Here is a 57,671-nt window from a genome sequence, read left to right on the forward strand (position 1 = left end):
GTGAGGCAGCAGACAGTACACCGCAATTTGGGGATCGAAAAGCCTATCAAATGGACCCTGCCAACCGTTTAGAGGCGTTAAGAGAAGCAGAATCGGATGTGGCAGAAGGGGCAGATTTTCTTATTGTAAAACCTGGTATGCCATATTTGGATATTGTTCGCGATATGAAAAATGCACTTCATCTTCCGATTGTTATTTACAACGTAAGCGGTGAATACAGCATGGTAAAAGCTGCAGCACAAAACGGCTGGATTGATGAACAGAAAACAGTAATGGAAATGCTTGTCGGCATGAAACGAGCAGGTGCGGATTTAATTATTACCTACTTTGCGAAAGATGCAGCACGCTGGTTAAAAGAACAATAGGAAATGAGGGGAAAATATGCGTTCATATCAAAAGTCAGAAGAAGCATTTAAAGAAGCGGTCCAGTTAATGCCAGGTGGTGTTAACAGCCCAGTTCGAGCGTTTAAATCGGTTAAAAGAGATCCGGTATTTATACAGTCAGGAAAAGGCTCTAAAATTTACGATTTAGATGGCAATGAATATATTGATTATGTGCTGTCATGGGGACCATTAATTTTAGGACATGCGAATGATCAAGTAGTGGCAGGTATTAAAGAAGTAGCGGAGCTAGGAACAAGCTTTGGTGCGCCTACATTAATTGAAAACAAGCTTGCTACCCTTGTAAAAGAGCGTGTTCCATCGATCGAAATTATTCGCATGGTATCCTCTGGAACAGAAGCAACGATGAGTGCCATTCGTTTAGCACGCGGGTATACAGGTCGAAATAAGATTATTAAATTTGAAGGCTGCTACCATGGACATGGTGATTCCTTATTAATTAAAGCAGGTTCAGGTGTTGCTACATTAGGATTGCCGGACAGTCCTGGTGTGCCAGAAGGAGTTGCCGCAAATACGATTACGGTAGCGTACAATGATTTGGAAAGTATCAGATATGCTTTTGAAACATATGGCGAAGATATTGCAGGTATTATTGTCGAGCCTGTTGCTGGAAATATGGGTGTAGTACCGCCTCAACCAGGATTTCTGCAAGGACTTCGAGATATTACGACACAATATGGTGCCTTGTTAATATTTGATGAAGTAATGACTGGCTTCCGTGTAGATTATGGCTGTGCTCAAAGCTATTTTGGCATTACGCCTGATTTAACTTGCTTAGGAAAAGTAATCGGAGGAGGACTGCCAGTTGGGGCATATGGCGGAAAAGCAGAAATTATGAATCAAATTGCGCCGAGTGGTCCGATCTATCAAGCAGGTACGCTTTCTGGTAATCCGCTGGCTATGACAGCAGGTTATGAAACGTTATCCCAACTAACAAAAGAAACGTATCAAACGTTTATCGAAAAAGCAGACAAGCTAGAAGCAGGCTTATATGAAGCAGCCAAAAAATACGATATTCCATTTACGATTAATCGTGCTGGCTCCATGATTGGCTTCTTTTTCACAAATGAGGAAGTAAAAGATTATGATAGTGCAAAAACGTCCAATTTAGACTATTTCGCTGACTTTTATAATGCAATGCTTGAGCAAGGCGTATTCCTGCCGCCTAGCCAATTTGAAGGATTATTTTTATCGACTACATTAACGGATGAAGATATTGAAAAAACAATTACAGCTGCAGAAACAGCATTTTCTCAGTTGAAAAAATAAAATAAAGTAATGTAAAGATGACTCCAAAGTTTGTAGAAACTTTTGGAGTTATTTTTTTTAGAGAAAAAGGATGGCGTGAACGGGGGGCGGCCGGACGAAGAAGGAAACTCGTCGGACGGAGAGGGAAACTCGCCGGACGAAGGAGTAAATTCGCCGGACGAAAGAGGAAACCCGCCGGACAAAAACAGAAAATGGAAATTAGAAGACAGGCTGTTTCTAGATATCTTTAATTTTGTAAAAGAAACAATTGTTTTGAACCAGATTCTAATCATAAATTGAATATTCTATTCATAAATTGTAATTGACATAGTGATAAACGTGAAAGGAATGAAAGGAGGAGTCGCTTTGTCTCAAGAAAATTCGTCTACTTTGCGGTTTTCATTGGAAGAGTCAGTCTGGTTTCAAAGAGGACAGGAAGTAGCTGATCTGCTTTCCATTTCACTTGACCCAAATATAACAATTCAAGAAAATGATCAGTATATTACGATTCAAGGTTCATTAGAATTAACGGGAGAATACACGCGGTCACAAGAAAATCAACTAGAGGAAGAGGAGGTTTTTAAGGCTCCTAAATTAATTCATTCCGTTATGGAAAGAGAGGAAGGGGTTTGTGAGTTTTTACACCATTTTCCTGTTGATATAACGATTCCGATTTCAAGAATTACTAGTATAGATGATATTGAGGTAGAAATTGAAACATTTGATTATGTATTTCCTGAAAGCAGCTGCTTAAATTTATCAGCCGATTTATCGATTGCAGGATTGACAAATGGTGAGCAGCAAGAGTTTCAAGAGGAGGAGGTGGAAGAGGACGAATTAGACCTTGCTTTTAGAGAGCAAGAAGGGGAAGAAGAATTTGCTTTTCACGAACAAGATAGGGAAGAGCAAGAAGTAGAAGAAGAATTTGCTTTTAGAGGGCTGGAAGATACAGTGGAACTAGAAGATAACCAATATGAAGAAGAACCTGTTGAAATCACGGTAAGCCCTTTTCAAGCAGTGAGTCCTCTTTTAGAAGAAGTTCGAACTTCAAACGAAGAAGCTGAAGATGACAATGAAGTATATGAACCATTTGAAGTGGAAGTACGAAAGTCTCCCGAAATGGAGGTTGGATCGGCAGAAAATAATATTGTCCCATTTGTTTCGGAAGAAAACAAAGAAAAAGAAGATATTCCAACATACAAAGACAATGTAGAGGAACAAGACATGAAAGTGGCTATATTTCGAAATAACAAAGAAACATACCAAGCTGAAGATGTTTTTCAAAAGCCGCCACAAGAATCTTCTGAATCTTCTTATGAGCAAGAACAAGATGTGATGGAAGCAGAAGAAGAGATTGAAGAATCTTCTTCTAGTGATGACAAAGAATTGAAAAAGAAAAAAGGTATTTTCAAAAAAACAAAAACATTAACATTTACCGAATTTTTTGCAAGAAAAGAGGAAGAAACACATACGAAAATAAAGGTTTGCATTGTGCAGCAAGGCGAAACATTAGAGAAATTAAGTGAACGCTATAATATTCAAGTTCATAGTATTTTAAAAGAAAACCGTATGGAAGCAAATCAGGATATATACGAAGGACAGGTGTTATATATCCCTGTTAAATAAGCAGATAGGTAAGAAAAAGGAACAGGCAAGTACGGTCATCATCCCTGCTTGACTGTTTTCTTTTTTCAAAAGATGGAATTTGTTTTTGTTTTAAGAAAGAGTGGGAAAGTATGAGTGAAAAAAACACAATAAAAAAATATACCCCGATTTTAAAGCCTTACGCAGTGGAACCACATTTTGTGGAGGAATTTGGCCATCTTACAAAAATCTACTGCAGTAAAGGAACCTTTGCTTTAAAGGGGATTGATCCACATAAAGGATCTGATTTTATCAGGCATGTCCGAACCCTTTATCAAAAAGGATACAATCGTATTGTTCCGATCTATCCAACGGTCGATGGAAGATATGCGATACTCTATGAGCAAAAGCTGTATTATTTAATGCCCTGGCTCCCGAATGAAGATCGAGAAAATTATTTCAAAAAACATCAGCAAATGTTTCGGGAATTAGCAAGACTTCATATTTTATCATCGAAGGAAGTAACGATTGAAAAGGAAGACAGACAAGAACACTATGAAAATACGTTATTAGAGCTGGAGAAGGAACAGGAATTTTTGGATGGATTTATTGAGCAGTGTGAAAATACGGAATATATGTCCCCTTTTGAGCTCATGTTTTGTATGTATTATCATGATATTAGGCAAGCATTAAAATACTCAGAAAATAAATTAAAAGATTGGTATGAACAAACAAAAGAAGATGAAAAAGCAAGGGTTTCGATTATTCACGGCAAAATCTCTCCAGAGCATTTCCTTTATGATGACCGAGGATATGGCTATTTTGTTAATTTTGAAAATGCTAAATATGGTTCCCCTAGTCATGACTTATTGCCATTTTTAGCCCGCTCATTAAAAACAACTCCAAAACAAAATGAAGACAGTATGGATTGGTTGTATACGTATTTTAACTATTACCCGCTGCGTTCGGATGAAATGTTATTGTTTTTAAGTTATTTAGCCCACCCAGGCCCTGTCATAAAAATATGTGAACGATATATACAAGAAGATTTCATTGCCAACGAACGAAAATTTGTGCAAAAGCTGTTGAAAAATTATTGGCTGTTAAAAAATACAGAATATATTGTGATGAGAATAGAAGAAATCGAGAAGCAAAAAAAAGCGCAGCAAGAGGCGCAGAAAGAGACCCAAGATTAAGATCATCTTGGGTCTCAGAGTATAGAAAAATTATATATGTGCAGGAACTTTAGGCTGATCGAAAACGTTTGTATTTCGAGGCGTGAAGCCTTGGGAGGAGCGGCGGGCAACAGGATGTTGGTCAGAACGACGTTGTCACAGGACGTGACGTACTTAGTCGTTCATCCTCTGTTACCCAGTAATGAGCATCCGAGCAAGGCGAACAACGAAGAAATCGAGCGTTTGTCGACAGCCTGAGATTGAAGCAGCTTGGGTCTTAAATTATGTCTAGGTATATGGATAATGCAAGCACAATTAGAAGAGAAAGAAATAATACGTCAAATGTGGTTGGCAATAGCATCGTGCGGATTGCCTGAAATATACAAAAGGGAATAATAAACTTTGAACAGCCATTCCGAACCGCTCTTAACCATGGCGGCATAGAATAGGGATTAAACTTTCGCTTCATAAAAATGATACCTCCTTAACCCTCTTTACACATAGTATATGTACAGATAGCCCATAAAGTACCTACTAAAACAATGAGTTCCCCATATGGAATGGACATTTTGAAAAACGCAAAATTGTTTCCACGAAATAATTCACACCTTTTAAAAAACAGACATATTATTTTATAAAAAAATACTTGTATAATTTTAAAAAATAATGGGTAACCTTATTGACGAAAATCACTTTTGTTCGGTAGTATATCATATATACATAATGAAAATAGCGATGACAGGGAGTAGTACAATGGTAAGTTGTTTTGCAGAGAGGAAATCAGCTGCTGAAAGATTTCTATTCAACCCATTTGAAGTAGCCCTAGAGCTTCTTTTGCGAACGGTAAACCTTATTAGTGAGAGACGGAGAGAATCCGATATCATCTTTAAAGAGCCAATGATTTTTATTGGAAAAAAGGTGGTACCGCGAAAAAAACTCCATTCGTCCTTTTATGACGTTTGGAGTTTTTTTATTTGCAAAAAATCCCTTTAGAAAAGGAAAAATAGATAGCAGGAGGAAATTAAATGGAAACAAATGATCTTACAATGCCGACAAAATACGACCCGAAGGAAATAGAAAAAGGGCGCTACGATTGGTGGGTAAACGGCAAGTTTTTTGAAGCAAAACCGGATGAAGGGAAAGAGCCTTATACAATTGTAATTCCTCCTCCGAATGTAACAGGAAAACTTCATTTAGGACACGCTTGGGATACGACGCTGCAAGATATTTTAACAAGAATGAAACGTATGCAAGGATACGATGTATTATGGCTGCCTGGCATGGACCATGCTGGAATTGCGACGCAGGCAAAGGTAGAAGAAAAGCTTCGCAGTCAAAATATTAGCCGATATGACCTTGGAAGAGAAAAGTTTGTAGAAGAAACTTGGAAATGGAAAGAAGAATATGCAAGCCATATTCGTGAACAGTGGGCGAAATTAGGATTAGGCTTAGATTATTCTAGAGAGCGTTTTACTTTAGATGAAGGCTTGTCAAAAGCAGTTCGCGAAGTATTTGTTTCTTTATACAAAAAAGGGTTGATCTATCGCGGCGAATATATTATCAACTGGGATCCATCGACAAAAACAGCTCTTTCTGACATCGAAGTAATATATAAAGATGTTCAAGGTGCTTTCTATCATATGAAGTATCCGTTGGCAGACGGATCTGGCTATATTGAAGTAGCAACGACTCGTCCAGAAACGATGCTTGGAGATTCTGGAGTTGCCGTACATCCTAAAGATGAACGCTATCAGCATTTAATCGGCAAAAAGGTAATTTTACCGATTGTGGGAAGAGAAATTCCGATTGTGGCTGATGACTATGTAGAAATGGACTTTGGTTCTGGTGCAGTAAAAATGACGCCTGCACATGATCCAAACGACTTTGAAGTTGGTAACCGCCATAACCTAGAACGAATTCTTGTGATGAATGAAGACGGTACGATGAATGAGCGTGCAGGCAAATACGAAGGAATGGATCGTTTTGAATGTCGCAAACAAATCGTAAAAGACTTACAAGAAGCAGACGTATTATTTAAAATCGAAGAACATATGCATTCTGTTGGACATTCAGAAAGAAGCGGTGCCGTTGTAGAACCATATCTTTCTACCCAATGGTTTGTAAAAATGCAGCCGTTGGCAGATGCATCTGTTGCCCTTCAAGGCAAAGAAGAAGAAAAAGTCAACTTTGTTCCAGAGAGATTTGAAAATACGTATTTGCGCTGGATGGAAAACATCCGCGATTGGTGTATCTCTCGTCAGCTTTGGTGGGGGCATCGAATTCCTGCTTGGTATCATAAAGAAACAGGCGAAGTATATGTTAACCAGGAAGCACCGGAAGATATCGAAAACTGGGAGCAGGACAAAGATGTATTGGATACATGGTTCAGTTCGGCATTATGGCCGTTTTCTACAATGGGCTGGCCACATGCAGAAGCAGCAGATTTCAAACGCTATTATCCAACAGCAGCACTAGTAACTGGTTATGATATTATCTTTTTCTGGGTATCCCGCATGATTTTCCAAGGAATCGAATTTACGGAAGAAAGACCATTTAAAGATGTCTTAATTCATGGTTTAGTTCGTGATGAACAAGGCCGCAAAATGAGTAAATCATTAGGCAATGGTGTTGATCCAATGGATGTAATTGCTCAATATGGCGCCGATTCCCTTCGCTTCTTCTTATCAACAGGAAGCTCTCCAGGTCAGGATTTGCGTTTCAGCATGGAAAAAGTAGAATCTACTTGGAACTTTGCAAATAAAATCTGGAACGCATCTCGTTTTGCTTTAATGAATATGAATGGCTTAAAATATGAAGAAATAGATTTATCTGGAGAAAAATCTGTTGCAGATAAATGGATTTTAACAAGACTAAATGAAACAATCGAAACAGTGACAAGACTTTCCGATCGTTATGAATTTGGAGAAGTTGGCCGTGTGCTTTATAACTTCATCTGGGATGATTTCTGTGACTGGTATATTGAAATGGCGAAGCTTCCTTTATATGGAGAAGATGAAGCAGCGAAATTGACAACTCGCTCCATCCTTGCCTATGTATTAGATAACACGATGCGTTTATTGCATCCGTTTATGCCGTTTATAACAGAAGAAATCTGGCAGAACCTTCCTCATGCTGGTGAAACGATTACAGAAGCAAAATGGCCAGAAGTAAATCCAGACTGGACAGATGAAAAAGCTGCAAACGATATGAAACTATTAGTAGAAATCATCCGCTCTGTACGTAACAGCCGTGCCGAAGTAAATACACCAATGAGCAAAAAAATCAGCATTCTTTTAAAAGCAAAAGATGCAGAGGTTCAAAGCACGTTAGAAGAGAATAAAGCATATATTGAACGTTTCTGTAATCCTGAAACGCTGGAAATTGCGACAGAACTAGCGATTCCTGATAAGGCGATGACTTCTGTTGTAACCGGTGCAGAAATTATTCTTCCATTAGAAGGATTAATTAATATGAAAGAAGAAATCGCACGACTTTCAAAAGAATTGGATAAATGGAATAAAGAAGTAGAACGTGTTCAAAAGAAATTAAGCAACGAAGGCTTTGTGAAAAAAGCTCCTGAAAAAGTAATCAACGAAGAAAAAGCAAAAGAACAAGATTATTTAGAAAAAAGAGCGACAGTGGAAGCGCGCATTAAAGAATTAAAAGGAGAAGCTTAATTATTAGCTTTTTAAGGAGGCGAATCCGATTAGGGTTCGTCTTCGGTTTATGAAAGCAACAATTAATAAGAAAAGCAGGTGAATTAGATGTTCCAAACATATGAGGAAGCATTAAATTGGATCCATTCTCGATTACGATTAGGAATAAAGCCCGGTTTAACAAGAATGAACATCATGATGGAGAAATTGAATTTTCCGGAAAAAAAAATAAAAACAGTCCACATAGGTGGGACAAATGGCAAAGGATCAACAGTCACCTACTTGCGCTGTATATTACAAAGTGCGGGCCTTTCCGTTGGAACGTTTACTTCTCCATATATCGAACAATTTAATGAAAGAATCAGCGTAAATGGCATCCCGATCAGTGACGGAGAAATTAAAGATTTAGCAAATAAGTTGTATCCTATTGTGGCAGAAATGGATCAATCAGACCAAGGCGGACCATCAGAGTTTGAAATTATAACAGCTATGTCTTTGTATTATTTCGCTTATGTTCATCCAGTAGATCTCGTTATTTATGAAGTAGGTTTAGGCGGTCGATTTGATTCAACTAATGTAATTTCACCGCTTTTATCCATTATTACAAGCATCGGGTTAGATCATACTGCTATTTTAGGAAACACATACGCAGAAATCGCCTATGAAAAAGCAGGAATAATAAAAAAGGATACCCCGATTATTACTGCTGTGAAACAAAAGGAAGCTCAAGAAGTTATTTTGAAAAAAGCCGATGAGGAGAAGGCGCCGGTTTATTTATTAACGAAACATTTTATCCTCGAAAATCACCAATCCATTGATAAAGGAGAAAGTTTCTCTTTTAAAACAGCTGTAGAAAATATGCATGATTTATGTATTAATATGATGGGTGTCCATCAAATAGAAAATGCTTCTTTAGCGATAATGGCAGCAATTTTATTAAAAAAGGCAACTTTTCCAGAAATAAAAGAAGAATCGATTCGAACTGGCTTACTGGAGGCAAAATGGCCGGGCCGTTTTGAAATAATTGCCGATCAGCCTCTTATTGTTTTGGATGGTGCTCATAATGAAGAAGGAGTACAAGCATTATCAAAGGAATTAACAAAAAGATTTGCCAATCGAAAAAAGACAATCGTTTTCACAGCACTTTCCGATAAAAAAACAGATAAAATGATTCAAAGCCTAGATGAAATCGCAAATAAAATAGTGTTTGTTTCATTTGATTTTCCACGAGCTGCTTCAAGTTATGACCTTTATCAGGAAAGCAGTCATCCGCAAAAATCTTATCAAGACGATTGGAAGCATGCAATAAACGAGCAAATTGAAAAAATGGAAGATAATGACATGTTAGTAATAACAGGCTCCCTTTACTTTTTATCGGAAGTAAAAGCATTCTTTAAGCAATAAAAAACGAGCATAGGTTTTCACCTATAACTCGATATGGAAATGAGACTTTTTATTATAGAGTCTCATAAGGGGAGAGCGAAGCCATTCCATACAAATATTTATTAAAAAAAACTAAAGACGCATTCTATTTTTAACATCAAAACTAAAACAAGTGGAGCCCATCCCCTTCTCCAAAAGGGCTGATAAAAAGTAGCTCTATCTGTAAAATGGATATGTTATCTAGTGATTTAGGATACAAAAAATAATGGAATTTTGTACAAAAATTACCTAAAAACGAGAAAAAAACGATAGATTATTAGGACAGAAAGGGTTAGTATTATAATAATAGGTGAAAAGTATGGATAATTTGGAATCATTACTTTTGTCATAATAAATGATGAAAATAATGTTTCTGAAAAACTATAGTAATATATCATCGTGGAAATTAGGTGAGATTTGTGGTTAATTCCTCTGTCAAAGTAGTAATTTGGACGATTTGGAGTATTGTTTTTCCTGTTGGATTGTGGTATATCTATCATAATTTTCCGCCTACCCTAGCAGAGCGTAATTGGCATGTTGCAGTATTTTTGTTTTTTATGTCTATTGTTGCATCGATGCCAATGATCATAAATGGGCGTCCTGTTTTCTTTTTGCAATGGGCTAGCCTTTCTGTTTTTTTAATCTTTGGTTTGTTTGTCGAGACAATGCTTGTACAGATTGCTTTAGTTGTTGTACTTTTGCAGACGAAGGTAAGCAAAAAAGGATTATATCTTTTTCCATTGAACTCCATGATGTTCCTCGTTGTTTCAGTATGCAGTGGCTTTATTTATTACGGTTTAGGTGGTAAACATGCTGCTAATATTTTATTAGATATACAGTCACTTTCGTTAGTTATTCTTTATCCGTTTCTTTATTTTGTGCTTAATACTTTGTTGATTTTTATGATTAGTCGTTTTGTTTACCAAAATAAGGAAAAGTTTATGACCCGTGATTTAGTGTGGGAGTTTATTGCAACAGTTATTACGTATCCTGCAGGCATTGCCTTATATATTATGTATGAGGATATTGGTTTAATGGCCCTTATTTTAATAGGAATCCCGTTTATTTGTCTTTCTATTATTTTACGATTATATCACTCTAGCGAATCAATTAATTATTATTTAAAAAAAATTGCCGAGATTGGCCATCAATTATCGCAAAATTTATATGCAAAAGAAGTAGTCGATTTTTTTACTGCAACATTATTTGATCTGCTGAAAGTCGATGTTATTTTTATTCTCGAAGTGACTGGAAATAACGAACTTAAAATGATTGCAAGAGTGGAAGAGAATAAGCAAATGCCATTACGGACATGGAGACTAAAGGAAAATGAAGGAATATGCGGGAACGTATTAGCGTCGAAAGAAATGGTTATTTATCATAAGAAAACGGACTGGCAGCCTATTAATAAAGGCTATACCCCAATCTCAGCTGATATGGAAAGTGTATTATGTATGCCTTTAGTAAAAAACAGCCAGGTAATTGGTACTTTATTATTAGGAAGCAAAAAGAAAAAAGCATTTGCTCATGTAAGATTAATGATTCTAGATCTACTTTGCACTCAGTTTGCCGTAGCTTTTGAAAACGCGAAATTTTTTGAAAAAACGAAAGAACACAGTGAACGCTGTGCACTGACGAAATTGTATAACTACCGTTTTTTTGATCAGATTTTAGCAGAAAAATTTATAGAACTGAATAAGCAGCAAATTAATAATATCGGGTTGATCATGTTAGATATTGACTATTTTAAATCGGTTAACGATACATACGGACACCAAGCTGGGAACGAAATATTAATAGAGTTTTCTGAGAGGCTTCAAAATATAATCGGAGAAAATGGAATTGTTGCTAGATATGACGGGGAAGAATTTATTGTTTTATTAACCAATACAGACGCAAAAGATGCATGGAATTTAGCAGAATTTATTAGAAAAAGTATTGAAGCAAGGTCGTTTACAATAAAACAGAATATGCACGAAAAGCAAAAACAGGTCCACATAACAGCGTCATTAGGACTTGCCATTGCCCCACACGATGCAGATGAGCCATTAGCATTAATTAGACACGCAGACAGAGCCCTTTATGTAGGCGCAAAACGAGAAGGTAGAAATCGGGTTGCGAGTTATATACGGTAAGTAAAATTTTGAACTTCGATATGTGAAGTTCTTTTTTTATGAGGTCTTTAGATTCATAATAAGAGCAGAAAAAACTATCATAGTAAAAAAGTGCTTGATATAATGAAGTTGATAGCAGATTATTTAGGGGATTTGTAATGTAATTGGAGTGAACACAATGAGGAAAAATTCTTTTTCTAGTAAATATATCGTGTTTTTTGTGTTATTAATGGTAATGGTCCCGACGACTACTAGTGCAGCAGCAACTGCTCTTGCTGTAAGTTTTACGGTGACGCCGGCTCAAAGCGTGATTGTTAAACCAAGCGGTTCAACAGACGAGACAAATTATTTTAATGTGAATTATTCCTTAAAACCTACAAATCTTGTAAATGATAAAGAAAGCGGACAGTTGAAGAACTTAGTAATTGAACAGCAGCTTCCGAACGGTGTAAGATTCGCGGGAAATACTTCCAATGCTGTCGAGGAGAAGAGAGACGGTAAATATTATGTGATTATTACACCGCCGAATAATACAATCAATTATGCAAATGGAAGGTTTTCAACTAATGATGTTCCTGTGAAAGTGCCATTGAAAGTCGAGTATGCTGTTTATAATGTAACCATGCCAAGAGCAGAATTAAAGTATACAGATTCACGTTTTCCAGGAACCAATACAACAAGTATACCTGCTTCGACTCAGGCTATAAATATGACTGTTCAATTAAAAGAAGCACAAGTGAATAAATATATAGGTGACTCAACAGGGATGATAGAGAACCGAGATCAAGCAACCAATAAAAAACTTGCGAGTACGGCATTTCCCAATGATTATGGTCTCTCTAATAAAGCTATTAAGGACATGATATTTAAAGAAGGTTCTCACAATCAGGCAATTGAGATACTAATCTTCCTATACGGAATCACCCTTGGCTCTTTCTACAACGTAGTCGGGCTGAGGGTGCCTAATAAGCAATCGATTATAAGGCCTAGATCTCATTGTACAAGCTGTGGGCATACATTGTCGCTGGCAGAATTGATACCAGTTTTAAGCTATATGTTATTAAGGGGGAAATGCAGGTGCTGCAAGGCATCTGTTTCCCCTTTATATCCTATATTCGAGCTTTTGACAGGTGTTCTGTTTGTGTTATGTCCTCTTATTCTCGGCTGGAGATCTGAGCTGTTTGTTGCATGGACACTTATTTCATTATTTATGATTATTACGGTTTCCGATATCACTTATATGATTATCCCTAATAAAGTATTGTTGTTTTTTTCTGGTTTATTGCTTGTGGAAAGAATCTTCATTCCGTTAACCCCGTGGTGGGATTCTTTATTAGGTGCAGCTGTCGGATTTACCCTATTATTGCTTATAGCCATTGTTAGTAAAGGCGGAATGGGCGGCGGTGACATAAAACTATTTGCCGTAATTGGTTTTGCGGTTGGTACAAAGCTTGTGTTAACGGCGTTTTTCTTATCGACATTATTTGGAGCTATTGGTGGACTGATTGGCATGCTGTTTGGAAAAGTGAATAAAAGAAAGCCAATTCCATTTGGTCCTTTTATTGTAATCGGAACATTGGTAAGTTATTTTTATGGCAATGATTTGATAGATTGGTATATGCAATTCTTTTATTGATAATGAACGAGTATTGATCATGGCATTATTTAGCTTTGGAAAAAACAAAGTCATCAACTTAATCATTAAGGACCATGTCATTCGTTTTGTCGAACTTAAACATACAGAAGATCTTCTCGTGCAAAACTGGGGAGAACGCTACCTTTCTGTTGGATTGATTCATGAAAGCACGATTCAAGATGTAGAGACGTTGTCGATGATATTGGATGAATGTATCCAAGATTGCGAAAAAGCAAGTGCGTTTTCTTGTTCCTGATTCTTCCGTCGTCATCGAAAGATGCCAATTCCTGATGATGTAAGCGTCGATGAAATAAAAGGGTATTTGTATATGGAATTCGGCACATCAATCCATGTACCTTTTGAAGACCCTGTCTTTGATTATTATTTATTACAAGAACGGGAGCATAATAAACAGCAAATTTTATTATTTGCAGCACCTGAACATGCGGTTTCAAGCTATACGGACTTGGTAGAAGAGGCAAAAGCTAGTACCGGTTTCTGCGGATATTTCTGCCCTTGCTTTATATCGTTAATATGTAAAAACAGCTATGTAGTCATTCAAAATAATACAGCGACTGCTGTGTGTGTAAAAGGGGTTAAAAGGAATTTGTGCACAAAAGAAGAAGTTGAAACTCCGATTGAATACAGCGACTTGAAACCAAGTCTAATTGTGAAGAAAGCTAACTAAATTTGACGAAATACTTTTATAACAAGACGACAAAAGTCTTGTTATTTTTTTTTGCTAGTATGATAGGATGGGACAAAACTAGTGAAAATGGGGGTAGGAAGAGTGAACGAAAACTCAGGAAGCCGTAGCAAAACGATTACGATCAAAATCAACGGTAAAGAACGTTCATTCCAAAGGAAAGACAAGGAAGAAAATTCAACCTCTTTTGTTGAAGCAAAAAAAGATAGTCAGGATAAAAACTTTACAGAAGAAATTGCTGCCGGAAGTGAGACAATCGGAGAAGAAAGTTTTGATTGGATTCTTCCAAATGATGAACCAGTAGAAGAAATAACAGAGTTGCCAATTCCTGAACAAGAAACAAAAAAGAAGGCAAGTTTTTTTGATAGAAACAAGAGAAATACGAATAAAAAAACTTTGCCAAAAGGAATGGTTCAATCGATCTTTTTTACGGTGCTGTTTGCTGTTATTTTAGGGACAGGCTTTGGATTTATTTTATTAAATATCGTCAGCAGCGATCAGAAGGCCTCTGCCCCAACAACCTCAGCTGCCCTTCAGACGAACACAACAGATAAAATAGGCACAACAACTAGGACTACGGTGGCAGTAAAAAAAGAAATTTCTACTTATATGGTCCAGCATATCATTTTATCAAAAGCAGAGGCAGTCAACCAGGAACAATCGCAATTGTTAAAAAAAGGATATGTTAGCCAGAGAATCGACATAGACGGAAAGATGATTATTTATTTAGCGGCAGCAAGCAATATAGATGATGCAAAAAAAATGCAAAAAGAGATACAGGAAAATAATGTCGCTGCTTTTGCAAAAGAAATAACATTTAGCGGCGGGAAAGTAAATGACATTAGCAAAAATGAAAAAAGCTTTATTGAACGCTCTCCAGATATATATGCTGTGCTGACAAGTGCTGTTACAGCTGCTCAATTTGATCAATCGATTCCAAACGATGTCAAAGAAGAACTTAAAAAACAACAAGCATCATTAAATCAATTAAAAGTAAAAGAATTTAAACATCAACAAATAAAATCGATGGCAGCAGAATTATCGACAAGCTTAGCAAATGCAATGTCCTTGTCAGGAAACAGTTCTAAAGAAGAATTACAATCCATTCAAAAAAGTTTATTGGCGTTTTTAGGAGAGTATTCGACACTTTAAAAAAAAATACAACAATTACCTGGGAAATAATATAAAGTTCTTCGGAGAGCGCCAGTCGTTTCTCCTTTTTTGTCGGAAATTTTTGATAAATTTCGACAAGATTACATATCATCTACTATTTCATAAAAAATTTAGGTTCTAAATTGTCTATTAAGACATTCTTTGATACGATTAACTTGTATCTCCCAAATATTATTGAAACTAGGCAGGTGGAAAAAATTGAAGCAAACGCAAACCCTCATATTAGCCTCATCTTCTCCTCGACGAAAAGAACTCCTTGAAGATCTTCGTTTATCTTTTGAAGTTTCCAGTAGTGATGTGGATGAAAGTTTTGATCATGCACTCTCACCAGAAGAAGTTGTCATGGATTTGGCAAAAAGAAAAGCAGAAGCTATATCTAGCAATAAAAATAATACTTTTATTATTGGTGCTGACACGATTGTATTTTATGATGGAAATATATTAGGAAAACCGAAAACACGTGAACAAGCCTTTTCCATGTTAAAACAGCTGTCAGGAAAGACTCATTCTGTTTTTACTGGTGTGGCGATTGTTGCTAATGGAAGCAGTTCACAATTTTACGAAAAAACAAATGTATTATTTTGGGAATTGTCAGATGAAGAAATACACCGTTATCTAGACACCGGGGAGCCATTTGATAAAGCGGGAGCGTATGGAATTCAAGGAGTTGGCAGAATTCTGGTGAAAAAAATAACAGGAGACTATTTTACAGTAGTAGGACTTCCGGTTTCCCGATTGATGCGAGAATTAAAAGCTGTTGGATTTTCCAGCCCTTTCTAACATTTATCATCTCCCCCATCTATTATTCATGAGATAGTAGAAAGAGAGGGATAAAAGAGTAAATGGATTCTTTATTGATTCGTGACTTTCCTGATGATGAACGACCGAGAGAACGTTTTATGAAGCAAGGACCTGAAAGCTTATCGAATCATGAGCTAATCGCACTCCTTATACAGACAGGTTCTAAAAATGAATCTGTATTAACATTAGCAAATAGATTGCTAGTCCATTTTGATGGACTGCGTTTGCTAAAAGATGCTAGCCTTGATGAATTAATGACGTTAAAAGGAATTGGAACTGCTAAAGCCATTCAGCTTTTAGCAGCAATAGAATTAGGAAGAAGAGTATCGAATTTAGCATACAGCGATCGTTATTGTATTCGTTCACCAGAGGATGCAGCAAAATACATGATGAATGAAATGCGTTTTCTGACGCAAGAACATTTTGTATGCTTATACTTAAATACAAAAAATCAAGTCATGCATAAACAAACAGTCTTTATTGGCAGTTTAAATGCATCGATTGTACATCCGAGGGAGGTGTTTAAGGAGGCTTTTAGACGCTCTGCTGCTTCTATTATTTGTCTGCATAATCATCCGTCCGGTGACCCAACTCCAAGCAGGGAAGATATTGAGGTGACAAAAAGATTAGTGGAATGCGGAAAAATTATTGGGATAGATTTATTAGACCATGTGATTATTGGCGAAAATAAATTTGTCAGTTTAAAGGAAAAAGGATATGTATGATACTGTTCATTTTTCTTGTTATAGGATATAATAATGTTTATGATTTTTTGACTGAAAATGTCTTTTTATGACAAAAAAACACACATATATTGAGATATGAGGGAAAATCTATCTGCTAGTAAATAATAGCATTTAGTTTCAAGAAAGGGAGATACAACGATGTTTGGAATTGGAACAAGAGATCTTGGAATTGATTTAGGAACTGCAAATACATTAGTTTATGTAAAAGGAAAAGGAATTGTCGTAAGAGAACCTTCCGTTGTAGCCTTTCAGACAGATACAAAAAGTATTGTCGCTGTTGGAAATGATGCAAAAAATATGATTGGAAGAACTCCTGGAAACGTGGTTGCGCTTCGTCCGATGAAAGATGGAGTAATTGCAGATTATGAGACAACTGCAACGATGATGAAATATTACATTAAACAAGCAATGAAAAATAAAAGCTATTTTTCTGGGAAGCCATATGTAATGGTTTGTGTACCATCCGGAATAACAGCGGTAGAAGAAAGAGCGGTTATTGATGCTACCCGTCAAGCAGGAGCTCGTGATGCCTATACGATTGAAGAACCGTTTGCAGCAGCAATTGGAGCAAATCTTCCTGTATGGGAACCAACTGGAAGTATGGTCGTTGATATTGGTGGAGGTACAACAGAGGTTGCCATCATTTCATTAGGCGGGATTGTCACAAGCCAGTCCATCCGAATTGCTGGTGATGAAATGGATGATGCAATTGTCAATTATATTCGCAAAACGTATAATTTGATGATTGGTGAACGTACATCAGAAAGCATTAAAATGGAAATTGGATCTGCAGGAAATCCCGAAGAAATTGAAAACATGGATATCCGCGGCAGAGATTTATTAACAGGTCTTCCAAAAACGATCACTATCAGTGCAGATGAAATTGCGAAAGCATTAAAAGATACAGTTACTGCGATTGTAGACGCTGTGAAAGTAACGCTTGAAAAAACACCACCAGAATTAGCGGCAGATATTATGGATAGAGGAATTGTATTAACTGGCGGTGGTGCTTTGCTTCGCAATCTTGATAAAATTATTAGTGAAGAAACGAAAATGCCTGTATTAATTGCGGAAGATCCGTTAGACTGTGTGGCAATTGGCACAGGAAAAGCACTAGACCATATTCATCTATTCAAAAATAAGGCAAGAGATTCACGATAATATTGTTAGGTAGATTGAGGGGTAAAGAAGTATGCCACAGTTTTTTATGAATAAAAGATTGATTATTTTGCTCGTCAGTATTATTATTCTCGTGGCATTAATAGGGTTTTCGATTAAAAGCCGTGATAAGCTTACCTGGCCGGAGCAATTCATTAAAGATACAACCGGCTGGGTGCAAACCCTAGTATCAAGACCTACACATTATGTTGCAGGCCTTATTGAAAATGTCCGTGATTTGCAAAATACATATGAAGAAAATAAAGTGTTAAAGTCTAAAGTGCAAAACTTAGGAATGCTTGAAGCGCAAGTGCAAGACTTGCAAAAAGAAAATGACAAGCTAAACGCAATACTAAAAGAAAAAGAAAGTTTAAGTGATTACGAATTGATGAAAGCGACCGTTATTAGAAGGAATCCTGATGGCTGGAATGAGCTGTTAACCATTAATAAAGGGACAAGCAACGGAGTAGAAAAAAATATGCCTATTATTACTGCTGAAGGATTAATTGGAAAAGTGAAATCTGTCAGTTCTGGTACGGCAACTGTTCAGCTGCTAAATTCGGAAGATCCGACAAATCGCATCTCTGCAGTCATTCAAGAAGATAAAAAGAAAAAATTGAGCAGTATTTTTGGATTGATTGTAGATTATGATAAAGAGTCTAAACAGCTTATCATGCAATGGACAGAAGAGCCGAATAAAGCAAAGGTAGGTAAAGGTCAATTGGTTACTACTTCCGGACTGGGTGGAGTGTTTCCAAAAGGTCTGCTGATAGGAAAAGTAGTAAAGGTTGAACCGGATGAAGATGGATTAACGAAAAAAGCCTATTTAGAACCAGCTGCTGATTTTTATGATATTGAGCATCTTATGATTGTGAAAAGACTAATGCAGCAGGTGAAGGAAGAGGACGGTTTATGAGAAAGTATGTAGTAGGTGGCTTATTAGCATTAATGTTCATATTAGAAAGCATTTTTGTAGAGCTGCTTCCAGCAGAGCTTTTTCATAGTAATCGAATATTAATTCCACATTTTCTTATTTTAACAATCCTGTTTCTTTCCATATACGGCAGTCGGAATATCGGGATTGTTTATGCATTTGCTTTTGGGTTATTATTTGATATTGTATATACAGAAATTTTAGGCATTTATTTTTTTATCTTTCCTTTTATTGTATATGTTTGCAGTAAAATCATGAAGGTTTTTCATCCTAATATTGTAGTGGTTTCTGTCGTATCATTGATTGGAATGAGCTTATTAGAAATAGTCGTGTATGAGATGATTTTGATTATTCATCGTACAAGCATGGATTTTAATAGTTTTATTCATTTGCGTCTGATCCCAACATTAATATTGAATACTGCTTTTCTTATTATTGTAGCTCACCCTATTAAACGTTGTTTTGAAAAATATGCTGCTGAAAGAAGAGAGTAGCAGCAAACTGCTAGGAAAATAGTATAGGTGCATAAAAATGTGGCAACAAATAACCCTTTCATTTAAGGTGGCGTGAACGAAGCTAAACCTTTTCACTTTCTAGGAAAACAGAAAGAAAAAGCAACTTAATGATACGGATGCTGTTCCAATATGTGCAGCTCCGTCCCCTTTTCCACAGAAAAGGGGTTTTCTAGTAAGATAAGAAAGTATAAAATTTCGAACGTAGTTTAGTGTCTAGCTCGGGCGCCTAGCCCCTGTGAAAGATAACCTCTTGCCTCTAAAAGTAAAAAACACTTTTTGAGTCAAGAGAACATTTTTCTTCGGGGCTGAGCAAGGCGCCTGCGCTTTTCTTATAACGTTTACATACGTAGAGTTAATTCAATGATTTAAAAAGTAAATGTCGTTTTATATAGAGAGGATTTTACAAAAGTTTTGTCGAATGTAATGATGAATCATTTTATATTTTTAATCATTGTGATTAATCAAATAATAGATGGATAAAAGATATATTTCAAACTTTATATTTGTTGTGAAAACACTTGTGTCATACAGCAGGTTTTAACGTTTGGAATAAGTACAACAAATAAAATATTTGAGAAATGCATTCCTTTTTCCTAGCAGAGGTGAACATCTTGAAATGAATAAAAAGCAGTTAGTAACAATTAAAGGAACAAAAAATGGCTTAAGTCTTCATCTGAATGATAATTGTTCATTTGAAGAACTGAAACAAGAGTTAGATGCAAAGCTGAGTGAAAGTTTAACTATTCAGGAGGATCGGCCAGATATTAAGGTAAATGTGGAACTCGGCAATAGATACTTATCTGAAGATCAACAAGAAGAAATTGCAACCGTCATACAAGCGAAAAAAAACCTTTCTGTTCATGCAATCAACAGCAATATTGTCACAAAGCAAGAGGCGGAAAAATGGGCAAGTGAAAAGGAACTAGTTTCTGTTACCAGCATTGTCCGTTCTGGTCAAATATTAGAGGTGCCAGGAGATTTATTATTAATTGGAGATGTTAATCCTGGCGGAAAGGTAATTGCTGGTGGAAATATATTTATTATGGGGCAGTTAAAAGGGATTGCTCATGCAGGCTACAATGGAAATGATCAAGCCATTGTTGCTGCTTCTGTAATGAGGCCTACTCAGCTGCGAATCAGCAGTTTAATTAATAGAGCACCAGATCATTATCCTGATGATGAGAAGCGTGAAATGGAATGTGCTTATGTCGATAATAGCGTGATTTTAATTGATAGATTACAAGTTTTGACACATTTAAGGCCAAATTTAACAAAATTGGAAGGGGGAATTTAGGATGGGAGAAGCAATCGTTGTAACATCTGGCAAAGGCGGAGTTGGCAAAACAACAACTACTGCAAATATTGGAACTGCACTTGCCTTACAAGGGAAAAAAGTATGTTTAATAGACACAGATATTGGTCTTAGAAATCTAGATGTCGTAATGGGACTTGAGAATAGAATTATTTACGACCTAGTAGATGTAGTTGAAGAACGATGCAAAATACATCAAGCCCTTGTAAAAGATAAACGTTTTGATGATCTATTATACTTATTGCCTGCAGCTCAAACGAGTGATAAAACAGCCGTTCATCCTACCCAAATGAAAGAATTGGTAATGAAATTAAAGCAGGACTATGATTATATTATTATTGATTGTCCTGCTGGGATTGAACAAGGATATAAAAATGCAGTGGCAGGTGCAGATAAAGCAATTGTAGTTACTACTCCGGAAGTATCTTCCGTAAGAGATGCTGACAGAGTAATCGGTTTATTGGAAAAAGAAGAAAATGTTGCCCCGCCTCTGCTTGTAATTAACCGTATTCGCAACCATATGGTGAAAAACGGAGATATGTTGGATATTGACGAAGTAACTACTCATTTGTCGATTGATTTATTAGGAATTGTTGCGGACGACGATGAAGTTATTCGCGCATCTAACAATGGAGAGCCAATTGCTCTTAATCCAAACAGCAAATCATCGATCGCATACCGAAATATTGCCCGCAGAATACTTGGAGAATCTGTTCCACTGCAGCATTTAGAAGAAGAATCTAAAGGCGTATTTGCGAAAATAAAAATGTTTTTTGGCGCGAAATAGTGAACGGATAGAAAAAACGGTTTCCTTTATGGAAATCGTTTTTTCTTTGCAAAAATTATTTCTTTACTAAAAATTCTATTTTTCTTACCAATTTGTCATACTCTTTCCACCACATTCATAAACTTGTACCAACCAAGAACGAACCGTAAGGGAGGGGTGTGTAATGAGTTCTAGAATAGATGATATTCGGAAAAGAATTGAAAAAAGGAAACGAGAACAATCCAGAATGGAAAAAAATGTGGATAGTCGAATAGTATGGACGGATGAAGACAATTCCTCTTTTCCTCGTAATAATGAGCCGTATGATGATGACAGGCATCATGTCCATCCGCTTTTTCGCAAAGAATTATTTCTTTTGAAAATTTTAGGTGCAGCCATCCTATTTTTGGCTGTTGCTATCATCACAAAACAACAGTCTGAGACATTTGCTCCCGCTGAAAACGCAATCAGGCAAGCGATGAATCAAGAATTTAACTTTGCAGGCGTTTCTAAATGGTATGAAAACCAATTTGGCAAACCGCTTGCTTTTTTACCGAGTGATATGGATGGAAAATCCAATAACGAAACGAATCACTTACAACAATACGCTCTTTCTGCTTCTGGAAAAATATTAGAAGACTTTAAAGAAAATGGACAAAGGGTTGCGATTGAAACAGGAAGTGATACAACTGTTCAGGCAATGAATGAAGGAACGGTTGTTTTTGCAGGTGAGAAAGAAGGATTTGGAAACACCGTGGTTATTCAGCATAGTGATAAAAGTGAATCTTGGTATGGAAATTTAAAAGAGATAGATGTAAAAATATACGATACGTTAAAACAAGGTGACAAAGTGGGAGTTGCGTCCAGTTATGAACATAATGATTCGTTGGGATTATTCTACTTTGCCATAAAAAAAGGCAATGATTTTATCGATCCAATTCAGGTGATTGATTTTGAATAAATATGTTCGTGTTTTTCGATATTTATATATCCATCCATTATTATGGGTTGTCATTGCGATTGGGGTCATGACTGCTCATTTTTATGAATTATGTTTACTTTTATTGATTATTACGATACATGAATTAGGACATGGAATGGCAGCATCCTTTTTTTCTTGGAGGATCAAACGGATTGCTTTATTGCCATTCGGTGGTGTTGCAGAGATGGATGAACACGGAAACCGCCCTCTTAAAGAAGAAGCGATTGTGCTGATCGCAGGTCCGTTGCAGCATATTTGGATGTTTGCTGTTGCTTATTTGCTTCATATAAATGGATTTCTTTCTCTTTCTCTTTATGAAGCATTTTGGCAATATAACACGATGATTCTACTGTTCAATTTGCTACCTATATGGCCGTTGGACGGTGGGAAATTCGTTTTTCTTTATTTATCATTAAAAAAATCCTTTCCAGTTGCTCAAAAATTATCTTTAGTCTTCTCGTTAATTTGCGTTTGTTTATTTATTCTCCTAGTAGTGAGTATAATGCCAACGAATCTAAATGCATGGATCATTATATGTTTTTTAGCTTTTTCCCTTTATTTTGAGTGGAAGCAAAGCAAATACATCTTTATCCGCTTTTTATTAGAACGATATTATGGCAATGCAATTGAGTTAAGGCAATTAAAACCGATTGAGGTAGATGAAGGGGAAAAGATTTTTCAAGTATTACAACATTTCCATCGAGGCTGCAAGCACCCGATTATTATTACTTCAAAAGAAAAAGACAAAAGAATGCTGGATGAAAATGAAGTGCTTCACGCCTATTTTACCGATAAATTAGTTTCGGTGAAGATAGGGGATTTAATATATCCAGTATAATTTTTTTTGGAAAAGTGTTGTTTGAAGAAAAATTCAATATATTTAAGATGATCCTAAAAGAAAGTTTCCCTTTTGATAAATTTATTATAATATCGTGTATGAAGATATTATCGTGGAAGATAAAGGGTGAACTAGTTGGATAAAGTACTAATTAATGTAAAAACAACAGAAAAACGTTTTGTTTATATAAAAGAAAATAGGCTGGAGCGGTTGTATGTTCAGCAGCCGCAGCAAGTATCATCGGTTGGCAATATTTATTTAGGACAAGTGACTAAAGTAGTTCCGGGCATGAATGCTGCTTTTGTAGAAATTGGCGAAGGAAAAGGCGGCTATTTATCGAAAGAAAAAATTGCCTCCTATGCTTGCGATAACCGGAATATAGAACAGAAGAAAAATATCAGCATTTCTTCCTTCGTTAAGCAGGGAGAACGTGTGCTAGTACAAGTTGTAAAAGATGCTTCTGGTACTAAGGGACCGAAACTAACAGGTATTTTGGAGTTTTCTGGGGAAAATATCGTGTATATGCCCTTTGGCAGATATACGGCTGTTAGTAAAAAAATAGGCGATGCAGAAAAAACTCGTTTTTTACGTGGATTAGGAAATGAGATGACGACAGAAAATGAAGGTATTATTTTTCGAACATCTGCAGCAAACTTAACAAAAGAACAATTGACTTTAGAACTTGATCATTTGCGAGAACAGTTCCAGGAAGTTGCAAATAAAGCGGCCATGCTAAAAAAGGTCACCGTATTAAAAGAAAAGGACGATTTTGAAAAAGAATTAATCAATGTGTTAGACCAACTGCAAGATGCAGAAGTAATGGTAGATGACTTAGAAGATACAAAAAAATGGGCTCGAAAATATCCTAACTTAATAGTCCAATTTTATCAGCATAATAAAGATATGTTTTCTTATTATGGTATTGAAAAAGAAATCGATAAAGCGTTAAAAAGGATTGTGTGGTTAGAGAACGGTGCTTATATCATTATAGATGAAACAGAAGCGTTAACGATGATTGATGTGAATACAGGTAAATTTTCTGGGAAAAATCGGTTGGAAGATACCGTTTTTCAAACAAATAAACTTGCTGCTAAGGAAGTGGCAAGACAGTTGAAAATCCGCGATATATCAGGGATTGTTTTAGTCGATTTTATTGATATGACAGCGTTTAATCAAAAGCAAATTCAAGAGGAAATGATAAACGCTTTACAACAGGATAGCAGGCAGACAAAAGTGCTTGGGTTTACGTCGCTTGGCATTCTGCAATTAACGAGAAAGAAAACAGTAAAGGCTTTAAAAGAGGTGCTGCATACAAAATGCACCGTATGTGATGGGACAGGTTTTGTATTAAGCCCAGAAAGTGTGGCGTTTCAATTAGAAAGAGAACTCTGGGAGTATCGGTACACAGATTGTGAACGGATTTTAATTGAAGCCACCGCTGATGTGATCCAAGTATTTTCTGGTCCAAAAGACATCCATAAGTCAAGGTTAGAAGAAATCTTAGGCATCAAGCTGGAATTTCAATCCTCCAGCATGGCTAAACCGCATTATTCGATTATCTATACAGGTTAAGAGTGTGGAAAATCATGATAGGTTCTTGTTGACAGTAGGAAAGAATCATGATAGTATTTTACTGTTGTTTGTAGCACCCGTGCTCTACAACCGCTCAGAACAGGTAGATAAGTTTTTGCTGGTTGCAAAACGCCTGTGATTGGCGAGTCTTAGTCTAACAAGGAGGTGCAGTTTAATGTACGCAATTATTGAAACTGGCGGTAAGCAAATTAAAGTTGAAGAAGGTCAAGCTATCTACATTGAGAAATTAAATGCAGAAGCAGGCGAGACTGTTACTTTTGACAAAGTTCTTTTCGTTGGCGGAGAAAATGTAAAAGTAGGAAGCCCAGTTGTTGATGGAGCTACTGTTACAGCTAAAGTTGAAAAACAAGGCCGTCAAAAGAAAATCATCGTTTTCAAATATAAAGCGAAGAAAAATTACCGTAAAAAACAAGGTCATCGTCAACCGTACACAAAAGTTGTTATTGAAAAAATCAACGCGTAAGGTTGTTTTTGGATGATCGATATTACGATTAACAAAACAGATTGTGGTCTTATTGATTCGTTTACAATTAGCGGTCATGCTTTATTTGCAAATAAAGGGAAAGATATTGTTTGTGCAGGAGTTTCAGCTGTTTCGATTGGAACCATTAATGCTGTTATTGCCCTTACTGGTATTACCCCTATTATTAAGCAAGGAAAAGATGGTGGATTTTTAAGCTGCACGATTCCAACAGAAATAGCGGATGAGAGCAGACAAAAAATACAGCTTCTTTTAGAAGGGATGATTGTTTCATTCGAAACGATTGAAAGGGACTATGGAAAATACGTAGCTATCACTTATAATTAAATAGGAGGTGGAACGAATGTTAAGATTAGATCTTCAGTTTTTTGCATCGAAAAAAGGGGTAGGTTCTACAAAGAACGGACGCGACTCTATTTCAAAACGTTTAGGTGCTAAACGTGCAGATGGTCAATTAGTAACTGGTGGAAGTATTCTTTACCGTCAACGCGGTACAAAAATCTATCCAGGAGTAAACGTTGGTCGTGGTGGCGATGATACACTATACGCAAAAGTTGACGGAATCGTTAAATTTGAGCGTCTTGGTCGTGATCGCAAACAAGTTAGCGTATACCCAGCAGCACAAGAAGCTTAAGCTTTTATGATAGGCTGACTCATACTTTGAGTCAGCCTATCAATTTGTATAGAGCAAAATAATTGTTTGTCCTTCAACTCTTAGACAGCAAGTAAGCTAAGCTTCTTTCTGTCTAAGAGTTGAATTTTCTATTAAAGGATGTTCAAAAAGGCACCAAACTAAAACTGTGAAACTCTTCGTTGGCTTGCTTCTAATTTGTTACCTTTTTGAACACACATTATTATGCTGGGTGGAATTTTTCATTTTTTCGTATATAATTTTTACTCCAGGTTTACTTTTTTGTTATACTAATTTCAAGCCGTCTTCTGACACTTAATAATCGTGTAGGAGTACAGAAATGAATAAAGACTGGAATACAATAGATTTCTTAAGACATGTACGTCATGATTGGTTAAATAAGATACAATTAATAAAGGGTAATTTGGCATTAAATAAAGAGGAACGTGTGAAGGAAATTATTGAAATGATTATAATGGAAGCGAAGCATGAGGCAAAGCTTTCTAATTTACATATGCCTCAGTTTGCATTATTGCTGTTAACATGTAATTGGGAAAATAATTGCTTTCAATTAGAATATGAAGTATTAAATGAAGAAAAGTGTCTATTTATAGAAGATGCAGCACTTACGGATTGGACTGTTACATTTTTTGAAGTGTTAAATTCTTGTATTAAAACATACGCAGAAAATCATTTGTCTGTATCGATTGATCCTCAATCGAAAGGCGTTAGTTTGTATTTTGATTTTAGCGGAATAATAGAAGATAAAGTATCTATCGAGCATTTTTTAAAATCAAAAACTTCTGATACTATAAAAGTAACGCTTTATGAGTTAACAGAAGAAGAGTTAACTCTAGAATTATTCGTATACTCAAATCACACGAAATAAGTTGAAGAATATGCATTTCTATAGCTTGGATCGTTTTCGGAAAACAAGAATGTTTTCGACGTTTACAGGAGGAAAAAAGATATGTTTGTCGATCAGGTCAAGATTTATGTAAAAGGTGGAGACGGTGGCAATGGAATGGTTGCTTTCCGTAGAGAAAAATATGTACCAAAGGGTGGTCCCGCTGGAGGCGATGGCGGAAAAGGTGCGAATGTAGTATTTGAAGTGGAAGAAGGGTTACGTACATTAATGGATTTCCGCTATCAACGACATTTTAAGGCGCCTCGTGGGGAGCACGGAATGTCAAAAAATCAACATGGAAAAAATTCGAAAGATATGATCGTGAAAGTACCACCTGGAACGATTGTGTCTGATGCCGAAACGAAGGAAGTTATTGCAGATTTGACTGAGCACGGTCAACAAGCAGTTATAGCCCGAGGCGGAAGAGGAGGACGGGGAAATTCAAGATTTGCAAGTCCTTCTAATCCAGCTCCAGAACTTTCAGAAAATGGAGAGCCGGGACAAGAAAGAGAAGTCGTGCTTGAATTAAAAGTATTAGCGGATGTAGGGTTAGTTGGATTTCCGAGTGTTGGAAAGTCCACTTTGCTTTCTGTTGTATCTGCTGCCAAACCTAAAATTGCGGATTATCACTTTACAACGATTGCGCCAAATTTAGGAATGGTAGAAACAGAAGACGGCAGAAGTTTTGTGATGGCAGATTTGCCTGGGCTAATTGAAGGAGCCCATGCAGGTGTTGGTTTAGGACATCAATTTCTTCGTCATATTGAACGAACAAGAGTAATTGTTCATGTAGTGGACATGGCTGCAATTGAAGGAAGAGATCCTTATGAAGATTATGTAACCATTAATAAAGAGCTGCAAGAATACAATATGCGCCTATTAGAACGTCCACAAATCATTGTTGCAAACAAAATGGACATGCCGGATGCAGAAGAGAACTTGCAAACCTTTAAAGAGCAGTTAACAGAAGATTATCCTATTTTCCCTGTGTCTGCCCTTACTAGGTCTGGGTTAAGAGATCTTTTATTTGCTATTGCGGATAAATTAGAACATACTCCTGAATTCCCATTAGAAGAAGTGGAAGAAGAAGCAGGAATTCACCGCGTTCTTTATAAACATGAAGCAGACGAACGAGAATTTTATATTTCAAGAGATTCTGATGGAAGCTTTATTCTATCTGGTGATGGAATCGAGAAGCTCTTTAAGATGACGGATTTCTCTCGTGATGAATCTGTTCGCAGATTTGCCCGCCAAATGCGCGGTATGGGTGTCGATGAGGAGTTAAGACAACGTGGTGCAAAAGATGGAGATATTGTCAAGCTAATGGATTACGAATTCGAGTTTATCGATTAATGTGGATAATCCTTATGAGGTGAGGAAATGAAACAGTATAAATTCGATCAGAAATTTTTCCTTGTTCGAGAAGATGTGCTTCCAGAAGCAATGAAAAAAACACTTGATGCAAAAGAATTGCTGGAAAGAGGAAAGGCGGAATCTGTTGCTGATGCCGTGCAGCAGGTTGATTTAAGTAGAAGTGCTTTTTATAAATACAGAGACACCCTTTTCCCCTTTCATACCGTTGTAAAAGAACGTTTAATTACTTTGTTCTTTTTTATAGAAGATCGGTCAGGAACGCTTTCCAAATTGCTTGGTGTAGTTGCTTCTGGAGGATGTAATGTTTTAACGATTCATCAAACAATCCCTTTGCAAGGCAGGGCAAACGTAACGCTTTCTTTAAATACTGCTGATATGGAAATATCCATTAATGCATTATTGGAAAGACTGCGAGAGCTTGAGTTTGTAGAAAGAGTAGAAGTATTAAGCTCTGGGGCTTAATGTGTTTAACATAGAGAATGATAAAATAATGGAAGAGATTGATGAAGAAAAATGATCTACTAATTCTTCTGTTCGTTCATTCCTATTATTTTGTCAGTCTCTTTTTTATAAAAGGCTATGTTAAAGCTCATTGTTGATTTTGGCACTATGTTGATTTTCGTTCCAGGCGAGAGACAAATTTAACAGAGCCTTGAATAAAGCAATATATATGGTTGAAGCACTGAGCAGCCTGAATACACGTAGACTCCTGCGGGAAAAGCGAGAAAGACGAGACCCCACAGGAGCATAGCGACGAGGAGGCTCGGCACTCGTCCGCGGAAAGCGAAGTGTATTCAGGCTGCGGGTTAAATAACAACAATCTATACGAAAAAAGCCAAAGTAAAAAACACTTTTTGAGCCAAGAGAATATTTTTCTCCGGGGCTGAGCAAGGCGCTTGCGCTTTTCTTATAAGATTCAGAATATAAATAAGAGTGGAAATACGTGGAGGAGAGAAAAGTGAAAGTAGGTTATTTAGGACCAAAAGCAACCTTTACAAATATAGCAGTAAATAGTATGTTTCCAAACGAAGAAGCCATCCCTTATTTAACCATTCCAAATTGTTTTGATGCTGTCATGCAAAATAAGGTAGATGTTGCGTTCGTACCTATTGAAAATACACTAGAAGGTTCTGTTAATATTACATTAGATTATTTGATACATGAAGTGAATATCCCAATTAAAGGGGAAATAACCGTACCAATCAAACAGCAATTAATGGTTCATCCGATACATAAAGAGAATTGGAAGGAAATAGAGGTTGTTTATAGCCATTCCCATGCTATTGCACAATGTCATAAATTTCTTCATTCAGAATGGAATGGCATTCGATGTGAAAACACAACTTCTACTGCAGCTGCAGCGCAATTTATTAAAGAGCATCCTGAAATAAAAGGTGCTGCAATAGGAAATGAACTGACAGCAGAAGAATACGGATTAACGATAGTAAAAAGAAATATTCATGATTTTGATAATAATCATACTCGCTTCCTTATCCTTGCAAAAGAAGAGATAGAATTTTCCACTCCATATTGTTTACATAAAGGGGATAAAACAAGTTTAATGGTCACATTGCCATCTGACAGGTTTGGAGCTTTGCATCAAGTGCTATCTGCATTTGCTTGGAGAAAGCTTAATTTAGTAAAAATTGAGTCTAGACCAACGAAAACAGGACTGGGAAATTACTTTTTTATCATTGATCTTGATAGAAAAATGGATGATGTATTGATTCCTGGCGCTATTGGAGAACTAGAAGCAATTGGCAGCAAAGTTCAAATATTAGGAAGTTATCCTTTTTATACAATCAAGTAAAACAAAAGGTTAAGGCTATGATGCAGCCTTAACCTTTTATTGATCCTCCATTAAAAAATGTGCCGCTCGTAATGCTTCTTCTGCTTCATCCAAAGCTTCCATGGAAGAAGCAGTTATTGTATGTAGGTGAATGCCCTCTGTCAATTGGGATAAATAAGCAGCATTAGTATTCTTTATTTTTTTCATAAATTGCTTTACTTCTTTTCGGTTGGATACAAGAATGGAGGCTGTTAAATCACCATAAACAGGATGTTCAATTTTCACATCTTTTACGGTTACACCATTGTCGACTAATAAATTTAGCTCTTCTTCTGTTCTTTCCGGACCATGGTTGCATGCGACGATTTTTTCGTAAAGAGCAGGTTTGGATTGCTGCAAGTATAAATATCCTTGACTTGTAGCGATAATTGGTTCATTTTTTGCCTTGAGCAAAGTAATATCCCCTACAATAATTTGTCTGCTCACTTTTGTACGATTAGCGAGTTCAGTACCTGTAAACGGTCGTGCATGATCTTGTAATAAAGAGAGAATATACGCTCTTCTTTCCTCACCGAAAAGTTTTTTTGAATCTGTCATACCATTTTCTCTCCTTTTTCAATTGATTATCTTAAAACATCTTTAAAAGCGAACATAAATGTATCAGAAGGAAAGTTAACGATCTTTATGTGCTCCCGATCCTTATTAATGAGTTAATCCTATAATAGGAAAATAAAAAACACTACTTGTACTATTTTATCAAAAGGTTTCATATTGTTGCTAATAAATTTAGGCTGTTTTCGTATAGATTGTTGCTTTTAAACTCGCAGCCTGAATACACTTCGCTTTCCGTGGACGAGCGTCGAGCCTCCTCGTCGCATGCGCTCTGCTTAAGTCTCGTCTTTCTCGCATTCCCACAGGAGTCTACGTGTATTCTGTCTGCTGAGGACTTCTTCTCCCATTTTTTCACGTAAAAAACAACAAATTTTGAGAAAACAGCCTAATTTTATATTCTAATAATAAGAAGGAGTTATCTCTTTATTTAATCCATGATAAAGGTCCTAAAATATGTGGAACATAATTTTTTGAAAAGCGGCATAGATTTTTGTGTAGAACAATAACAATTTTATCCTTACAACATAGACTATATGGACATATGCATAGGAGGGAATCTATAGTGAAGATCCATATCGTACAGAAGGGGGATACTCTTTGGGAAATCGCGAAAAAATATGGCGTGAACTTTGAAGAGTTAAAGATGTTAAATTCCCAGCTCAGTAATCCAGATATGATTATGCCCGGAATGAAGATTAAAGTTCCAACAACAGGAGGAAGTATAAAAAAAGAAGCTCCTATTACTGGAACAAAAAAAGAAATGCCAAAAGCAGAACATCCTTTTGTAAAAGAAAAACCGAAAACAATGCCAATTAAGGAAGAAATACCGAAAAAAGAAATGCCAATAAAAGAAGTACCAAAAAAAGAGATGCCAATTAAGGAGGTGCCAAAGGAGAAACCATTTACTCCAAAAATGCCAACACCTATTATTCCTGAAATCGATATTAATAATTATTATTCTATGAATATGACGAATGTGGATGTTGATGTAGTTGATATAGATATTGAAAAAACAATACCACAGCCCCCGCCAAAACCTATTGTAAAAAAAGAAGCACCAATTAAACAAGAGGTCTGTCCACCTATTATCCCATATCAACCAATTTGTGTATCACCGATGATGCCTGGATCTGGATTTCCACCAGGAGTTTGTCCTCCGGATCCATGTGCTGCAGAACAAATGCCAACACATTATGAAACACTGCCAGGTGTAGAACATACACACTATCAACATTGGAAAGATGAATCTTCTTCCTCTTCGCATATGCAGTATCACACACACCATAAAGGAGTAGAAGGTTATGCAATGCCAACCTATCATGAGACAGGTAATATACCAAAAGAATATTATCAGCAGCCATTAGTAGCATACGGGCAAATGCCTGCCGAACATGGTCATGTCCTTCCTAAACAGTATAAACAGGAGTCGTCTTCTGATTTTATGGGAAAAATGCATATGCAACCAACGCAAATGCCTTATAGCAGTCCTCCAGCAGCTGATGATTGTGGCTGTGGTGGCCCTTCCATGCCACAACTCGGGTATGCATCTCCTGAAGCAGGCTTTAGTCCGCAAATGGGAGCATATCCATATCCGGAAAGCTTTGGAGGGGGAATGCCACAGATGCAACCAGGAGTTAGTCCGCAAATGGGAGGCTATCCACAACCGGAAAGCTTTGGAGGGGGGATACCGCAGATGCAGCCAGGAGTTAGTCCGCAAATGGGAGGCTATCCACAACCAGAAAGCTTTGGAGGAGGAATGCCGCAGATGCAGCCGGGCTTTAGTCCGCAAATGGGAGGCTATCCACAACCAGAAAGCTTTGGAGGGGGAATGCCGCAGATGCAGCCAGGCTTTAGTCCGCAAATGGGAGGCTATCCACAACCGGAAAGCTTTGGAGGGGGAATGCCGCAGATGCAGCCAGGTTTTAGTCCGCGAATGGGAGGCTATCCATATCCAGAAAGCTTTGGAGGAGGAATTCCACAGATGCAGCCAGGTTTTAGACCAGATATGCTAGCAGCACCACCTTTCCCAGGCGTATACAATCCAATGGGGCCACATGCACCAATGATGCTGCAGAATCCATACCCACCAGGATCTGTTGGCAACACACCAACATCTGAATATGCAATAAATGATGACATTCAAAATGGTCATTTACAACCTGATTCTTTTGGCAATATAAATCAACAAGAAATGGCACCGCCTGTTTTTGGTCCGGGTGGAACTGCTCCAGTTTATATGCCTCCGTATCATGGTAATTTTGCACAGCCGCCATTAATAAATCCATATGGGGTAGATGCAAGAACTCCATTCGGAATGCCACAATACCATGACGATGAAAGCAGTGACTATGGAAATTAACAACAAAGGGGACGATTATTTCTTCTATCGTCTCCTCTCTTTATTACAAAAACAAATTCCCTATTCAATAAAGGAAATAGCAAGAATTAGAGACGATGTGTATTTAATCAAGACAGATCAAGTATTGTTTATATTAAAAGGGTATAGCAGCTATCAAAAACTCAAAATACAAGAAGCGTTTACACACTCCTTACATAAAGAAGGGTTTACACAAACGTACCGTTTTTATTTATTATCTGAAGAACCGCTCATATTGGATCGAATGCTGTTTGGTTGTATCGAATATATTCAGCCAAGTGATCAAACGTTTTCTTATCAAAGCAAAGTATACAGAAAGGAAGCTCTAGCATTATTAAATACGTATTACGAAACTACTGCAAAATTAGTCGATAGCTATAAGCATATTCTTCCGAAACACCAAATGATCGAAAAATGGATGGAAAGAAGTATTCAATTTAAACGAAATGTACCGATTATTCGTTATTTTTTAGACGAGCAAGTAATCAATACGATTGTTTATTGGGCAGATTGGTCATTAGCAACTTTAGAAACGGAAAAACATTTTTTTGAAAATGGGAAAAAGGTCATTTTACATGGTGATGTTGCTCACCATAATTTTTTGCGAGGGCAAAATGAATTATTATATTTAATTGATTTCGATTTAATAAGTATTGGACCTACAAGTGTCGATTATGTACAATTTGCGAACCGAATTTTACCAATAATTAATTGGTCTTTTTACCAATTAGAAAAAATGGCTGTATTTCAGCCATTGGTTAAAAATAAAGCTTTTTTAATTGCATTAGCTTATCCAACAGATTTATTTCGTGAATGGAATCGTTTAATAAGACAAAATAATTGTAAAGATAAATTTACACTACATCGTCTCGTTCAATTAACGTCAAATCAATTCACAAAAAGAAAAAAATTTATTCATAAGATAATGAAAATAATAGAAAAAATGGAATAATAATACTCTTGTGGACAACTGTTCCTCCCTATTCATTCGAAAAAAACAAAATATTGCGCATAGAAAGAGTAAATTTTCAAATAAATCACGTAGCTCCAGCTCCTTTTCCATAGGCTACCCTGAAATATGGCTTTGTTAAAAGGGGTTTTCCGAAGCTTATCGCTCGCTTTCCGCGGGGCGAGCGCCGAGCCTCCTCGTCGCTTTGCTCCTGCGGGGTCTCGCCTGTCTCGCTAATCCCGCAGGAGTCGAGCGAACGCTTCTCCAAACCAACATCATTTTTAGCTCTAACTCCTTATATCTTCAGCTGAATGAACACTACTTATTTTCATCCCCCATGGTGCGAATTTTATTAGCATGGGTGTCTCTGTTAAATTTCAGTGTTGATTTCCGCTCCAATCAACAATTAGCTGTAACACAGCATTTCCATAAAAGAAAAACTGCCTATACTTAACAGGATGAAAGTTTCCCTTTGTACAGAAAATAAAAAGGGCGAAATAAAGCCCTAAAAAATACAAAGGGGGACAAAGGTATTTTGAAAAATATAAAAAAGGCTGCTTCTATTCTTTTTGGTCTTTCGATTTGTTTAACTGGTTGTGGCATTCAGGATGAAGAGGCAAATAACAAAGAATTAAATAATGCAAAACCGCTCGGTTATTATTCAAATGAACATCATGAAGATACGAATGGTGGAAATGCCAGAGTGTTAGACGGAGAAGATAATGATGGACCACTCACCGAAATGATGGACCATACTTTCGGGGAAGAAGGACAACAGCGGGATCAAGTTGTTCGAAATGTAAACAATGACCGTTCCAAAAATCAGGATAACAATCGAATAAATCAAGATATCAACTATGACATAGACTTATCACAAAAAATTGATGCAGCTGCAGCGAAAGTGGAAAATGTACAAGATGTTAATACGTTTGTTTATGGAGATCAGGTGCTAATTGCGTTACAGGTAAATAACCGAAAAAATATGGATAGAACTGAAAGAAGAACGAAAGAGGAAATTAACCCATATATAAACAATAAAAATGTTTCCATTGTAACAGATCAAGGAATTTTTTCCGGGATTGAAGAAATTAATAAAAAAATTAGAGAAGGTCAGCCAGAAAAAACAATTTCTACTAACATCGAAGATATGTTGGAGAAAGTGGAAACAGATGTTAATAAATAATCATATGGGAGCGAAGTTCTGCTTCGCTCTCAGGCTGTTGAAAAATGTTGGCTTTCTTATTTCCTATCCTTATGATGCATGTTTTGTTCTTTATAAAGAAATAAAAGTTGTTTTTCTCTAATTAAATACTTTATAATAAAATGAATATTCGTTATAAAGAACAGTTTGTGGTGGAGGGGAAATCGTGAAGGTTTTAATAACTGGTGGTGCAAGCAGTTGTATTGGTCCTGAATTGATAAAGGGACTTGCAGAAAAACAAATAGAAGTAGTCGTAGTAGATGAGGTAAGCAGCAACAAAGTATCCTCTCTTTCTTCCATAGTAACGTATTATCAAACAGTGATCGATCAAGACTCTCTAATAAAAATTATCATGAAAGAACAAATTGAATATGTGATTCATTTAAAAACAAACCCTTTACTTGTTAACAGTGTAAAAGATTCTTTTTATGCTTCAGAAGAAAATATTACAGCAACTATCCATGTATTAGAGGCTTGTGCACAAACAAAAGTAAAAAAAATAATTTTCCCTTCCACTGTAGCTGTTTACGGAAAGTCTGATCAAGTGCTAGAAGAAACAGCATTGTTGCAGCCACATTTATTTGCAGGGCTATCAAAAAAAATCGAAGAACAATACATAATAAATTTTCATCGTTTATATGACTTATCCTATAGTATTTTACGATTTTCTACCATATACGGACCGTTATCTGCTTATCAGGGAGAGCCAGAAATTATTGCATCAGCTATTAATCAATATATGAATAAAGAAACACCGAGTATAAAATGGAAGGGAGAAAAGCAAACAGACTTTATTTATGAAAGAGATGCGGCTATGGCTATTTGTGCAAGTTTAGAAGGCGGGGATAATGAAATCATTAATATCGCATCAGGAAAATCTTCTTCCTTCTGTGAGGTGGCTGCAATTATTCAAAAAGAAAGCAATTTAATAGCTGCTCCGCTTTATCAACCTAAAAATCAACCTACTAATAGTCAAATTTCAATTAAAAAGGCACAATATCTTTTACACTGGCAGCCAAAAATGACGTTGGAGGATGGAATAAAAGAAATGATGGCGCATGCTAACAACACGTAAAGTTTGTGGCAGAATTCATTCGTATATTTTGTTGTATGCAAAGTTCATAAAATTTTAGAATGAAAAACAGTATTATGGTGAGAATAATAGCGAATGAAACAAAATGATTAGTAGCTTGAATTCAAAGAAACTAAGTTCATTTTGTCTTGAAAAGACGTAGTATTCGTTTTTTCCAGTAACTAAAGAGGTGGTTATTGATGAAAACCAGATTCCTTTTAATCTCAACTGTTTTTCTTTTCCTTTTATTAACTTCTTTTTTGACATTTGAAAATAAGCCAAGTTATGCGAACAAAATGCATGAAGGCGATGAGCATCCTACAAGAATAGATGTTGTGTTAAAAAGGATCTATTTGGATGGAGAAATAAGTGAAGAGTCTCTCGAGGAAACGGTTTGGTCTATGAAAGACTTCTTGTCAAAATATGATAAATGGCAGATAGAAAAGATGGGAAAGAACAAGCTCGTATTTACAAAGGAAGTAGATGATATTTCTCCATTATTAAAAACGAACGGTTATTTTGGTATTTCAGATGAAGGGATTCTTACTATTTATAATGGAAAACCTGAATACTCCCATATTATTCAATCTTTTTTTCAAATAGATTTAAAAAAATTAGAATCAAACGAGCAAAAAAATTTACAAAAAGGAATTCGGATTAAAACAAAAGACCAGTATGTAGAGGTGCTTGAAACCTTTAAGCAATACACAACAGACAATAAAGCAAATTAATGGACAATAGCTAATAAGAAAAATCGGGCGAGTTATTGCCCGGTTTTTCTTATTAAGACGAAATATTTTGAAAATCATCTTAGATGGCAGATTTTCTTTAATATATGATAAAATAAGCAATAGGTTTTAAAAGGGGAGCGAAAAAATTTTGTATGAATATATTAAAGGTAAGATAGATTATGTAGGACCAGAATACATAGTGCTTGAAAATAATGGGGTTGGCTATCAGATAAAAACGCCAAATCCTTTTTCCTTCTCTGCTTTAATTGGGCAAGACAATACGGTTTTTACCTATCATTATGTGAGAGAAGATATTATTAGTTTATATGGTTTTCGATCAAGAGAAGAAAAAACATTGTTTACGAAGCTGCTGAATGTATCTGGAATTGGTCCAAAAGGTGCGCTGGCGATATTGGCATCAGGTGAGCCAGGGCAAGTGATAACAGCAATTGAGAATGAAGATGAAGCATTTTTAGTGAAATTTCCTGGTGTCGGAAAAAAAACGGCACGACAAATGATTCTCGATTTAAAAGGAAAACTTCCAGATATTATGCCAGATTTCATTCCCAATCTCTTTACTGCAGAGATTGCTGCGAAAAAGCAAGAGGGCTCAGCAGCGTTGGAAGAAGCATTGTTGGCATTATCAGCACTTGGATATTCCGATAGAGAAATTAAAAGGATTACACCAAAGTTAAAGAACGAGCAGTTAACAACCGATCAATATATTAAATTGGCGCTGCAACTACTTTTAAAATAAATCGTAACTCACCCAAAAAAGATCTTATTTTAATTTTGATTTCTTTGAATGAGGGGGGAGAATGATATGGATGAGCGGATTATTTCAGGGGAAGCGGATGTACAAGATGTATCGTTTGAACAGAGCTTACGGCCAGTTCGTTTAAAAGAATATATTGGACAAGAAAAAGTGAAAAGCAATCTAGAAATCTTTATTAAAGCGGCAAGATTGCGAGAAGAGTCCTTGGATCATGTTCTTTTATATGGTCCCCCAGGCCTCGGAAAAACAACATTAGCTACTATCATTGCTAATGAAATGGGCGTAAATATACGGACGACGGCAGGACCAGCAATTGAACGTCCAGGCGATTTGGCTGCAATATTGACGGCATTAGAACCAGGAGATGTCCTTTTTATTGATGAAATTCACCGCTTGCCAAGATCAATTGAAGAAGTGCTTTACCCGGCAATGGAAGATTTTTGTTTAGATATCGTGATTGGCAAAGGAGCGGATGCACGATCTGTCCGCATTGATTTGCCTCCATTTACCCTTGTTGGCGCAACAACACGGGCTGGGTCTATTTCCGCTCCTTTAAGAGATCGTTTCGGTGTATTATGCAGATTAGAGTATTATAAGGAAGAGCAATTAAAAGATATTGTCGAGCGAACGGCAGAAGTGCTGCAAACGGAAATAAATGACGATGCAGCTTGGGAAATTGCCAGACGGTCAAGAGGGACACCGAGAATAGCCAATCGCTTGCTGCGCAGGGTGCGAGACTTCGCCCAAGTAAAAGGGGATGGAAGCATTACGAAAGATATTTCCCATTTATCTTTAGAGCTGTTGCAAGTAGACCGTTTAGGTTTGGATCATATTGACCATAAATTATTAATGGGGATGATTCATAAATTTAAAGGCGGTCCGGTTGGGCTGGAAACGATTGCTGCTACAATTGGAGAAGAAGCACATACAATTGAAGATGTGTATGAGCCTTATTTATTACAGATTGGCTTTATCCAAAGAACGCCAAGAGGAAGAGTAGTTACGCATCTCGTATATGAACATTTTCATATAAAAGATGAAACCGATTAAAAAGAAATGGCTGTTTTCTCAAAGTTTGTTGTTTTTTACATAAAACATTAGAAAAGTTTTTCTTAGCAGCCTGCATACACGTAGACTCCTGTGGGAATGCGAGAAAGACGAGACCCCGCAGGAGCGTATGCGACGAGGAGGCTCGACGCTCGCCCACGGAAAGCGAAGTGTATGCAGGCTGCGCGCTTAAAGCAACAATCTATACGAAAATAGCCAAAGAAATAAGAGAAAACAGGTGACAAGATTGAAAGTAGAATTATTTGATTTTTATCTGCCAGAAGAACTGATTGCCCAAACGCCTTTAGAGGATAGAACGAGCAGCAGACTAATGGTTGTTAATAAAACAACTGGCAGCCTAATCAATCGAAAATTTAAAGATATAATCGACTATATAAATCCGGGAGACTGTCTTGTTTTAAATGATACAAGAGTACTTCCAGCAAGACTATATGGGGAAAAAGAAGGAACTGGCGCTCATATTGAGGTTCTGCTATTAAAGCAGCAAGAAGGCGATCAATGGGAAACACTCGTGAAGCCAGCTAAACGGGTAAAAGCTGGTACGGTTATTTCCTTTGGGAATGGCAAATTAAAGGCGGTATGTGTAGAAGAATTAGAACATGGCGGCAGAATTCTTGATTTTCAATATGACGGCATCTTTTATGAAATATTAGATGAGCTGGGAGAAATGCCTCTTCCTCCGTATATTAAAGAAGTATTAGACGATCAAGACAGATATCAAACAGTCTATGCAAAAGAAAGGGGATCTGCTGCGGCTCCAACGGCAGGACTGCATTTTACAGAAGCGCTATTAGAGGAGTTAAAGGCAAAAGGTGTTCATATTGCTTTTATTACACTTCATGTTGGCTTAGGGACATTCCGGCCAGTAAGTGTTGATGATGTCGATGCCCATGAAATGCATGCGGAATTTTACCAGCTAACAGCGGGAACGGCAACGTTATTAAATAAAGTAAAAGCAGAAGGCGGCAGAATTATTTCTGTAGGCACGACGTCGACGAGAACACTAGAAACGATTGCATCAGCAAATGATGGCGTATTTGTAGAAAAAAGCGGGTGGACGAATATTTTTATTTATCCAGGCTATGAATTTAAAGGAATAGACGGGATGATTACGAACTTTCATCTTCCTAAATCTACGCTTATTATGCTCGTAAGTGCACTTTGCGGCAGGGAAAATATTTTACATGCCTACGAAACAGCTGTAAAAGAAAGATACCGTTTTTTCAGTTTTGGGGATGCGATGTTTATTCAATAGCTTGTATAATTAGGTAAGAAAATTAGAGATGATTAAAGGAGAAAACACATTGACAGCAATACGCTATGAATTAATTAAAACGTGTAAACAAACGGGAGCAAGATTAGGAATCGTCCATACTCCCCACGGATCTTTTGAAACACCTACGTTTATGCCAGTAGGAACATTGGCAACGGTAAAAACAATGGCTCCAGAAGATTTAAAAACAATGGGCGCCAATATTATTTTAAGTAATACGTACCATTTATGGCTGCGCCCAGGTCATGAAATCGTTAAAGAAGCTGGTGGTCTGCATAAATTTATGAACTGGGATAAAGCAATTTTAACAGATTCAGGCGGGTTCCAAGTATTCAGTTTAAGCGATTTTCGCAAAATTGAAGAAGAAGGTGTACACTTCCGCAACCACTTAAATGGAGACAAGTTATTCCTTTCTCCTGAAAAAGCGATGGAAATTCAAAATGCATTAGGCTCTGATATTATGATGGCATTTGATGAGTGCCCTCCGTATCCAGCTGAATATGATTATATGAAGAGATCAGTCGAAAGAACATCCAGATGGGCAGAGCGCTGTTTAAAGGCACATCAGAGATCGCAAGACCAAGGGTTGTTTGGCATTATTCAAGGCGGGGAATACGAAGAATTAAGAAAACAAAGTGCAAGAGATTTAGTTTCTTTAGACTTTCCTGGCTATGCTATTGGCGGGTTATCGGTTGGAGAACCAAAAGATGTGATGAACCGAGTATTAGAGTTTACGGCACCATTAATGCCAGATAATAAACCTCGCTATTTAATGGGAGTAGGCTCGCCGGATTCGTTAATTGACGGCGCTATTCGTGGAATTGATATGTTTGATTGTGTGCTTCCAACAAGAATTGCAAGAAATGGTACGGTGATGACAAGTGAAGGCCGGTTGGTTGTAAAAAATGCAAAATACGCAAGAGACTTTAGTCCATTAGACCCTAATTGTGACTGTTATACTTGTAAAAATTATAGTCGTGCATACATTCGTCACTTGATACGATGTGACGAAACATTCGGAATTCGACTTACATCTTACCATAATCTTTATTTTCTGTTAAACTTAATGGTGAATGTCCGACAAGCGATCCGCGAAGATCGACTAGGTGACTTCAAAGAAGAATTTTTTGAACGTTATGGATTTAATAAACCGAACGCTAAAAACTTCTAAATAGAAAACAAGTTGAAAGGAGGGGAAATAGATGCAACAACTTATTAGCATAGCTCCATTTATTGGAATCTTTGTCCTGTTTTACTTTTTGTTAATTCGTCCACAGCAAAAACGCCAAAAAGCGGTGAGACAAATGCAAAGTGAACTGAAAAAAGGGGACAAGGTGGTAACAATCGGAGGTCTTCATGGTATTGTAGATGCAATTAATGAAGGTACAGTTGTTATCAAATGCGGAGATGGCAGCCGTCTTACATACGATCGTAATGCTGTTCGTGATGTAACACCAGCTTCTAGTCCTGTATTAGATAAGGCTTAATAAAGCACAGAAAGCAGCAGGGACTCCTGCTGCTTTTCTTATATGGAACTGCTTTTTGAGAGGTTTACTCCTAAAATGCCGCCCATCATGCATATTAACGTATAGCATATATGATAGATGAACTGTTCTGCTGTAAATAGCTGATCTAGACCTAAATACGTGAATAAAAACACAATAACAGAATAGATTAATCCTGTTACCCCTCCAAGAAACCAGCCTTTCTGCTTTCCTTTCCCACCAGAAATAAATCCACCAGAAAATAAAGTAATAAATGAGACAGCAGTAATGATGTACTGGAGTGAAGATTCTTGCAGAGATGTAAATCTTAATAGTAAGGAAAATATGATACTGCTTGTAATTAACAGAATAAATATGGAAATCAGCCCATATAAAACGGCGCTTCCAACATGTTTACTTTCTTCGATTGTAACCCTCTCCCTTCCAAACTCTCTTTATGCATTCTAGTACAAGCATATTCACCATTTTGAAAAATAGAATCAAAAAATAATGGCTGTTTTCGTATAGATTGTTGCTTATAAACTCGCAGCCCGAATACACTTCGCTTTCCGGTGGGCGAGCGTCGAGCCTCCTCGTCGTATAAGCTCCTGTGGGGTCTCGTCTTTCTCGCATTCCCACAGGAGTCTACGTGTATTCAGTCTGCTGAGTACTTCTTCTCCCATTTTTTTTCGTAAAAAACAATAATCTTTGAGAAAACAGCCAAAATAATAAAGGAAGCTTTTGCTGAACAAGTATAGGGACTAGTCCACAGAATAGATGAATTAAGCAAAAAGGGGACCAATCCACGGGAATTTCTTTAAATCTTCTTTTTTTATTAAGTTAAAAATCAATAATAGAAATAAATAAATGATGCTTATGATGCAGGTAATTATGATTACTTTAACCGGCAAGGACATAATGGAAATCATGTTCGTTAACTTTGTCCCAATATAACCGGTAACAAAGATAATCAACATCATTTTTATGTAATCTCTCACATAGATGGAAAAGCTGATTGTTTTTATAATGGTTGCCAAATGAAGCATAGTCACAAGGACAAACCCAACAATTAAAGCAATGGCAACTCCGTATATTCCAAATTCAGGGCGGCTGGCTAAAAATAAAATTACAGCTGTCTTCACAGCAGCCCCGATAAAACTGTTGATCATAGCAGCACGGGCAAAATTAAGTGCTTGAAGTGTTGCCTGAAGAGGGCCTTGATAATAATTTAAAATAAAAAAAGGTGCCATTAGCTGAATAAAAGTTGTTCCTCTTGAACTATGATACATAACGGACATCAGTGGTTCTGCCAGCACAAACAAAACAACGACGGCAAGACCTCCTGTCATAAAAGTGAATAAAAGCGCCTTCTGCAATAAATAATCGATTTTTTCATATTGATTATTTGCTTTCGCTTCACTAATCGCAGGAACAAGGGAAGTGGAAAGCGATTGGGTAAAAAAAGACGGCAGCATTAATAAAGGAAGGGCGAACCCTGTTAAGACACCATATTGTTTTGTTGCATTAACCGCTGTTAAACCTGCTATTGATAAACTATGTGCCACAACAATGGGTTCTAAAAACCAGGCAATGCTTCCGATTAATCTGCTTCCAGTTGTCGGCAGAGCAACTTGCATCAATTCCTGAAAGGTCGATTTTCCGTTTACGACATACTGAAAAAATTTTTTCCGAAAAGGAAATGATTTTTTCCATTTAAAAGATGTTAATAAAAAAAGCAAGGAAGCTAGTTCCCCTAGCACAGATGCTAACATGGCGCCAGCAGCGGCGTATTCAATGCCAAACGGTAAAAATGCTTTTGTGAGAGCTGCTATAAGGGTAATGCGGATGACTTGTTCGATGACTTGTGATGTCGCAGCTGGCCGCATATTTTGGCGCCCTTGAAAATAGCCTCTTAGTATAGATGAAACAGCGATAATAGGTATAATTGGTGAAATTGCTATGAGCGGCTGCAATGTTCTAGGATCTGTAAATAAAGTATGTGATAAATAAGGGGCAAGCAAAAATAAAGCAGGTGTAAACAAAACAGTAAGAGCTAATGTAGTAGCTAATGATACAACTAATATGGATTTGACTTTTCGATTATTTCCTTCTGCCTCAGCCTCGGCAACATTTTTCGAGATTGCAACAGGCAGTCCAAATTGAGTGATGGTTACGACAAGGATAAGCGTAGGATATACCATCATATATAAGCCAACGCCATCTTCCCCGATAAATCTTGCAATCACGATGCGATTAATAAATCCTAGTACCCTTGTGATAAATCCTGCTACTAATAAAATCATGGTTCCTTTTAAAAACTTAGACATTTAATTCCCTGCCTTCTCAAATTGCGATTCATGCTATACAATTAACTATATGCAATAAAGTGGACAAAGCATGACAAGGAATGATGATTTTTTGTTGTTTGTCTTATAGAAAGAGTTGTTATAAGGGCAATGTATATGAATTGGAAAGTAATGAAAAAGTGAACGTGTTTGATCAGACTGATTAAATAAACAGAGGAGCTGTTGTAGTATGTCATCAGCGCATTTATATGATCATTATCGAAAAGAACTGCAACCTGTGTTAAAAAGTAAATTAGAAGAATTTCATTTACTAGGATATGAAACGATAACAGAAGATGAATTATGGTTTTACTTAACAAAGAAAAAGTGGAAAAAACCTTCCGATAGCGGCAGAATGTTTATTTTGGTACAGGATATATTACATGTGAAAATCGGAGAATTTATGAATTTTACTACTATTGAAGCATATAAGATGGAAGATTTCTTTTCTGTATTATCAGAAGAAGAGAAAAAAGAATTGCTAAAGTAAGTAGGTTATTTTCCTGTATATATAGGTAGTAAGACCTCCGTCAATAGAAGGGCCACTTTATGATATTTTTTTGAACAAATTGACAGCTATCTTAATCTGTTTCATAATGGGGGTATTCCATAAACAAAATAGTGATTGATTGAAAACTATATCTTGATTATGATTGACCCGACAATAGCTGCTTAACTTCAAGTTTACATTTTAAAGTGTGTATTCAAAAAGGAAACAAATGAGAAGTTTTAATTTGCTGTCTTTTTTGAGAAACTACTAAAGTTATATCTGTAGCCATCCTGTCATGAAATAGAGGTGATGTTTCCTCTTCAGTAGGATGGCTTGCGTTTGTAATGACAAAAATGTAACTATATTCATATTACATAGTAAAAAATAATAAATTCATGAACATAATAATAGTTAGTTATTGTTAAGTTTAAAAAAAGTCATCTTTTGTTTATCTTTGAGGAGGATCAATACATAATGGTAAAAAGAAGTAGAATTATTGCTTTCTTGTTAATTATCCTACTTTGTGTCGGCTTAATGGGCGGTACAACAAAAAATATTTTAAATCATATTAAATTAGGATTAGACCTTCAAGGGGGATTTGAAGTTCTTTATGAAGTAACGCCAATTGAGGGCGGGCAAAAAATAACGAAAGATGTTCTAACCAGTACTGCACAAGCTCTTAATAAACGGGTAGACGTATTAGGCGTAAGTGAACCAAGCATTCAAGTTGAAGGCGAAGATCGGATACGAGTACAGCTTGCTGGTGTAACAGATCAAAACAAAGCAAGGGAGATTCTTTCAACAGAAGCCAATCTTTCTTTTCGTGATGTCAATGACAAGAAGTTAATGGATGGATCTGATCTTGTCGAAGGTGGAGCTTCTCAAGGTTTTGATCAAAATGGAAAACCTAGTGTGTCGCTTAAGCTAAAAAGTGCAAGCAAGTTTAATGATGTGACGCAAAAAGTTTTAGGAAGTGCACTTGTTATTTGGATGGATTATGAAGAAGGCGATTCCTTTAAGGAGGAATCAACAAAAGAACATCCTAAATACTTATCTGCACCAGGAGTTAGTCAAGTATTTAACCAAGATACCGTTTCTATTACAGGAAACTTTACGGTTCAAGAAGCAAAAAATTTAGCGGATTTATTGAATGCAGGAGCATTGCCTGTAAAGCTTGATGAAAAATATTCAACAAGTGTAGGGGCACAATTTGGTGACCAAGCATTAAAAGATACGGTTTTTGCTGGCATCGTTGGGGTAGGAATTGTCTTTTTATTTATGATTCTATACTACCGTTTGCCAGGACTTATTGCGGTTATTACACTTACGGTTTACGTATATTTGAATCTTCTTGTATTAGATTTAATGAATGGTGTATTAACATTGCCGGGGATAGCAGCATTGATTCTCGGGGTTGGTATGGCAGTCGATGCCAATATCATCACGTATGAACGGATTAAGGATGAACTGCGTGTCGGCAAATCGCTGCGTGCTGCTTTCCAGGCAGGGAATAAAAACTCGCTGTCGACTATTTTTGATGCAAATCTGACAACCATTTTAGCTGCTGTCGTTCTATTTGCATATGGGACAAGCTCTGTTAAAGGGTTTGCTACATTATTAATTGTCAGCATCCTTGTCAGCTTTATTACAGCGGTATACGGGTCAAGGTTATTGCTTGGATTGTTAGTAAACAGCAAAGCTTTTAATAAAAAGCCAACATGGTTCGGTGTGAATCGAAAAGATATAAAAGATATTAATGAAAACTATGACACATTAACATTGCCGACAAAATTTGATCGTATCGATTTTGTTAAATATAAAAACATTTTTTTCGCCATCTCAGGTGTATTGATTGCGGCAGGTATTATCATCCTATTTGTGTTTAAATTAAATTTAGGCATTGATTTTTCAAGCGGATCCCGTTTGGAAATTATGGCAGATAAATCGTTGACGACAGAAGAATTAAAACAAGAGCTGAAAAAAGTAGGTATTACAGCAGATGATGTTGTGGTGTCTGGAGAAAATCAGCAAGTTGGCGCTGTTCGCATTAAAGGAGATCTTAGTAAAGATAAAATTGCCGAATTAAAAACGGAATTAAAGAATACGTACGGACATGAGCCGAATATAAGCACTGTTTCACCTACTATAGGTAAAGAACTTGCTAAAAATGCATTTTATGCACTGTTGTATGCTTCTATTGGCATCATTATCTATGTAACGATTCGTTTTGAAATATATATGGCACTTGCTGCCGTAATCGCTTTGCTGCATGATGCGTTCTTTATAGTCGTTATTTTCAGCTTTACAAGACTAGAAGTAGATATAACATTTATTGCGGCTGTATTAACGATTGTTGGTTATTCGATCAATGATACGATTGTTACATTCGACCGTATTAGAGAAAACTTAGCGAAGCAAAAACGTATTCAAACTGCCCAGGAAATTAAAGACATAATTAATAGAAGTTTAAGGCAAACATTTGCCCGTTCTATCAATACAGTGTTGACGGTTGTTATCTGTGTTACTGCATTATTAATTTTCGGCAGTGATTCAATTAAAAACTTCTCACTTGCATTGTTAATCGGCTTAATCGGAGGCGCCTATTCTTCCATTTTCATCGCATCACAATTATGGTATGTGTGGAAGAAGAAGGAACTGAAGAAAAAAGGTGTCCTTATTACGGTGAAAGAAAAACGCAAAAATACAGATCAGCCTCAAGTTTAATGGGCTTTATAAAGGCAGGACCATATCCTTATCAATAAAAAGAATGTGGTTCTGTTTTTTACAATTAAGGGAGGGAAGAAAGATGAAAAGACAATGGAGTTTATTATTTGGGATATTATTTGCAATTATTGTTGCAGTATTTGCTGTTATAAATGTTGAACCTGTTACCGTAAATTATTTATTTGGGAAAAGTGAGTGGCCTCTAGTATTAGTGATTTTGATTTCTGTATTGCTTGGAGGCTTAATGATTGGATCAACGGGTATTGTAAAAATTTTTTCTTTGCAGCGAAAATTAAAGACCGTTACGAAAGAAAAAGTAGAATTGGAAGAAAAATTAAGCAAATACGAGGAAATGCAGCCAGTAGTCGAAGGAGAAAATTAATAATTCATGGGGCTGACTCCAAAGGTCGATAATGATTGATCTTTGGAGTCAGCTTTTTTGTATGCAGGCTGCGCGTTTAAAAGCAACAATCTATACGAAAACAGCCAATCCCTTTAACGAGTTCTCCATTGATAGGATAAGATACAGCTTGTATAATGATTAGATTGGGGTGATGATATGTTACGTTCAAAAACAAGATGGATTACACAAAATAATCAATCAGAAGCGATTGTCGCTGAATTGGTACAACAATTAAACATTACACCTCTTGTTGCTTCTCTGCTCGTTAATCGCGGGATTAGAACGGTTGCTGAAGCGCAAGAGTTTTTATTTGATCATAATCAAGAATTTCATGATCCTTATTTGCTATTACATATGGAAACGGCAGTAGAAAGAATTCGCACTGCAATTAACAAGGAAGAGCAGATATTAATTTTTGGAGATTATGACTGTGACGGAGTAACAAGCACAACGGTCATGATGAAAGCATTGGAAGATTTAGGAGCGAATGTGCAATTTTATATTCCAAACCGTTTTACAGAAGGTTATGGTCCGAATGAAGCTGCATTTCGTTATGCTGCAAGTATAGGAATAAATTTAATTATTACTGTAGATACAGGGATTGCAGCAGTCCATGAAGCAAATATTGCAAAAGAATTAGGAGTAGATTTGATTATTACGGATCACCATGAACCTGGTCCAGAATTACCAGATGCGTATGCGATTATTCATCCGAAAATTCCTGGCAGCACCTATCCTTTTCACGAGTTGGCTGGTGTCGGGGTATCCTTTAAAGTGGCTCACGCCTTATATGGTGAAGTTCCTGAGCATTTACTGCAGTTTGCAGCAATTGGCACCATAGCGGATTTAGTTTCTCTAACGGGAGAGAACCGGTTAATCGCCAAACGAGGCATCAAAAAACTGCGTCAAACAAGCAATGTTGGATTAAAAGCTTTACTAAAGCAAATGAATGTAGAAGCAAATGCAATAGATGAAGAAACAATCGGTTTTATGATTGCACCTAGAATTAATGCAGTAGGGCGTCTTGATAGTGCAGATCCTGCTGTTGAGCTGCTGTTAACAGATGATGAGGAAATGGCAGGACCCCTTGCGTTAGAAATGGAAGATATCAATAAAGAACGTCAATCCATTGTAAATAAAATAACTGAAGAAGCGGTAGAACAAGTAGAATCACAGTTTCCTTTAGAGGAAAACCGGGTCATCATTGTTGGAAAAGAAGGCTGGAACCCTGGCGTTGTCGGCATCGTCGCATCACGTTTAGTAGAAAAGTTTTACCGACCGACTATTGTTCTTGGATTCGATGAAGAAAAAGGGATTGCAAAAGGATCGGCAAGAAGCATTGCAGGCTTTGATTTATATAAAAACTTGTCTACATGCCGAGATATTCTTCCTCATTTTGGGGGACATCCAATGGCGGCTGGAATGACTTTGCAGTTAGAGAATGTAAACGAATTAAGACAAAGATTAAATAGGCTTGCTTTTGAACAGCTGCAAGAGGAAGATCTCATTCCGTTAACTTCTGTAGACGGCAGCTTTACATTAGGAGAATTAAACCTTGAAGCCATTCAAGAAATGCAGCAATTGGCGCCGTTTGGCGTGGATAATGTAAAACCGAAAGTAGTGTTAAACAATACGGAAATGGAAAGCATTCGAAAAATTGGAGCCAATCAAAATCATTTAAAGATCTTATTAAAACAAGGAGAAGATAAGCTTGATGGTATTGGTTTTGGAATAGGAGATTTGTATGAACATATTTCTCCATCAGCAAAACTAGACATATTAGGACAGCTATCCATTAATGAATGGAATAATATAAAAAAAGCGCAAATTTTTATTCAAGATATCATGGTGAAAACTTGGCAGCTTTTTGATTATCGCGGTGCTTTGCAGGTCGAAAAGATAGTCGATAAAATCCCAAAAAAAGATTCAATATGGATATTTTTTCAACAAGATACGTTAAATGCTGAGATGGAAAAGCAAGTGCCGAATTATCTCCTTGTAGAAACGATGGAACAGGCTGCGGCTTTTTCATGCAAAGAAAAAGTAATGGTGTTAGCTGATTTTCCAAAAAACATAGATATTGTCAAGCAGCTTTTATCTAATGTAGAACTAGAAAGAATTTATGCTGTCTTTTATAAACAGCAAAGTGACTATTTTAGCACGATGCCGACAAGAGAGCATTTTAAATGGTTTTATGGATTTTTAGCCAAACAAGGTAAATTCCATTATGAAAAGTATCGAAATGAACTGGCAAAAAGACAAGGGTGGAGTAATGAAACAATTGTTTTTATGACAAAGGTGTTTTTTGAGTTGAATTTTGTTACAATGGAAAATGGATTTATTTCGTTGAATAAGAATACAGATAGAAAAGATTTGACAGAGTCACCGTCATTTCAACAGAAGCAAGCACAGTTTACGCTTGAAAAAGACTTAATTTACTCATCATATGAGCAATTAAAAAATTGGTTTGATCTTATTCTAAAAAAATCCGTTCATAATGAGGAGGAAGTAAAAAAATGGATTTGAAACAGTTTGTCACAATTGTTGAAGATTGGCCAAAACCAGGAATTAGATTTAAAGATATTACAACATTAATGGATAATGGTGAAGCATATAAATACGCAACAGACCAAATTGTTGCCTATGCAAAGGAAAAAGAAATTGATCTTGTTGTTGGGCCAGAGGCTCGAGGGTTTATTATTGGATGTCCGGTTGCTTATTCTTTAGGAGTTGGTTTTGCTCCAGTAAGGAAAGAAGGAAAGCTTCCCCGTGAAACAGTTAAAGTAGAATATGGGTTAGAGTATGGACAAGATGTGTTGACAATGCATAAAGATGCGATTAAACCAGGTCAAAAAGTGTTGATTACTGATGATCTTCTTGCAACTGGCGGAACAATTGAAGCAACAATTAAACTAGTAGAAAGCCTTGGCGGAGTAGTTGCAGGTATTGCTTTTTTAATTGAATTATCTTATTTGGAAGGCCGTAAAAACCTTCAAGGTTATGATTTATTAACGTTAATGAAATACTAATTTTTTATGTAGTAGAGCGCTGGAAACAGTGCTTTTTTTTAAATGGATAATTTTGTCATTGGATAAAGATAATGACTTTTTTCGACATTGTTTTTATTTACTTAAGAAAATTTCCAGTATTCTCTTTACAAGCCTCTTTATTTTAATAATAATAGAAATAATGATTCTAAAATTATCACTATTCTAGCAAGAGTTGTTATGCTAAGCAAAACTTCCTGGTAGAATAGAAATAATGTAATTTTTATGATAAATTTTAATAATAAACGGAATATGAAAGGTGATTACATGGCGAATGATCAAGTATTAACCGCCGAACAAGTCATCGACAAGACGAAAGGGTATTTAAACGAAGAGCATACAGCATTTATTCAGCAAGCATATGACTATGCTAAAGAAGCTCATCGTGAACAATATAGAAAATCTGGGGAACCATATATTATTCATCCCATTCAAGTTGCAGGAATTCTGGCTGATTTACAGATGGATCCAGCTACAGTTGCTGCAGGTTTTCTCCATGATGTTGTTGAAGACACAGATGTCACATTAGATGATATTAGCAATAGCTTTAACAAAGAAGTGGCCATGCTCGTTGACGGCGTTACAAAGCTCGGAAAAATCAAGTATAAATCTCATGAAGAACAACAAGCGGAAAATCATCGCAAAATGTTTGTTGCAATGGCACAAGACATTCGAGTCATTTTAATAAAACTTGCGGACAGACTCCATAATATGCGTACATTAAAACATTTACCTGCCGAGAAACAGCGTCGCATTTCTAATGAAACATTAGAAATATTTGCTCCATTGGCGCATCGGTTGGGGATATCAACGATTAAATGGGAGTTAGAAGACACTGCATTACGATATATGAATCCACAGCAATATTATCGTATTGTTAATTTAATGAAGAAAAAACGGGAAGAGCGAGAGCAATATTTAGATGAAGTTGTTTCGGAAATACGTCAAGGAACAAATGAAGTCAAGATTGACTCCGATATTTCAGGACGACCGAAGCATATATATAGCATTTATCGAAAAATGATTCTTCAAAATAAACAATTTAATGAAATATACGATTTACTTGCAGTTCGAATCATTGTCAATAGCATTAAAGATTGCTACGCGGTTCTTGGTATTATTCATACACGCTGGAAACCGATGCCAGGACGATTTAAAGATTATATTGCAATGCCAAAAGCAAATATGTATCAATCTTTGCATACAACAGTAATTGGTCCAAAAGGGGACCCTTTAGAAGTGCAAATTCGGACAACGGATATGCATCGAATCGCAGAGTTTGGTATTGCTGCACACTGGGCTTATAAAGAAGGAAAATCTGCTGAAGAAGGAACTTCACTTGATGAAAAATTATCTTGGTTTAGAGAAATTTTAGATTTTCAAGAAGATACAATTAATGCAGAAGAATTTATGGAAAATTTAAAAATTGATTTGTTTTCCGATATGGTGTTTGTTTTTACACCAAAAGGAGATGTGTTTGAACTTCCTTCTGGTTCTGTGCCAATCGATTTTGCCTATAGAGTTCATTCCGAAATTGGCAATAAAACAATTGGAGCAAAAGTAAACGGTAAGATGGTTACCCTTGATTATAAATTAAAAACCGGGGATATTGTTGAAATACACACAAGCAAGCATTCGTATGGTCCAAGTCAAGATTGGATTAAAATAGCACAAACATCCCAAGCAAAAAATAAAATTAGACAATTCTTTAAAAAACAGCGTAAAGAAGAAAATGTGGAAAAAGGGAAAGAGTTAGTAGAAAAAGAAATTCGCAATATGGAGTTTGATTTAAAAGAAATTCTAACCCCTGAAAACATTAAAGCTGTTATGGAAAAATACAACTTTATTTATGAAGAAGATATGTTTGCAGCCGTTGGCTATAATGGAATTACCGCGTTGCAGGTAGCGAATCGTTTAACGGAAAAATGGCGCAAAAAACGGGATGCCGAACAAACTGCGACAATTTCGAATGCGGTTGCAGAACTTAAATCTTTTCCAACAAATAAAAAAAGAGCATCTGGTGTTCGCGTGTCTGGGATCGACAATTTACTTATTCGTCTTTCACGCTGCTGCAATCCTGTTCCAGGAGATGATATTGTTGGTTTTATCACAAAAGGAAGAGGGGTATCTGTACACCGAGCAGATTGCACCAATATTGATACAGAAGATGCAAAAGCCCGATTAATTCCAGTTGAATGGGAAACGAATTTAAATGACCGGAAAGAATATAATGTTGATATTGAAATCAGCGGATATGACCGCAGAGGCTTATTGAATGAAGTATTACAGGCGGTTAATGAATCGAAAACCAATATTTCGGCTGTTTCTGGTAAATCGGACCGCAATAAAATGGCGACTATTACGATGTCAATCTTTATTCTTAATGTGAACCACCTGCAAAAAGTAGTCGATCGTATAAAACAAATTCCAGATGTATATTTTGTACGAAGAATTATGAATTAAGGAGAACAACAATGCGTGTCGTTTTACAAAGAGCAAAAAAAGCAAAAGTTGAAGTGGACGGAACAGTTGTCGGAAGTATCCAAAAAGGGTATGTGCTACTAGTTGGCATCACCCATGAAGATACATTAGAGGATGTTCAGTATTTAGCTGAAAAAATAGCAGGTTTACGTGTTTTTGAAGATGAGACAGGTAAAATGAATACGAGTATTGTAGAAGTAGACGGTTCAATTTTATCGATTTCTCAATTTACCTTATATGGAGATACACGTAAAGGCAGAAGGCCAAACTTTATGAATGCAGCTAAACCTGAATATGCAGAAAATTTATATAATGAATTTAATGTAGCATTAAGAAATAAAGGCTTACTCGTTGAAACCGGCAAGTTCGGCAGTATGATGGATATATCCTTAATTAATGATGGACCAGTGACCTTAATTTTAGAAAGTAAATAAAGAGACAAGGAAAAAAATCGTTTTTTTGGACAAGTTAGCTTCTAGCAGCTAATTTATTAAAAAACGATTTTTTTTTGCAAATAAAAGGTTAAGTCTAATGGTTTTTCTAATCAAAAGGCTCTGTTAAATTCCATTATTAATTTTGGTTGTTTTTTCAAAGTTTGTTGTTTTTTACATAAAACATTTGGAAAAGTGTTTCTTAGCAGCCTGCATACACGTAGACTCCTGTGGGAATGCGAGAAAGACGAGACCCCGCAGGAGCGTATGCGACGAGGAGGCTCGACGCTCGCCCACGGAAAGCGAAGTGTATGCAGGCTGCGGCGTTTAAAAGCAACAATCTATACGAAAACAGCATTAATTTTCAAAAGGTCAGGGAATCTACGCATTTTACGTGGACGAACCAGCAAGTCTTCTCGCTCGTACCTCACTGCGGGGTCTTGCCAGCCCGTTTTTCAGCGAAAGTCTCGCAGATTCCCTTCTCATAAACAACATTATCGTTTATTTGAGCCAATCAAAAGAAAAAACTGTCCCTAATAAAAAGGGACAGCACTCTTTAATGTTTATTGAAAATAATTTGCCAATCCTTGATAAATGGCAGTTGAAACGGTTTCTTGATACTTTTGGGTCGCTACTAACTGCTCTTCTGATGCGTTGCTTAAGTAGCCTAGCTCTAATAACGTGGCAGGCTGAGTATTTTCTCGAAGTACGAAATAATTATTTTGCCTAACACCACGATCGGTTAAGTTTGTCGCTTCAATGATGCTTTCATGCAGTTCATTTGCCAGCTCTTTTTGAGAAGAAGTATAATAATAGCTCGTCATTCCCATGATGGTAGGGTCTTGGACACTATCGTAATGAATGCTGATAAAGGCGTCAGCATGTAAACTGCTGCTTAAATTCACCCTATTTTGCAATGAAAGAAAACTATCATTGGACCTTGTTAAAATGACATTGCTGCCAGCAGCTTTTAATTTATCTGCCAATAAATGAGCAGTACGGATCGTTAAGTCTTTTTCTAATGTGCCAAATATACCAATGGTTCCACTATCTTTGCCCCCGTGTCCGGGGTCAATGACAATTACTTTGTCTTTTAAGTCGCCTTTTTTCGGTTCTGCATTAGCTTCTTTTATTGGATGAGATGCTTCTTTTACAATCCAATTTGCAACATACCCGACATCCCCATCTGATAATTCTATCTTATACCAGTCGCCGATTTCTCCAATTGTTTGAAAAATATCGCCTTTATTAGCAACTAATTTTACATTGGAATGAACAGTGGCATTACTTCTTATATTGGTTCCGTTATAAAGAATCGCTATTTTTGTGTTTGATTTTTTTTCAACAGTATCTTCTTTTTTGTTTTCAAAATCGAGATAATCACTATTTACCCATGCGGAATTTCCAGAATATTGGATGTTCGACCAATTTCCTTGTTGAGAAACAATATGAACAATCGAATCTTTTGCAAGTTTCCCAATAATATCTCCTGTGGTGGATGGGCTGTTCCGAACATTTATTTCTTTTTCTGAGACAGTTGCGGTCTCGGTGTTCGTGCTCACATCCGTTTCCTCAGGTGGGGTGTCCGCATTAACTTCGACAAATTCCTTATGTACCCATCCAGTCCCAACTGCTGTTTCAATTTTTATCCAATCACCATTTTCAGAAAGGATAGTTACAGAAGAATCCTTGCTTAGTGTGTTTATTACAAGGTAGTTTGTTCCGGGACCATTTCGCAGGCGAAGTCCATTTTCTTTCACAAAACCTGTTTGTGATTGAATAGTAGTTGAAGTATCACCAGAATTGCTTTTTGAAACGAGCCAGCTAGCGACCCAGCCTGTTTTTCCTGTATGTAAGTTAATTTCGATCCAATCGGATTGTTCTTGAACAATAGGGTATTCTGTATTTATTTCCATTTGACCGATAATAGCTGCATCGGTATTTGGGCCTTCTCTTATATTAATAATGCTTGCTGAGCTAACCGTTTGGCTGCTTTCCGCCATTCCTTTCATAGTAGGAAAAAATAGAATCATCAATAAAGATAGAAGAAAATAAATGACGTTTTTTCTTGTATTCAATCAATAGAACCTCCTTTCTTTAATAGTAGAAATAAAAATAAAAAAAAACAATGATTTTTTTGTCCTAGTTTTGAACAACCTCATTTACATACCTTTCTAGCCTTAAACTACTTATTCCTTCAAAAACTTTCTTGTATTTATTTTCAAAATTAGACAATAAAAATAAGAAATGAGGCAATTTTTTTCTAAGCTTAGGGAAAAATAGAAGTAACTTTAAGAATAAAGGGTGATTTTCTTGAGATTTGGAGAAAAAAGTTCAGCAGTAAATCAAATTGATGCAAAATTATTAGGCGTTAATCTTCATGACTTTATGGAAAAAGAATCAAATATAACAATTGAATTAGCTTCTGAATTCGGATTATCCCTTGAAGCGGTTAAAAAGCTGAAAAAACAATTAGAAAGAAACTGAAAAGCCTATTGACAATAAAATATATCCTCATTATTATTAAACAATGGATAAGTTATGATGAATTAACCAATGATAGAGAAAAGTAATTAAGAAACACATGAAAAGAGAGGAAATGCCTTAGGCTGCAAGCATTTCTGCATGATGACTTAATGAAAGAACACTCTTTAGGTTTTCTTCTGAACACGCTTTAATAGCCTCAGTAGGAATGAAACGTTAGCAGGCGTTAACTGCAAAGTGGAAGATAAAGATCTTCAATTAGGGTGGTACCACGGGATATAAACTCTCGTCCCTTGTATGGAATGATACAAGGGACGAGAGTTTTTTGTTGTATAAAGGGAAGTCATTAAATGATAAGCGGCGAATCACTACGTTGGTTTGCTTCTAATTTGATGACTTTTTGAACACACATTTAGACAAGTTGGTACTACATTAAAATGAGTGTAATTTGCGGAATAAGGAGGATACATATAAATGCCAATCAATATACCTAGAGGAACGCAGGATATTTTACCTGGTGAAGTAGAAAAATGGCAGTATATCGAAAAAAAGTTAAGAGAAATTTGTGAAAGATTTCAATATAATGAAATTCGCACACCGGTTTTTGAACATACAGAACTATTTTTAAGAAGTGTTGGGGATACAACGGATATTGTGCAAAAAGAGATGTACACATTCCAAGACAGAGGGGAAAGAAGTCTGACATTACGTCCAGAAGGAACTGCTTCAGTTGTTCGCTCATTTGTGGAAAATAAAATGCACGGATATGCTAATCAGCCAATTAAACTTTATTATTGCGGACCAATGTTTCGTTATGAACGTCCGCAGGCAGGACGATTCCGCCAGTTTGTTCAGTTTGGCGTGGAAGCGATCGGAAGCAATGATCCGGCAATTGATGCAGAGGTAATGGCACTGGCGTTTTCCGTATATGAAAGCTTAGGTCTTTCGAAACTAAAGCTAGTAGTAAACAGCCTTGGTGATAAAGACAGTAGAATTGCTCATAGAGAAGCGTTGATTGCTCATTTTAAACCGAGCATCGGTGAATTTTGCCATGATTGTCAAACGCGATTAGAAAAAAATCCAATGAGAATATTAGATTGTAAAAAAGATCGTGAGCATCCATTAATGAACACAGCACCGTCGATTCTTGATTTTTTAAATGAAGCATCTCAGGCATATTTTGAAAAAGTACAGAAATATTTAACGGCTTTAAATATTCCATATGTAGTGGATTCTAATTTAGTTCGTGGATTAGATTATTATAAACATACTGCCTTTGAAATTATGAGTGAAGCAGAAGGATTTGGTGCGATCACGACACTTTGCGGCGGCGGCAGATATGATGGCTTAACAGAAGAATTAGATGGACCAGAAGCACCGGGAATTGGGTTTGCGATGAGTATTGAACGATTGCTTGCATCCCTAAAAGCAGAAAATATTGAATTACCGATCGAAAAAACGATTGATGTTTTTCTTGTTTCATTAGGAGAAGAAGCAAAGGACTATACAGTCGGCCTTCTTAATACTTTGCGACAAGCTGGTTTCTCTGCTGAAAGAGATTATTTAAATCGAAAAATAAAAGGCCAGTTTAAAGCGGCGGATCGTCTTTGTGCCAAGTATGTTGCAGTACTAGGGGAAGATGAATTGCAAAACAATAAAATTAACGTAAAGTCATTAGAAACAGGCGAACAAAAAGAAATAGAATTAAAAAATCTAGTAGATGCTTTAAAAGATTTTTCAGCATATTAATAAAAATAGAGTAGAGTTTTAGGAGGATTCAA

At 36.5% G+C, this 57,671-nt stretch carries 52 protein-coding genes and 3 other annotated features (1 of these 55 cut by a window edge); of the genes, 47 read left to right on the forward strand and 5 right to left on the reverse strand.

Translation table 11 applies throughout. The features are described from left to right. From hemB to ysxE, 4 genes are all read left to right on the forward strand, one after another. A protein-coding gene (gene hemB / locus ACTXGU_RS06685; protein WP_443480717.1) for a porphobilinogen synthase crosses the window boundary here: on the forward strand, positions 1-365 show its final stretch. 613 nt of this gene lie to the left of the window's left edge; 365 of the gene's 978 nt are visible here — the last part of the coding sequence; its start codon lies off the left edge, out of view; it ends in the stop codon at positions 363-365. Between the two features lie 16 nt (positions 366-381). After that, positions 382-1,671 (forward strand): glutamate-1-semialdehyde 2,1-aminomutase, encoded by a 1,290-nt coding sequence (hemL, locus tag ACTXGU_RS06690; protein WP_443480718.1) that lies wholly within the window; start codon positions 382-384, stop codon positions 1,669-1,671. 345 nt (positions 1,672-2,016) lie between these two features. Next, positions 2,017-3,276 (forward strand): LysM peptidoglycan-binding domain-containing protein, encoded by a 1,260-nt coding sequence (locus ACTXGU_RS06695; RefSeq protein ID WP_443480719.1) that lies wholly within the window; start codon positions 2,017-2,019, stop codon positions 3,274-3,276. Between the two features lie 110 nt (positions 3,277-3,386). Then, positions 3,387-4,430, forward strand: a complete 1,044-nt coding sequence (ysxE, locus tag ACTXGU_RS06700; protein WP_443480720.1) for a spore coat protein YsxE — start codon at positions 3,387-3,389, stop codon at positions 4,428-4,430. Positions 4,431-4,686: 256 nt separating this feature from the next. Here ysxE and ACTXGU_RS06705 read toward each other — a convergent pair whose 3' ends face one another. Further along, positions 4,687-4,878, reverse strand: coding sequence for a hypothetical protein (locus tag ACTXGU_RS06705; RefSeq protein ID WP_443480721.1), 192 nt, complete (start codon positions 4,876-4,878; stop codon positions 4,687-4,689). 257 nt (positions 4,879-5,135) lie between these two features. After that, positions 5,136-5,362 (forward strand) — a binding site (T-box leader). A 72-nt stretch (positions 5,363-5,434) separates the two neighbouring features. Between ACTXGU_RS06705 and ACTXGU_RS06710 the strand changes: the two genes are divergently transcribed. The 24 genes from ACTXGU_RS06710 (at position 5,435) to pheA (ending at position 29,964) form a co-directional block, all read left to right on the forward strand. After that, positions 5,435-8,086 (forward strand): valine--tRNA ligase, encoded by a 2,652-nt coding sequence (locus ACTXGU_RS06710; protein ID WP_443480722.1) that lies wholly within the window; start codon positions 5,435-5,437, stop codon positions 8,084-8,086. Positions 8,087-8,173: 87 nt separating this feature from the next. Next, positions 8,174-9,469, forward strand: a complete 1,296-nt coding sequence (locus ACTXGU_RS06715) for a bifunctional folylpolyglutamate synthase/dihydrofolate synthase (protein ID WP_443480723.1) — start codon at positions 8,174-8,176, stop codon at positions 9,467-9,469. A gap of 437 nt (positions 9,470-9,906) precedes the next feature. Further along, positions 9,907-11,622 (forward strand): sensor domain-containing diguanylate cyclase, encoded by a 1,716-nt coding sequence (locus tag ACTXGU_RS06720; RefSeq protein ID WP_443480724.1) that lies wholly within the window; start codon positions 9,907-9,909, stop codon positions 11,620-11,622. A gap of 838 nt (positions 11,623-12,460) precedes the next feature. Then, the gene (locus ACTXGU_RS06725) at positions 12,461-13,237 is read left to right on the forward strand and encodes a prepilin peptidase (RefSeq protein WP_443480808.1); all 777 of its coding nucleotides are present in this window, start codon (positions 12,461-12,463) and stop codon (positions 13,235-13,237) included. Positions 13,238-13,256: 19 nt separating this feature from the next. Then, positions 13,257-13,493 (forward strand): hypothetical protein, encoded by a 237-nt coding sequence (locus ACTXGU_RS06730; protein WP_443480725.1) that lies wholly within the window; start codon positions 13,257-13,259, stop codon positions 13,491-13,493. Positions 13,494-13,565: 72 nt separating this feature from the next. Then, complete coding sequence (locus ACTXGU_RS06735; RefSeq protein ID WP_443480726.1) at positions 13,566-13,925, forward strand: hypothetical protein; 360 nt, start codon at positions 13,566-13,568, stop codon at positions 13,923-13,925. Between the two features lie 102 nt (positions 13,926-14,027). Next, positions 14,028-15,095, forward strand: coding sequence for a hypothetical protein (locus tag ACTXGU_RS06740; protein ID WP_443480727.1), 1,068 nt, complete (start codon positions 14,028-14,030; stop codon positions 15,093-15,095). A 219-nt stretch (positions 15,096-15,314) separates the two neighbouring features. Beyond that, complete coding sequence (locus tag ACTXGU_RS06745; protein ID WP_443480728.1) at positions 15,315-15,896, forward strand: Maf family protein; 582 nt, start codon at positions 15,315-15,317, stop codon at positions 15,894-15,896. 62 nt (positions 15,897-15,958) lie between these two features. Next, entirely contained in the window at positions 15,959-16,642 is a 684-nt protein-coding gene (gene radC, locus ACTXGU_RS06750) for a RadC family protein (protein ID WP_443480729.1), read from the forward strand. Between the two features lie 159 nt (positions 16,643-16,801). After that, positions 16,802-17,824, forward strand: coding sequence for a rod shape-determining protein (locus ACTXGU_RS06755; protein WP_443480730.1), 1,023 nt, complete (start codon positions 16,802-16,804; stop codon positions 17,822-17,824). A 31-nt stretch (positions 17,825-17,855) separates the two neighbouring features. Further along, positions 17,856-18,737 carry a rod shape-determining protein MreC gene (mreC, locus tag ACTXGU_RS06760; RefSeq protein WP_443480731.1) on the forward strand — a complete coding sequence of 294 codons (882 nt, stop codon included), beginning with the start codon at positions 17,856-17,858 and terminating at the stop codon, positions 18,735-18,737. After that, complete coding sequence (gene mreD / locus ACTXGU_RS06765) at positions 18,734-19,249, forward strand: rod shape-determining protein MreD (protein ID WP_443480732.1); 516 nt, start codon at positions 18,734-18,736, stop codon at positions 19,247-19,249. The genes mreC and mreD overlap by 4 nt, the downstream gene beginning before the upstream one ends. A 637-nt stretch (positions 19,250-19,886) precedes the next feature. Beyond that, a complete protein-coding gene (minC, locus tag ACTXGU_RS06770) occupies positions 19,887-20,564 on the forward strand; it encodes a septum site-determining protein MinC (protein ID WP_443480733.1) in 678 nt (225 codons plus the stop codon). 1 nt (position 20,565) lies between these two features. Then, positions 20,566-21,369: a septum site-determining protein MinD gene (minD, locus tag ACTXGU_RS06775; RefSeq protein ID WP_443480734.1), complete on the forward strand. Its 804-nt coding sequence runs from the start codon at positions 20,566-20,568 to the stop codon at positions 21,367-21,369. Between the two features lie 163 nt (positions 21,370-21,532). Further along, positions 21,533-22,309 (forward strand): peptidoglycan DD-metalloendopeptidase family protein, encoded by a 777-nt coding sequence (locus tag ACTXGU_RS06780; RefSeq protein WP_443480735.1) that lies wholly within the window; start codon positions 21,533-21,535, stop codon positions 22,307-22,309. Continuing rightward, positions 22,302-23,168: a site-2 protease family protein gene (locus tag ACTXGU_RS06785; RefSeq protein WP_443480736.1), complete on the forward strand. Its 867-nt coding sequence runs from the start codon at positions 22,302-22,304 to the stop codon at positions 23,166-23,168. Before ACTXGU_RS06780 ends, ACTXGU_RS06785 begins: the two co-directional genes overlap by 8 nt. Before the next feature lie 135 nt (positions 23,169-23,303). Further along, the gene (locus tag ACTXGU_RS06790; protein ID WP_443480737.1) at positions 23,304-24,740 is read left to right on the forward strand and encodes an Rne/Rng family ribonuclease; all 1,437 of its coding nucleotides are present in this window, start codon (positions 23,304-23,306) and stop codon (positions 24,738-24,740) included. Between the two features lie 78 nt (positions 24,741-24,818). Beyond that, positions 24,819-24,900, forward strand: a sequence feature (ribosomal protein L21 leader region). Positions 24,901-24,915: 15 nt separating this feature from the next. Next, positions 24,916-25,224 carry a 50S ribosomal protein L21 gene (rplU, locus tag ACTXGU_RS06795; protein WP_443480738.1) on the forward strand — a complete coding sequence of 103 codons (309 nt, stop codon included), beginning with the start codon at positions 24,916-24,918 and terminating at the stop codon, positions 25,222-25,224. Between the two features lie 12 nt (positions 25,225-25,236). Further along, on the forward strand, positions 25,237-25,569 hold the full coding sequence (locus ACTXGU_RS06800; RefSeq protein WP_443480739.1) for a ribosomal-processing cysteine protease Prp: 333 nt from the start codon (positions 25,237-25,239) through the stop codon (positions 25,567-25,569). Between the two features lie 16 nt (positions 25,570-25,585). Beyond that, a complete protein-coding gene (rpmA, locus tag ACTXGU_RS06805; protein ID WP_443480740.1) occupies positions 25,586-25,876 on the forward strand; it encodes a 50S ribosomal protein L27 in 291 nt (96 codons plus the stop codon). Between the two features lie 337 nt (positions 25,877-26,213). Next, complete coding sequence (locus ACTXGU_RS06810) at positions 26,214-26,762, forward strand: Spo0B C-terminal domain-containing protein (RefSeq protein ID WP_443480741.1); 549 nt, start codon at positions 26,214-26,216, stop codon at positions 26,760-26,762. Between the two features lie 81 nt (positions 26,763-26,843). Continuing rightward, positions 26,844-28,133, forward strand: coding sequence for a GTPase ObgE (gene obgE / locus ACTXGU_RS06815; RefSeq protein ID WP_443480742.1), 1,290 nt, complete (start codon positions 26,844-26,846; stop codon positions 28,131-28,133). Between the two features lie 27 nt (positions 28,134-28,160). Further along, the gene (locus tag ACTXGU_RS06820) at positions 28,161-28,616 is read left to right on the forward strand and encodes an ACT domain-containing protein (RefSeq protein WP_443480743.1); all 456 of its coding nucleotides are present in this window, start codon (positions 28,161-28,163) and stop codon (positions 28,614-28,616) included. A gap of 496 nt (positions 28,617-29,112) precedes the next feature. Then, complete coding sequence (pheA, locus tag ACTXGU_RS06825) at positions 29,113-29,964, forward strand: prephenate dehydratase (RefSeq protein WP_443480744.1); 852 nt, start codon at positions 29,113-29,115, stop codon at positions 29,962-29,964. Positions 29,965-30,000: 36 nt separating this feature from the next. Here the strand turns inward: pheA and ACTXGU_RS06830 are convergent, their stop codons facing one another. Further along, entirely contained in the window at positions 30,001-30,540 is a 540-nt protein-coding gene (locus ACTXGU_RS06830; protein ID WP_443480745.1) for a transcription repressor NadR, read from the reverse strand. Positions 30,541-31,117: 577 nt separating this feature from the next. Here ACTXGU_RS06830 and safA point away from each other — a divergent pair. The 10 genes from safA to yajC all read left to right on the forward strand — a co-directional run bounded on the left by safA (position 31,118) and on the right by yajC (position 41,488). Further along, positions 31,118-32,914 (forward strand): SafA/ExsA family spore coat assembly protein, encoded by a 1,797-nt coding sequence (safA, locus tag ACTXGU_RS06835; protein ID WP_443480746.1) that lies wholly within the window; start codon positions 31,118-31,120, stop codon positions 32,912-32,914. After that, positions 32,883-33,884, forward strand: coding sequence for a phosphotransferase (locus ACTXGU_RS06840; RefSeq protein ID WP_443480747.1), 1,002 nt, complete (start codon positions 32,883-32,885; stop codon positions 33,882-33,884). Before safA ends, ACTXGU_RS06840 begins: the two co-directional genes overlap by 32 nt. Before the next feature lie 532 nt (positions 33,885-34,416). After that, positions 34,417-35,064, forward strand: coding sequence for a YhcN/YlaJ family sporulation lipoprotein (locus ACTXGU_RS06845; protein WP_443480748.1), 648 nt, complete (start codon positions 34,417-34,419; stop codon positions 35,062-35,064). Positions 35,065-35,248: 184 nt separating this feature from the next. Further along, on the forward strand, positions 35,249-36,157 hold the full coding sequence (locus ACTXGU_RS06850) for an NAD-dependent epimerase/dehydratase family protein (RefSeq protein WP_443480749.1): 909 nt from the start codon (positions 35,249-35,251) through the stop codon (positions 36,155-36,157). Between the two features lie 197 nt (positions 36,158-36,354). Then, positions 36,355-36,885 (forward strand): BofC C-terminal domain-containing protein, encoded by a 531-nt coding sequence (locus ACTXGU_RS06855; RefSeq protein ID WP_443480750.1) that lies wholly within the window; start codon positions 36,355-36,357, stop codon positions 36,883-36,885. A 148-nt stretch (positions 36,886-37,033) separates the two neighbouring features. Further along, positions 37,034-37,642 carry a Holliday junction branch migration protein RuvA gene (gene ruvA, locus ACTXGU_RS06860; protein ID WP_443480751.1) on the forward strand — a complete coding sequence of 203 codons (609 nt, stop codon included), beginning with the start codon at positions 37,034-37,036 and terminating at the stop codon, positions 37,640-37,642. 66 nt (positions 37,643-37,708) lie between these two features. Then, entirely contained in the window at positions 37,709-38,710 is a 1,002-nt protein-coding gene (gene ruvB, locus ACTXGU_RS06865; protein ID WP_443480752.1) for a Holliday junction branch migration DNA helicase RuvB, read from the forward strand. Between the two features lie 244 nt (positions 38,711-38,954). Beyond that, positions 38,955-39,983, forward strand: a complete 1,029-nt coding sequence (queA, locus tag ACTXGU_RS06870) for a tRNA preQ1(34) S-adenosylmethionine ribosyltransferase-isomerase QueA (protein WP_443480809.1) — start codon at positions 38,955-38,957, stop codon at positions 39,981-39,983. Positions 39,984-40,032: 49 nt separating this feature from the next. Beyond that, positions 40,033-41,172 (forward strand): tRNA guanosine(34) transglycosylase Tgt, encoded by a 1,140-nt coding sequence (gene tgt, locus ACTXGU_RS06875; protein ID WP_443480753.1) that lies wholly within the window; start codon positions 40,033-40,035, stop codon positions 41,170-41,172. Between the two features lie 31 nt (positions 41,173-41,203). Continuing rightward, entirely contained in the window at positions 41,204-41,488 is a 285-nt protein-coding gene (gene yajC, locus ACTXGU_RS06880) for a preprotein translocase subunit YajC (RefSeq protein WP_443480754.1), read from the forward strand. 38 nt (positions 41,489-41,526) lie between these two features. Here yajC and ACTXGU_RS06885 read toward each other — a convergent pair whose 3' ends face one another. Both ACTXGU_RS06885 and spoVB read right to left on the reverse strand, forming a co-directional pair. Beyond that, on the reverse strand, positions 41,527-41,913 hold the full coding sequence (locus tag ACTXGU_RS06885) for a TIGR04086 family membrane protein (RefSeq protein WP_443480810.1): 387 nt from the start codon (positions 41,911-41,913) through the stop codon (positions 41,527-41,529). Positions 41,914-42,267: 354 nt separating this feature from the next. Continuing rightward, positions 42,268-43,812 (reverse strand): stage V sporulation protein B, encoded by a 1,545-nt coding sequence (gene spoVB, locus ACTXGU_RS06890; protein WP_443480755.1) that lies wholly within the window; start codon positions 43,810-43,812, stop codon positions 42,268-42,270. A 208-nt stretch (positions 43,813-44,020) separates the two neighbouring features. Between spoVB and ACTXGU_RS06895 the strand changes: the two genes are divergently transcribed. From ACTXGU_RS06895 to dtd, 7 genes are all read left to right on the forward strand, one after another. Next, the gene (locus ACTXGU_RS06895; RefSeq protein WP_443480756.1) at positions 44,021-44,320 is read left to right on the forward strand and encodes a post-transcriptional regulator; all 300 of its coding nucleotides are present in this window, start codon (positions 44,021-44,023) and stop codon (positions 44,318-44,320) included. A 474-nt stretch (positions 44,321-44,794) separates the two neighbouring features. Continuing rightward, a complete protein-coding gene (gene secDF / locus ACTXGU_RS06900) occupies positions 44,795-47,044 on the forward strand; it encodes a protein translocase subunit SecDF (RefSeq protein WP_443480757.1) in 2,250 nt (749 codons plus the stop codon). Positions 47,045-47,126: 82 nt separating this feature from the next. Further along, positions 47,127-47,426 (forward strand): LapA family protein, encoded by a 300-nt coding sequence (locus ACTXGU_RS06905; RefSeq protein WP_443480758.1) that lies wholly within the window; start codon positions 47,127-47,129, stop codon positions 47,424-47,426. Positions 47,427-47,603: 177 nt separating this feature from the next. Further along, complete coding sequence (gene recJ, locus ACTXGU_RS06910) at positions 47,604-49,973, forward strand: single-stranded-DNA-specific exonuclease RecJ (RefSeq protein ID WP_443480759.1); 2,370 nt, start codon at positions 47,604-47,606, stop codon at positions 49,971-49,973. After that, positions 49,964-50,476: an adenine phosphoribosyltransferase gene (locus tag ACTXGU_RS06915; protein WP_443480760.1), complete on the forward strand. Its 513-nt coding sequence runs from the start codon at positions 49,964-49,966 to the stop codon at positions 50,474-50,476. Before recJ ends, ACTXGU_RS06915 begins: the two co-directional genes overlap by 10 nt. Positions 50,477-50,761: 285 nt before the next feature. Beyond that, positions 50,762-52,957, forward strand: a complete 2,196-nt coding sequence (locus tag ACTXGU_RS06920; protein ID WP_443480761.1) for a RelA/SpoT family protein — start codon at positions 50,762-50,764, stop codon at positions 52,955-52,957. Between the two features lie 11 nt (positions 52,958-52,968). Next, positions 52,969-53,409: a D-aminoacyl-tRNA deacylase gene (gene dtd, locus ACTXGU_RS06925; RefSeq protein WP_443480762.1), complete on the forward strand. Its 441-nt coding sequence runs from the start codon at positions 52,969-52,971 to the stop codon at positions 53,407-53,409. A 560-nt stretch (positions 53,410-53,969) separates the two neighbouring features. Here dtd and ACTXGU_RS06930 read toward each other — a convergent pair. Then, entirely contained in the window at positions 53,970-55,484 is a 1,515-nt protein-coding gene (locus ACTXGU_RS06930) for an N-acetylmuramoyl-L-alanine amidase (RefSeq protein ID WP_443480763.1), read from the reverse strand. Positions 55,485-55,710: 226 nt separating this feature from the next. On the opposite strand from ACTXGU_RS06930, the gene ACTXGU_RS06935 reads away from it, so the two are divergent. Beyond that, the gene (locus ACTXGU_RS06935) at positions 55,711-55,893 is read left to right on the forward strand and encodes a hypothetical protein (RefSeq protein WP_443480764.1); all 183 of its coding nucleotides are present in this window, start codon (positions 55,711-55,713) and stop codon (positions 55,891-55,893) included. A gap of 60 nt (positions 55,894-55,953) precedes the next feature. Then, positions 55,954-56,187: a binding site (T-box leader), on the forward strand. 177 nt (positions 56,188-56,364) lie between these two features. Further along, the gene (gene hisS, locus ACTXGU_RS06940; protein WP_443480765.1) at positions 56,365-57,639 is read left to right on the forward strand and encodes a histidine--tRNA ligase; all 1,275 of its coding nucleotides are present in this window, start codon (positions 56,365-56,367) and stop codon (positions 57,637-57,639) included. Positions 57,640-57,671: the final 32 nt, after the last annotated feature.

Source organism: Niallia sp. 01092, from assembly GCF_052318935.1.
Classification (GTDB): domain Bacteria; phylum Bacillota; class Bacilli; order Bacillales; family Cytobacillaceae; genus Niallia.

Excerpts from the sequence above, each read along its gene's own strand:
- hemL (WP_443480718.1), top strand. The coding sequence starts at position 382 with ATGCGTTCATATCAAAAGTCAGAAGAAGCATTTAAAGAAGCGGTCCAG.
- ysxE (WP_443480720.1), top strand. The coding sequence starts at position 3,387 with ATGAGTGAAAAAAACACAATAAAAAAATATACCCCGATTTTAAAGCCT.
- ACTXGU_RS06705 (WP_443480721.1), bottom strand. The coding sequence starts at position 4,878 with ATGAAGCGAAAGTTTAATCCCTATTCTATGCCGCCATGGTTAAGAGCG.
- ACTXGU_RS06710 (WP_443480722.1), top strand. The coding sequence starts at position 5,435 with ATGGAAACAAATGATCTTACAATGCCGACAAAATACGACCCGAAGGAA.
- ACTXGU_RS06715 (WP_443480723.1), top strand. The coding sequence starts at position 8,174 with ATGTTCCAAACATATGAGGAAGCATTAAATTGGATCCATTCTCGATTA.
- ACTXGU_RS06725 (WP_443480808.1), top strand. The coding sequence starts at position 12,461 with ATGATATTTAAAGAAGGTTCTCACAATCAGGCAATTGAGATACTAATC.
- ACTXGU_RS06730 (WP_443480725.1), top strand. The coding sequence starts at position 13,257 with ATGGCATTATTTAGCTTTGGAAAAAACAAAGTCATCAACTTAATCATT.
- ACTXGU_RS06735 (WP_443480726.1), top strand. The coding sequence starts at position 13,566 with ATGGAATTCGGCACATCAATCCATGTACCTTTTGAAGACCCTGTCTTT.
- radC (WP_443480729.1), top strand. The coding sequence starts at position 15,959 with ATGGATTCTTTATTGATTCGTGACTTTCCTGATGATGAACGACCGAGA.
- ACTXGU_RS06755 (WP_443480730.1), top strand. The coding sequence starts at position 16,802 with ATGTTTGGAATTGGAACAAGAGATCTTGGAATTGATTTAGGAACTGCA.
- mreC (WP_443480731.1), top strand. The coding sequence starts at position 17,856 with ATGCCACAGTTTTTTATGAATAAAAGATTGATTATTTTGCTCGTCAGT.
- mreD (WP_443480732.1), top strand. The coding sequence starts at position 18,734 with ATGAGAAAGTATGTAGTAGGTGGCTTATTAGCATTAATGTTCATATTA.
- minC (WP_443480733.1), top strand. The coding sequence starts at position 19,887 with ATGAATAAAAAGCAGTTAGTAACAATTAAAGGAACAAAAAATGGCTTA.
- minD (WP_443480734.1), top strand. The coding sequence starts at position 20,566 with ATGGGAGAAGCAATCGTTGTAACATCTGGCAAAGGCGGAGTTGGCAAA.
- ACTXGU_RS06780 (WP_443480735.1), top strand. The coding sequence starts at position 21,533 with ATGAGTTCTAGAATAGATGATATTCGGAAAAGAATTGAAAAAAGGAAA.
- rplU (WP_443480738.1), top strand. The coding sequence starts at position 24,916 with ATGTACGCAATTATTGAAACTGGCGGTAAGCAAATTAAAGTTGAAGAA.
- ACTXGU_RS06800 (WP_443480739.1), top strand. The coding sequence starts at position 25,237 with ATGATCGATATTACGATTAACAAAACAGATTGTGGTCTTATTGATTCG.
- rpmA (WP_443480740.1), top strand. The coding sequence starts at position 25,586 with ATGTTAAGATTAGATCTTCAGTTTTTTGCATCGAAAAAAGGGGTAGGT.
- ACTXGU_RS06810 (WP_443480741.1), top strand. The coding sequence starts at position 26,214 with ATGAATAAAGACTGGAATACAATAGATTTCTTAAGACATGTACGTCAT.
- obgE (WP_443480742.1), top strand. The coding sequence starts at position 26,844 with ATGTTTGTCGATCAGGTCAAGATTTATGTAAAAGGTGGAGACGGTGGC.
- ACTXGU_RS06820 (WP_443480743.1), top strand. The coding sequence starts at position 28,161 with ATGAAACAGTATAAATTCGATCAGAAATTTTTCCTTGTTCGAGAAGAT.
- ACTXGU_RS06830 (WP_443480745.1), bottom strand. The coding sequence starts at position 30,540 with ATGACAGATTCAAAAAAACTTTTCGGTGAGGAAAGAAGAGCGTATATT.
- ACTXGU_RS06840 (WP_443480747.1), top strand. The coding sequence starts at position 32,883 with ATGACGATGAAAGCAGTGACTATGGAAATTAACAACAAAGGGGACGAT.
- ACTXGU_RS06855 (WP_443480750.1), top strand. The coding sequence starts at position 36,355 with ATGAAAACCAGATTCCTTTTAATCTCAACTGTTTTTCTTTTCCTTTTA.
- ruvB (WP_443480752.1), top strand. The coding sequence starts at position 37,709 with ATGGATGAGCGGATTATTTCAGGGGAAGCGGATGTACAAGATGTATCG.
- yajC (WP_443480754.1), top strand. The coding sequence starts at position 41,204 with ATGCAACAACTTATTAGCATAGCTCCATTTATTGGAATCTTTGTCCTG.
- spoVB (WP_443480755.1), bottom strand. The coding sequence starts at position 43,812 with ATGTCTAAGTTTTTAAAAGGAACCATGATTTTATTAGTAGCAGGATTT.
- ACTXGU_RS06895 (WP_443480756.1), top strand. The coding sequence starts at position 44,021 with ATGTCATCAGCGCATTTATATGATCATTATCGAAAAGAACTGCAACCT.
- secDF (WP_443480757.1), top strand. The coding sequence starts at position 44,795 with ATGGTAAAAAGAAGTAGAATTATTGCTTTCTTGTTAATTATCCTACTT.
- ACTXGU_RS06905 (WP_443480758.1), top strand. The coding sequence starts at position 47,127 with ATGAAAAGACAATGGAGTTTATTATTTGGGATATTATTTGCAATTATT.
- recJ (WP_443480759.1), top strand. The coding sequence starts at position 47,604 with ATGTTACGTTCAAAAACAAGATGGATTACACAAAATAATCAATCAGAA.
- ACTXGU_RS06915 (WP_443480760.1), top strand. The coding sequence starts at position 49,964 with ATGGATTTGAAACAGTTTGTCACAATTGTTGAAGATTGGCCAAAACCA.
- ACTXGU_RS06920 (WP_443480761.1), top strand. The coding sequence starts at position 50,762 with ATGGCGAATGATCAAGTATTAACCGCCGAACAAGTCATCGACAAGACG.
- dtd (WP_443480762.1), top strand. The coding sequence starts at position 52,969 with ATGCGTGTCGTTTTACAAAGAGCAAAAAAAGCAAAAGTTGAAGTGGAC.
- hisS (WP_443480765.1), top strand. The coding sequence starts at position 56,365 with ATGCCAATCAATATACCTAGAGGAACGCAGGATATTTTACCTGGTGAA.